This is a genomic window from Enterobacter sp. Ap-867 (assembly GCF_011752855.1).
Taxonomy (GTDB): domain Bacteria; phylum Pseudomonadota; class Gammaproteobacteria; order Enterobacterales; family Enterobacteriaceae; genus Cedecea.
This window is the reverse complement of the sequence record NZ_VWWS01000004.1, coordinates 1-57,097: the sequence shown is the minus strand read 5'-3', so window position 1 is coordinate 57,097 and position 57,097 is coordinate 1. Positions and strand designations below refer to the sequence as shown.

Annotated in this window: 51 protein-coding genes, 3 tRNA genes and 1 other RNA gene (1 of these 55 cut by a window edge); 31 read left to right on the top strand and 24 right to left on the bottom strand. The window is 55.2% G+C overall.

What is annotated here, in order from left to right; translation table 11 throughout:
- Positions 1 to 156, bottom strand: the 5' end (the start) of a protein-coding gene (slyA, locus tag F3J26_RS12375) for a transcriptional regulator SlyA (protein WP_034808293.1). Its footprint begins 291 nt before the window's first position; the window shows 156 of its 447 coding nt (coding positions 1-156); it begins with the start codon at positions 154 to 156; its stop codon lies beyond the left edge, outside the window.
- Positions 157 to 332: 176 nt separating this feature from the next.
- On the opposite strand from slyA, the gene F3J26_RS12370 reads away from it, so the two are divergent.
- The 3 genes from F3J26_RS12370 to F3J26_RS12360 are packed head-to-tail and all read left to right on the top strand — an operon-like array spanning position 333 to position 3,452.
- Positions 333 to 569 (top strand): DUF1656 domain-containing protein, encoded by a 237-nt coding sequence (locus F3J26_RS12370; RefSeq protein ID WP_008456455.1) that lies wholly within the window; start codon positions 333 to 335, stop codon positions 567 to 569.
- A gap of 4 nt (positions 570 to 573) precedes the next feature.
- Positions 574 to 1,431 carry an efflux RND transporter periplasmic adaptor subunit gene (locus F3J26_RS12365; protein ID WP_166994125.1) on the top strand — a complete coding sequence of 286 codons (858 nt, stop codon included), beginning with the start codon at positions 574 to 576 and terminating at the stop codon, positions 1,429 to 1,431.
- Positions 1,431 to 3,452, top strand: a complete 2,022-nt coding sequence (locus tag F3J26_RS12360) for an FUSC family protein (protein ID WP_008456459.1) — start codon at positions 1,431 to 1,433, stop codon at positions 3,450 to 3,452. The genes F3J26_RS12365 and F3J26_RS12360 overlap by 1 nt, the downstream gene beginning before the upstream one ends.
- Positions 3,453 to 3,455: 3 nt before the next feature.
- Here F3J26_RS12360 and F3J26_RS12355 read toward each other — a convergent pair whose 3' ends face one another.
- Positions 3,456 to 4,352, bottom strand: a complete 897-nt coding sequence (locus F3J26_RS12355) for an aldo/keto reductase (RefSeq protein ID WP_008456461.1) — start codon at positions 4,350 to 4,352, stop codon at positions 3,456 to 3,458.
- Positions 4,353 to 4,409: 57 nt separating this feature from the next.
- Positions 4,410 to 4,649: a DUF1289 domain-containing protein gene (locus tag F3J26_RS12350; protein ID WP_008456463.1), complete on the bottom strand. Its 240-nt coding sequence runs from the start codon at positions 4,647 to 4,649 to the stop codon at positions 4,410 to 4,412.
- A gap of 167 nt (positions 4,650 to 4,816) precedes the next feature.
- Here F3J26_RS12350 and eptA point away from each other — a divergent pair, with 167 nt between their 5' ends.
- The 5 genes from eptA (at position 4,817) to rnt (ending at position 9,698) form a co-directional block, all read left to right on the top strand.
- Complete coding sequence (eptA, locus tag F3J26_RS12345; RefSeq protein WP_166994123.1) at positions 4,817 to 6,445, top strand: phosphoethanolamine transferase EptA; 1,629 nt, start codon at positions 4,817 to 4,819, stop codon at positions 6,443 to 6,445.
- A gap of 71 nt (positions 6,446 to 6,516) precedes the next feature.
- Complete coding sequence (locus F3J26_RS12340; protein WP_008456467.1) at positions 6,517 to 7,116, top strand: TetR/AcrR family transcriptional regulator; 600 nt, start codon at positions 6,517 to 6,519, stop codon at positions 7,114 to 7,116.
- A 53-nt stretch (positions 7,117 to 7,169) separates the two neighbouring features.
- The gene (locus F3J26_RS12335; RefSeq protein ID WP_166874745.1) at positions 7,170 to 8,267 is read left to right on the top strand and encodes an alkene reductase; all 1,098 of its coding nucleotides are present in this window, start codon (positions 7,170 to 7,172) and stop codon (positions 8,265 to 8,267) included.
- A gap of 88 nt (positions 8,268 to 8,355) precedes the next feature.
- Positions 8,356 to 8,763, top strand: coding sequence for a lactoylglutathione lyase (gene gloA / locus F3J26_RS12330; RefSeq protein WP_039292495.1), 408 nt, complete (start codon positions 8,356 to 8,358; stop codon positions 8,761 to 8,763).
- Positions 8,764 to 9,038: 275 nt separating this feature from the next.
- Positions 9,039 to 9,698, top strand: a complete 660-nt coding sequence (gene rnt, locus F3J26_RS12325; RefSeq protein ID WP_008456473.1) for a ribonuclease T — start codon at positions 9,039 to 9,041, stop codon at positions 9,696 to 9,698.
- A 41-nt stretch (positions 9,699 to 9,739) separates the two neighbouring features.
- Here the strand turns inward: rnt and F3J26_RS12320 are convergent, their stop codons facing one another.
- Positions 9,740 to 10,084, bottom strand: a complete 345-nt coding sequence (locus F3J26_RS12320; protein ID WP_008456474.1) for a Grx4 family monothiol glutaredoxin — start codon at positions 10,082 to 10,084, stop codon at positions 9,740 to 9,742.
- 362 nt (positions 10,085 to 10,446) lie between these two features.
- Here F3J26_RS12320 and F3J26_RS12315 point away from each other — a divergent pair, with 362 nt between their 5' ends.
- Together F3J26_RS12315 and sodB are read left to right on the top strand one after the other, a co-directional pair.
- Positions 10,447 to 11,292, top strand: a complete 846-nt coding sequence (locus tag F3J26_RS12315; RefSeq protein ID WP_166994121.1) for an NlpC/P60 family protein — start codon at positions 10,447 to 10,449, stop codon at positions 11,290 to 11,292.
- 169 nt (positions 11,293 to 11,461) lie between these two features.
- Positions 11,462 to 12,043 (top strand): superoxide dismutase [Fe], encoded by a 582-nt coding sequence (gene sodB, locus F3J26_RS12310; RefSeq protein ID WP_008456476.1) that lies wholly within the window; start codon positions 11,462 to 11,464, stop codon positions 12,041 to 12,043.
- Between the two features lie 82 nt (positions 12,044 to 12,125).
- Here sodB and cydH read toward each other — a convergent pair whose 3' ends face one another.
- Positions 12,126 to 12,215, bottom strand: a complete 90-nt coding sequence (gene cydH / locus F3J26_RS12305; protein WP_008456477.1) for a cytochrome bd-I oxidase subunit CydH — start codon at positions 12,213 to 12,215, stop codon at positions 12,126 to 12,128.
- A 292-nt stretch (positions 12,216 to 12,507) separates the two neighbouring features.
- Between cydH and purR the strand changes: the two genes are divergently transcribed.
- Positions 12,508 to 13,533: an HTH-type transcriptional repressor PurR gene (gene purR, locus F3J26_RS12300; protein WP_166994119.1), complete on the top strand. Its 1,026-nt coding sequence runs from the start codon at positions 12,508 to 12,510 to the stop codon at positions 13,531 to 13,533.
- Here purR and punR read toward each other — a convergent pair.
- A complete protein-coding gene (gene punR / locus F3J26_RS12295; protein WP_166994117.1) occupies positions 13,530 to 14,468 on the bottom strand; it encodes a DNA-binding transcriptional activator PunR in 939 nt (312 codons plus the stop codon). The two genes, purR and punR, sit on opposite strands and share 4 nt — an antisense overlap.
- Before the next feature lie 114 nt (positions 14,469 to 14,582).
- Here punR and punC point away from each other — a divergent pair, with 114 nt between their 5' ends.
- From punC to gmuD, 3 genes are all read left to right on the top strand, one after another.
- The gene (gene punC, locus F3J26_RS12290) at positions 14,583 to 15,785 is read left to right on the top strand and encodes a purine nucleoside transporter PunC (RefSeq protein WP_166994115.1); all 1,203 of its coding nucleotides are present in this window, start codon (positions 14,583 to 14,585) and stop codon (positions 15,783 to 15,785) included.
- 296 nt (positions 15,786 to 16,081) lie between these two features.
- Positions 16,082 to 17,230 (top strand): cyclopropane fatty acyl phospholipid synthase, encoded by a 1,149-nt coding sequence (cfa, locus tag F3J26_RS12285; RefSeq protein ID WP_166994113.1) that lies wholly within the window; start codon positions 16,082 to 16,084, stop codon positions 17,228 to 17,230.
- Between the two features lie 226 nt (positions 17,231 to 17,456).
- Complete coding sequence (gene gmuD / locus F3J26_RS12280; protein WP_166994111.1) at positions 17,457 to 18,848, top strand: 6-phospho-beta-glucosidase GmuD; 1,392 nt, start codon at positions 17,457 to 17,459, stop codon at positions 18,846 to 18,848.
- A 59-nt stretch (positions 18,849 to 18,907) separates the two neighbouring features.
- Here gmuD and F3J26_RS12275 read toward each other — a convergent pair whose 3' ends face one another.
- A complete protein-coding gene (locus F3J26_RS12275; RefSeq protein WP_008456483.1) occupies positions 18,908 to 19,552 on the bottom strand; it encodes a riboflavin synthase in 645 nt (214 codons plus the stop codon).
- 237 nt (positions 19,553 to 19,789) lie between these two features.
- On the opposite strand from F3J26_RS12275, the gene mdtK reads away from it, so the two are divergent.
- From mdtK to F3J26_RS12255, 4 genes are all read left to right on the top strand, one after another.
- Positions 19,790 to 21,163, top strand: a complete 1,374-nt coding sequence (mdtK, locus tag F3J26_RS12270) for an MdtK family multidrug efflux MATE transporter (RefSeq protein ID WP_166994109.1) — start codon at positions 19,790 to 19,792, stop codon at positions 21,161 to 21,163.
- Positions 21,164 to 21,317: 154 nt separating this feature from the next.
- Positions 21,318 to 21,394: transfer RNA gene (locus tag F3J26_RS12265), tRNA-Val, on the top strand.
- A gap of 17 nt (positions 21,395 to 21,411) precedes the next feature.
- A tRNA-Val gene (locus F3J26_RS12260) sits at positions 21,412 to 21,488 on the top strand.
- A 200-nt stretch (positions 21,489 to 21,688) separates the two neighbouring features.
- A complete protein-coding gene (locus F3J26_RS12255; RefSeq protein WP_008456485.1) occupies positions 21,689 to 21,829 on the top strand; it encodes a hypothetical protein in 141 nt (46 codons plus the stop codon).
- 33 nt (positions 21,830 to 21,862) lie between these two features.
- Here F3J26_RS12255 and F3J26_RS12250 read toward each other — a convergent pair whose 3' ends face one another.
- Positions 21,863 to 22,261 (bottom strand): Rid family hydrolase, encoded by a 399-nt coding sequence (locus F3J26_RS12250; RefSeq protein ID WP_166994107.1) that lies wholly within the window; start codon positions 22,259 to 22,261, stop codon positions 21,863 to 21,865.
- A 64-nt stretch (positions 22,262 to 22,325) separates the two neighbouring features.
- The gene (locus F3J26_RS12245; protein WP_166994105.1) at positions 22,326 to 23,258 is read right to left on the bottom strand and encodes an alpha/beta hydrolase fold domain-containing protein; all 933 of its coding nucleotides are present in this window, start codon (positions 23,256 to 23,258) and stop codon (positions 22,326 to 22,328) included.
- A gap of 72 nt (positions 23,259 to 23,330) precedes the next feature.
- On the opposite strand from F3J26_RS12245, the gene F3J26_RS12240 reads away from it, so the two are divergent.
- Positions 23,331 to 24,254 (top strand): LysR family transcriptional regulator, encoded by a 924-nt coding sequence (locus F3J26_RS12240; RefSeq protein ID WP_166994103.1) that lies wholly within the window; start codon positions 23,331 to 23,333, stop codon positions 24,252 to 24,254.
- 36 nt (positions 24,255 to 24,290) lie between these two features.
- Here the strand turns inward: F3J26_RS12240 and F3J26_RS12235 are convergent, their stop codons facing one another.
- Complete coding sequence (locus F3J26_RS12235; protein WP_166994101.1) at positions 24,291 to 25,391, bottom strand: FAD-dependent oxidoreductase; 1,101 nt, start codon at positions 25,389 to 25,391, stop codon at positions 24,291 to 24,293.
- A 215-nt stretch (positions 25,392 to 25,606) separates the two neighbouring features.
- Between F3J26_RS12235 and F3J26_RS12230 the strand changes: the two genes are divergently transcribed.
- From F3J26_RS12230 to F3J26_RS12220, 3 genes are all read left to right on the top strand, one after another.
- A tRNA-Val gene (locus F3J26_RS12230) sits at positions 25,607 to 25,683 on the top strand.
- Positions 25,684 to 26,054: 371 nt separating this feature from the next.
- On the top strand, positions 26,055 to 27,467 hold the full coding sequence (pykF, locus tag F3J26_RS12225) for a pyruvate kinase PykF (protein ID WP_008456501.1): 1,413 nt from the start codon (positions 26,055 to 26,057) through the stop codon (positions 27,465 to 27,467).
- 309 nt (positions 27,468 to 27,776) lie between these two features.
- On the top strand, positions 27,777 to 28,013 hold the full coding sequence (locus F3J26_RS12220; protein WP_008456504.1) for a major outer membrane lipoprotein: 237 nt from the start codon (positions 27,777 to 27,779) through the stop codon (positions 28,011 to 28,013).
- A 66-nt stretch (positions 28,014 to 28,079) separates the two neighbouring features.
- On the opposite strand, the gene ldtE is transcribed toward F3J26_RS12220, so the two are convergent.
- The 8 genes from ldtE to F3J26_RS12180 form a co-directional block, all read right to left on the bottom strand.
- Positions 28,080 to 29,078, bottom strand: coding sequence for a L,D-transpeptidase LdtE (gene ldtE / locus F3J26_RS12215; protein ID WP_166994099.1), 999 nt, complete (start codon positions 29,076 to 29,078; stop codon positions 28,080 to 28,082).
- 109 nt (positions 29,079 to 29,187) lie between these two features.
- Positions 29,188 to 29,604: a cysteine desulfuration protein SufE gene (gene sufE, locus F3J26_RS12210; protein ID WP_008456507.1), complete on the bottom strand. Its 417-nt coding sequence runs from the start codon at positions 29,602 to 29,604 to the stop codon at positions 29,188 to 29,190.
- Positions 29,605 to 29,615: 11 nt separating this feature from the next.
- A complete protein-coding gene (sufS, locus tag F3J26_RS12205; RefSeq protein ID WP_166994096.1) occupies positions 29,616 to 30,836 on the bottom strand; it encodes a cysteine desulfurase SufS in 1,221 nt (406 codons plus the stop codon).
- Positions 30,833 to 32,113, bottom strand: coding sequence for a Fe-S cluster assembly protein SufD (gene sufD / locus F3J26_RS12200; protein WP_166994094.1), 1,281 nt, complete (start codon positions 32,111 to 32,113; stop codon positions 30,833 to 30,835). The genes sufS and sufD overlap by 4 nt, the downstream gene beginning before the upstream one ends.
- A complete protein-coding gene (sufC, locus tag F3J26_RS12195; RefSeq protein WP_008456510.1) occupies positions 32,088 to 32,834 on the bottom strand; it encodes a Fe-S cluster assembly ATPase SufC in 747 nt (248 codons plus the stop codon). Before sufC ends, sufD begins: the two co-directional genes overlap by 26 nt.
- Before the next feature lie 16 nt (positions 32,835 to 32,850).
- On the bottom strand, positions 32,851 to 34,332 hold the full coding sequence (sufB, locus tag F3J26_RS12190) for a Fe-S cluster assembly protein SufB (protein WP_008456512.1): 1,482 nt from the start codon (positions 34,330 to 34,332) through the stop codon (positions 32,851 to 32,853).
- Between the two features lie 8 nt (positions 34,333 to 34,340).
- Positions 34,341 to 34,709 carry a Fe-S cluster assembly scaffold SufA gene (gene sufA / locus F3J26_RS12185; protein ID WP_039292468.1) on the bottom strand — a complete coding sequence of 123 codons (369 nt, stop codon included), beginning with the start codon at positions 34,707 to 34,709 and terminating at the stop codon, positions 34,341 to 34,343.
- Positions 34,710 to 35,146: 437 nt separating this feature from the next.
- Entirely contained in the window at positions 35,147 to 35,992 is an 846-nt protein-coding gene (locus F3J26_RS12180; RefSeq protein ID WP_166994092.1) for a YadA-like family protein, read from the bottom strand.
- 492 nt (positions 35,993 to 36,484) lie between these two features.
- Between F3J26_RS12180 and F3J26_RS12175 the strand changes: the two genes are divergently transcribed.
- On the top strand, positions 36,485 to 38,125 hold the full coding sequence (locus F3J26_RS12175) for an ABC1 kinase family protein (protein ID WP_166994090.1): 1,641 nt from the start codon (positions 36,485 to 36,487) through the stop codon (positions 38,123 to 38,125).
- 40 nt (positions 38,126 to 38,165) lie between these two features.
- Here the strand turns inward: F3J26_RS12175 and F3J26_RS12170 are convergent, their stop codons facing one another.
- From F3J26_RS12170 to ydiJ, 3 genes are all read right to left on the bottom strand, one after another.
- Positions 38,166 to 38,990 (bottom strand): CPBP family intramembrane glutamic endopeptidase, encoded by an 825-nt coding sequence (locus F3J26_RS12170; protein ID WP_205246495.1) that lies wholly within the window; start codon positions 38,988 to 38,990, stop codon positions 38,166 to 38,168.
- A gap of 145 nt (positions 38,991 to 39,135) precedes the next feature.
- Positions 39,136 to 39,546 (bottom strand): 1,4-dihydroxy-2-naphthoyl-CoA hydrolase, encoded by a 411-nt coding sequence (gene menI / locus F3J26_RS12165; protein WP_008456522.1) that lies wholly within the window; start codon positions 39,544 to 39,546, stop codon positions 39,136 to 39,138.
- Positions 39,543 to 42,599 carry a D-2-hydroxyglutarate dehydrogenase YdiJ gene (gene ydiJ, locus F3J26_RS12160; protein WP_166994086.1) on the bottom strand — a complete coding sequence of 1,019 codons (3,057 nt, stop codon included), beginning with the start codon at positions 42,597 to 42,599 and terminating at the stop codon, positions 39,543 to 39,545. Before ydiJ ends, menI begins: the two co-directional genes overlap by 4 nt.
- A 203-nt stretch (positions 42,600 to 42,802) precedes the next feature.
- On the opposite strand from ydiJ, the gene ydiK reads away from it, so the two are divergent.
- Positions 42,803 to 43,921, top strand: coding sequence for an AI-2E family transporter YdiK (ydiK, locus tag F3J26_RS12155; protein WP_166994084.1), 1,119 nt, complete (start codon positions 42,803 to 42,805; stop codon positions 43,919 to 43,921).
- Between the two features lie 299 nt (positions 43,922 to 44,220).
- Positions 44,221 to 44,327, top strand: an RNA gene (rprA, locus tag F3J26_RS12150) — antisense sRNA RprA.
- Here rprA and F3J26_RS12145 read toward each other — a convergent pair.
- Positions 44,324 to 45,226 carry an alpha/beta hydrolase gene (locus F3J26_RS12145; protein ID WP_166994081.1) on the bottom strand — a complete coding sequence of 301 codons (903 nt, stop codon included), beginning with the start codon at positions 45,224 to 45,226 and terminating at the stop codon, positions 44,324 to 44,326. The genes rprA and F3J26_RS12145 overlap by 4 nt on opposite strands.
- 9 nt (positions 45,227 to 45,235) lie before the next feature.
- Positions 45,236 to 47,398 (bottom strand): TonB-dependent siderophore receptor, encoded by a 2,163-nt coding sequence (locus tag F3J26_RS12140; RefSeq protein WP_166994079.1) that lies wholly within the window; start codon positions 47,396 to 47,398, stop codon positions 45,236 to 45,238.
- Positions 47,399 to 47,549: 151 nt separating this feature from the next.
- Here F3J26_RS12140 and F3J26_RS12135 point away from each other — a divergent pair, with 151 nt between their 5' ends.
- A complete protein-coding gene (locus F3J26_RS12135) occupies positions 47,550 to 49,112 on the top strand; it encodes an alpha/beta hydrolase-fold protein (RefSeq protein ID WP_166994077.1) in 1,563 nt (520 codons plus the stop codon).
- Between the two features lie 84 nt (positions 49,113 to 49,196).
- Here the strand turns inward: F3J26_RS12135 and ppsA are convergent, their stop codons facing one another.
- On the bottom strand, positions 49,197 to 51,575 hold the full coding sequence (gene ppsA / locus F3J26_RS12130) for a phosphoenolpyruvate synthase (RefSeq protein WP_008456532.1): 2,379 nt from the start codon (positions 51,573 to 51,575) through the stop codon (positions 49,197 to 49,199).
- A 327-nt stretch (positions 51,576 to 51,902) separates the two neighbouring features.
- Here ppsA and ppsR point away from each other — a divergent pair, with 327 nt between their 5' ends.
- The 5 genes from ppsR to F3J26_RS12105 all read left to right on the top strand — a co-directional run.
- Positions 51,903 to 52,736 carry a posphoenolpyruvate synthetase regulatory kinase/phosphorylase PpsR gene (gene ppsR / locus F3J26_RS12125; RefSeq protein WP_008456534.1) on the top strand — a complete coding sequence of 278 codons (834 nt, stop codon included), beginning with the start codon at positions 51,903 to 51,905 and terminating at the stop codon, positions 52,734 to 52,736.
- 170 nt (positions 52,737 to 52,906) lie between these two features.
- Entirely contained in the window at positions 52,907 to 53,953 is a 1,047-nt protein-coding gene (gene aroH / locus F3J26_RS12120) for a 3-deoxy-7-phosphoheptulonate synthase AroH (protein WP_166994075.1), read from the top strand.
- A 187-nt stretch (positions 53,954 to 54,140) separates the two neighbouring features.
- Positions 54,141 to 54,305 (top strand): hemin uptake protein HemP, encoded by a 165-nt coding sequence (gene hemP, locus F3J26_RS12115; RefSeq protein WP_008456537.1) that lies wholly within the window; start codon positions 54,141 to 54,143, stop codon positions 54,303 to 54,305.
- A 102-nt stretch (positions 54,306 to 54,407) separates the two neighbouring features.
- Positions 54,408 to 56,387 carry a TonB-dependent hemoglobin/transferrin/lactoferrin family receptor gene (locus tag F3J26_RS12110; RefSeq protein WP_166994073.1) on the top strand — a complete coding sequence of 660 codons (1,980 nt, stop codon included), beginning with the start codon at positions 54,408 to 54,410 and terminating at the stop codon, positions 56,385 to 56,387.
- Positions 56,388 to 56,398: 11 nt separating this feature from the next.
- Positions 56,399 to 57,097 (top strand): ChuX/HutX family heme-like substrate-binding protein (locus F3J26_RS12105; RefSeq protein ID WP_166994071.1); only part of this gene is annotated, 699 nt, incomplete at its 3' end.

The following is a 57,097-nucleotide window of genomic DNA, read 5'->3' as shown; positions in this document are numbered from 1 at the left end:
TGACTGATCTGGCGGCAGCTGATGAATATTATGCAGCGTTACCCAGTGTGTCTGTGTCAATTCCAGAGGTTTCAGGCGATGGTCAATCAGCGCACGCCAGATGCGTACCAGGCGGGCCAGATCCGAACCTAATGGCGATGGCGATTCCAATTTCATCTCCTTATAATTAGCTTGCTAACTTATTATACTGATTTTAGACTATTGTGCAGGCATTAATTGTTAAAAACAAATCCCTTACTTTCACTGAAGTTATGCAACCAGCTATACTTTTATTCTACATCTAAGTGAGGGGAAACGGCAGCCACCCCCGTTTTTTAAAGGATTATCACTACGTGAGTCTCACTTTTAGCCCGTCCGGTTTCCCGCTTCAGGATCTTGTGGTCGGGGCATCGGTCTACTTCCCTCCGCTGTTTAAGGCCGTGTTTGTCGGCTTTTTTATCTGGCTGATCGTCCACCGTTTGCTGCGCGACTGGATTTATTCCGGCGAAATCTGGCATCCCACGTTAATGGACTTATCCCTTTTCGCGCTGTCCGTCAGCGCCGGCATGGCTCTTTTGGTGATGTGGTAACGCAATGAATATCAAAACAATAAAATATTTTTCCACCCTCATCGTTTTTGCCGCCGCGCTGCTGGCAGGCTGGCTGTTATGGAACTATTACATGCAGTCGCCCTGGACGCGGGACGGCAAAGTGCGCGCCGAACAGGTGAGCATCACGCCGCAGGTGTCCGGCACCATCGTGACCCTGAACGTAAAAGACAACCAGTTTGTGAGTAAAGGCACTCCGTTGTTCACCCTCGACACCACGCCTTACCACATTGCGGTGCTAAACGCCGAGGCGCAGCTGGCGAAGGCCCAGTCCGATCTGGCCAAAGCCAGCAACGAGGCGAACCGCCGCCAGAATCTGCCGCGCAACTATATTTCTGCCGAAGACATGGACACCGCCAACATTAACGTTAAAGCGATGCAGGCGGCAGTGAAAGTCGCCCAGGCCACGCTGGAGCAGGCGCAGTGGCAGCTTTCGCAAACCACAGTCACTGCCCCGGTAGACGGCTGGGTCACCAACCTGACCTCCCGCGTCGGGAACTACGCCAGCGAAGGCAAGCCGGTCTTCGCGCTGGTGGACAGCCACTCGTTTTACGTGGTGGGCTATTTCGAAGAGACCAAGCTGCGCCGCATTCAGCCGGGTAATGCCGTGCAGATCGTGCTGTACAACGGCAACCAAAAGCTGAGCGGCAAAGTAGAAAGTATTGGCCGCGCGATCTACGACCAAAGCATCGAAAGCGACAGCGACCTGGTCCCGGACATTAAGCCGAACGTGCCGTGGGTTCGCCTTGCGCAGCGCGTGCCGGTGCGCATTAGCCTGGATGCCATTCCTGATGGCGTGACGCTGGTGTCAGGCACCACCTGCACCGTTAGCGTTCAGCCCTGATGAATCTCAGTTTTCTGGCGTGGCATAACACGCCGTGGGGAAAAGCCACCGGCGGGCAATGGCGCTATGCGCTGCGTAACGCTATTGCCATGGGCATGGCGCTGGCCATTGCCTACGGCCTGAATCTGGATGAGCCTTATTGGGCAATGACCTCCGCCGCCGTGGTGAGCTTCCCCACCGTTGGCGGCGTGATAAGCAAAAGTCTGGGGCGGATTGCGGGCAGTTTTATCGGCGCGGCAGCCTCGTTAATGATTGCCGGCAACGCGCTGAACGATCCCTGGCTGTTCACCTTCGCCATGGCAAGCTGGCTGGCGCTTTGTACCTGGGCCTCCAGCCATTTTCAGAATAACGTGGCCTACGCCTTCATGCTCGCCGGGTACACCGCCGCCATTATTGCCTTCCCGATGATCAATACCGTGGAATCAACGGAGCTGTGGGATATCGCCCAGGCACGCGTGTGCGAGGTGGTGGTCGGGATATTGTGCGGCGGCTTTATGATGATGGTGCTGCCCAGCACCTCGGACGGTAGCGCTCTGGTTAGCGCCCTGAAAAACATGCACGCCCGGCTGCTCGAACACGCCAGTCTGCTCTGGCAGCCGGAAACCACCGACGCCATTCGCACCGCGCATGAAGGGATTATCGGCCAGATCCTGACCATGAATCTGCTGCGCATTCAGGCCTTCTGGAGCCACTATCGCTTCCGCCGCCAGAACAACCTGCTGAACTACCTGCTTCACCAGCAATTGCGCCTGACCAGCGTGATATCCAGCCTGCGTCGGATGCTGCTCAACTGGCCGGAGGCACCCGCCAATATCTGGTCGGTGCTGGACAGCCTGCTGCGGGAGCTGGCCAAGCCCAACGCCGATAAATACACCGTTGCCCGGCTGCTGCAACACATCGCCCCTCATTCTCAGGACGATTATCGCCATCAGGCATTCTGGCACCGCCTGCGCTATTTCTGCTGGCTCTATCTCAACAGCAGCCGCTGGCTAAGAGAGCTGGAAAACGCCACGCCGGTATCAGTAATTACGCCGCCCGAAGCCCCGCCGCTGGCGCGCCATACCGACAATGCCGAAGCGCTGTGGAGTGCCGTGCGCACTTTTGCAACGATCGTCCTGACCGGCGCCTGGTGTATCGGTACCCAGTGGGAGTCCGGCGGCGGCGCGCTGTCCCTCGCCGCCATTAGCTGTGTGCTCTACTCTTCAGTCGCCTCGCCGCTCGGCTCGCTCACGCTGCTGATGCGGACCCTGCTTTGGCTGTCGCTGTTCAGTTTCCTGGTGAAATTTGGCCTGATGATTCAGGTCACCCAGCTGTGGCAGTTCCTTATTTTCCTGCTGCCGCTGCTGCTCACCATGCAGTTACTGAAACTCCAGCAGGCAAAGCGCGCCGCGCTTTGGGGGCAGCTCATTGTCTTTATGGGATCGTTTCTGTCGGTCAGCAATCCGCCGGTGTACGACTTTGCCGGGTTTATGAATGACAACCTCGCCAAAGTCCTCGGCGTGGGCATTTCATGGCTGGCTTTTTCGGTACTGCGCCCCAGCTCCGACACCCGCAGGAGCCGCCGCCATATCCGGGCGCTTCGGCGCGGGTTTATCGACCAGCTCAGCCGCAAACCGCAGCACAGCGAGAGCCAGTTTGAATCGCTGGTGTACCACCACATCAGCCAGCTTAGCAGTAGCAAAGAAGAGGCGGCCCGCCGCTGGCTTCTGCGCTGGGGCGTGGTGCTGCTCAACTGCTCGCACGTAGTCTGGCAGCTGCGCGGCTGGGAAACACGCTCCGACCCGCTGTCGATGGTCAGGGACGTTTGCCTGCACACCCTGCGGGATGTGATGAGTGAACGGGGTGTACTGCAAAGGCCGCTGGCGGAATCACTGAAAGAACTGCAAAGAATGTGCGACACGCTGTCGCATCATCACGACCCCGCGGCGCGGGAACTGGCGGGGATTATCTGGCGGCTTTACTGCTCGCTGTCCCAGCTGGAACAGGCACCGCCTGCCGGAACCCTGGCAGGCGGTCAGTAACGATTAAGGCACGTCGTAGCCGAGCGCGGCCTTACGAATGCGGAACCACTGCTGGCGAGTCATCTCCAGAGACAGAGAGTGAATGGCAGAGCGCACACGTTCGATTTTGCCAGACCCGATGATCGGCAGCGGGGAAGATGGCAGGCGCATCACCCAGGCATAAACCACCTGTTCGATGGTGTCGGCCCCAAGTTCTTCCGCCACTTTCTGCAGTTCGGCGCGCAGCGGCTGGAATTCATCGTCGTTAAACAGACGGCCGCCCCCAAGGCAGGACCACGCCATCGGACGAATGCGCAGCTGCTGGAGCTGGTCGAGCGTGCCGTCCAGCAGCAACGGCTGGTGCACCGGTGAAAGCTCAACCTGGTTTGTTGCCAGGGTGAACGGCAGGCGAGACTGCAGCAGGGAGAACTGCGCCGGGGTAAAGTTAGACACGCCGAAATGGCGCACCTTGCCGCTGTGATGCAGCGCGGTGAAGGCTTCCGCCACTTCGTCGGCGTCCATCAGCGGGTCCGGGCGGTGGATCAGCAGCAAATCCAGATAGTCGGTGGCCAGTTTTTTCAGCGAGCTTTCTGCACTGCTGATGATGTAATCGCGATCGGTAATGTAGTGACCAAGAGCATTTTCTGGCTTCGCGGTGGTGGCGATACCGCACTTGGTGACAATCTCCATTTTACCGCGCAGATGTGGCACCAGACGCATCGCTTCGCCAAAGGCCGCTTCACAAGCGTACCCGCCGTAAATATCGGCGTGATCCGCCGTGGTGATCCCCATCTCAACGTGCTCTTCAATAAAGCTCGCCAGCTCGCGCGGGGACATGTTCCATTCCATCAAACGCCAGTAGCCCATCACCAGGCGTGAAAACTCCGGGCCCTGCGGGGCAATCGTAATACGCTGTACCATAAAAAAATCACCTCAAAAAAGGAAAAAATCTTCCCCGAGTATAACGGCGGTGAATGATTAAAACAGTGAGGGCTGCTCAGGTTCTTCAGGAGAATTTGGCTTGTTTGCTCGTAACTTGCGCAATAAGCGCTGGCGGCAGAGGCGCAGCACGTCCTGCTTTTGGGCGTCGCTCATTTGCTGCCACTGGAAACGCTCGTCCCGGCTGCGCATACAGCCACGGCAAAAGCCGCGTTCATCCGACTGGCAGATCCCGCGGCAGGGGCTTTGAATGGGGAAGAACTCTAGCTGCTCAGACACTAACCCGCCTCATTAACGACTTTGCATCAATTGAAGCCTGAGTCTGCCCCGGATGCAAGCGGGGCGGCTAAAAAATCGCCTCTCGACTGAAAGCGGCTGAAAATTAAGGTTCAACTAATCTTCTCTCTCCAGGATAGCGCATATTCAGTTTTGTATTCACGGCTTATATGAACCTTTTAAGAAAGTTACAGTGTAACGATGCGCAGTTTAACCTCTGCTGCGCATTTTTCTTTACGCTGATCAATTCTCTTTTTATCCACCGCAGCTGGCAGCTAATTGCCCCGGACTCGCTCCATAGCTGGCTGTTTGCCGCTTCGGTGCCGGTGGTACTGTTCTGCGGCTGGCTAATGATTTTCAGCGTGGTGAACCTGCCCTGGCTGCGCAAACCCGTGCTGGTGCTGCTGGTCATAGGCTGCGCTGCCAGCAACTATTTTATGTTCACCTACGGCGCCGTCATTGATAAAAACATGATGGCCAACGTGTTTGAAACAGATTCTCAGGAAGCCACCGCGCTGGTTACGCCGCAGCTGGTCAGCTGGCTGGCCTTGCTGGGTATTATCCCCGCCCTGTTGCTTTCCCTGGTGAAGGTTCAGCCGGCGCGCTGGTGGCATACCGTGCTGACTCGCCTGGTCGGCATTCTCGCCGGACTGCTGGTGATAATCCTCATCGCCGCCGTGTTTTACAAAGACTACGCTTCGCTGTTCCGGAACAATAAAAGCGTGGTGAAAATGGTCACGCCCGCAAACTACATCAGTGCCATTAGCCGCTACAGCAAAGAACGCTGGTTTGCCGGAGATCAGACGCTGATTAAAATTGGCGAAGACGCGCAAAGAGGCCCGCTGATTAAACAGCAGCCGAAGAAAACGCTGGTGGTGTTGGTCGTCGGTGAAGCCTCAAGAGCCGAGAACTATTCGCTGGGCGGCTATGAGCGGGAGACCAATCCTCAGCTCAAAAAACAGGGCGTGATTTACTTCCAGAATGCCTCGTCCTGCGGGACGGAAACCGCGGTTTCTGTGCCCTGTATGTTCTCAGTGATGCCACGTAAAACCTACGATGCGGATCTCGCCCGGCACCAGGAAGGCCTGCTGGACGTATTAGCCCACGGCGGCGTGAACGTGCTGTGGCGGGATAACGACGGCGGCTGCAAAGGCGCCTGCGACCGTGTTCCGCATACGGATATGACCCAGTGGAAGCTGGACGTTTACTGCAAAGACGGCGCCTGCTTTGACGATGTGCTGCTCCACCGCCAGGACAATGTTCTCGACGGCCTGCAGCGGGATACCGTCCTGGTGCTGCATCTGATGGGCAGCCACGGGCCGGCTTATTACCAGCGCTATCCGGCCAGCTTTCGCCACTTCATCCCCACCTGCGACAGTAATCAAATTCAGGACTGTGACCGCCAGGCGCTGATTAACACCTACGACAATACTATCCTGCACACCGACGACGTGCTGAGCCGCACTATCGACAAGCTGAAACAGCATCAGGATAAATTGAATACGGCGCTGGTTTACCTGGCCGATCACGGGGAATCTCTCGGGGAAAGCGGTATTTACCTGCACGGTACGCCGTATATGCTCGCGCCTTCGCAGCAGACACATATCCCGCTGCTGTTCTGGCTGTCACAGGATTACCAGCGAAGCTTTGCGCTGGACAGCGAGTGCCTGGCCAATAAGGCCGCCAGCGACGCCGTGTCCCAGGACAATTTGTTCTCAACCCTGCTCGGCATGATGAATATTCATACCTCGGTTTATCAAAAAGATACGGATATTCTTGCCGACTGCCGCAGGCGCTAATGGGATGGCGATCACAAAAAAGTGGCCGCTCCCTCTTGCATTAGACTGACTGGTCTACTACATTTGAGCGCATGAATCGACATCCTGAACACGACACTCGCGAACATCTCCTCGCCATTGGCGAGCGGCTGTGCCTTGCCCGGGGCTTTACCGGCATGGGGTTAAGCGAATTGTTGCGCACCGCAGAAGTGCCCAAAGGCTCTTTCTACCACTACTTCCGCTCAAAAGAAGCGTTTGGCGTGGCAATGCTGGAGCGCTATTACCAGGCTTCTAATCTGCGCGTGGCGGAACACTTTTCGCACGGTGAAGGCAATTATCGCCAGCGCCTGCTGAAGTGGTACCAGGATATGCTGAGCTACTTCTGCCAGAGCGGAAACCTGAGTAACTGTCTGATAGTGAAACTTTCAGCAGAAGTCTGTGATCTTTCGGAAGATATGCGCGGCGCGCTGAATAACGGCGGCTCACAGCTAATCTCTCTGCTTGCTGATGCTCTGGAGAAAGGCCGCAGCGAAAAAAGCCTGCGCTTTGAAGGCGAAGCGCTCGAGCAGGCCATGGTGCTGTACTCGCTGTGGGTAGGCGCCAGCCTGCAGGCAAAAATTTCCCGCAGCGCGCTGCCGCTGGAAAGCGCGCTGGCACACGTAAGAATCCTATTGGCAGAACCTGTTGCCTGACAGGTTTTTTATTTACTGAATTACTAGACGACCGGTCTACTTGAGGAAACACCATGTCAGCAGATAAACTGTTTACGCCGCTCAAAGTTGGCGCTATTACCGTACCAAACCGTATCTTTATGGCTCCGCTGACGCGCCTGCGCAGTATTGAGCCAGGCGATATCCCAACCCCGCTGATGGGCGAATATTACCGCCAGCGCGCCAGCGCCGGGCTTATCATCAGCGAAGCAACCCAGATGTCCGCCCAGGCTAAAGGCTACGCCGGCGCTCCGGGCCTGCACAGCGAAGAGCAAATCGCCGCGTGGAAAAAAATCACCGCTGGCGTGCACGCTGAAAAAGGCCACATGGCGGTGCAGCTGTGGCACACCGGCCGTATTTCCCACTTTACCCTCCAGCCAGGCCAGCAGGCTCCGGTCGCGCCTTCAGCGCTGAGTGCCGGGACCCGTACTTCCCTGCGTGACGAAAACGGCAACGCCGTTCGCGAAGATACTTCCATGCCTCGCGCGCTGGAACTGAACGAAATTCCGGGCATCGTGGATGACTTCCGCAAGGCAATTGGCAATGCACGTGACGCCGGTTTTGACCTGGTTGAGCTGCACTCTGCTCACGGCTATCTGCTGCACCAGTTCCTGTCTCCTTCTTCTAACCACCGTACCGACGAATATGGCGGCAGCCGCGAGAACCGCGCTCGCCTGGTGCTGGAAGTGGTTGATGCCGGGATCAAAGAATGGGGTGCCGACCGCATCGGGATCCGCGTATCACCGATTGGATCCTTCCAGAACGTGGACAACGGCCCGGACGAAGAGGCTGACGCGCTGTACCTGATTGAAGAGCTGGGCAAACGCGGCATTGCTTATCTGCATATGTCCGAGCCGGACTGGGCCGGTGGCGAACCGTACACCGAGGCATTCCGTGCCAAAGTCCGTGAGCGTTTTAGCGGTGTGATCGTTGGCGCTGGCGCCTATACCCCGGAGAAAGCGGAAGATCTGATCGGCAAAGGCCTGATCGACGCCGTCGCGTTTGGCCGTTCGTTCATTGCCAACCCGGACCTGGTCGCTCGTCTGCACAAAAATGCCGAGCTGAACCCACAGCGCCCTGAGTCCTTCTATGGCGGCGGCGCGGAAGGCTACACCGACTACCCAACGCTGTAAGTCCGCAGTACCTTTCATTGATAGCGGCGCGCAAACGCCGCTATACTCAACGACTCCAGAAATAACTGTCTCATTCGACGAGGATTTTATGCGTCTACTTCATACCATGCTGCGCGTTGGCGACCTGCAACGCTCCATCGAGTTTTATACCAAAGTGCTGGGCATGAAACTGCTGCGTACCAGCGAAAACACCGAGTACAAATACTCTCTCGCGTTTGTCGGCTATGGCGATGAAAGCGACACGGCGGTTATCGAACTGACCTATAACTGGGGCGTGGACAGCTATGAGCTGGGCACCGCTTACGGCCACATCGCGCTGAGCGTGGATAACGCCGCAGACGCCTGTGAACGCATTCGCAATAACGGCGGCAACGTGACCCGTGAAGCCGGCCCGGTAAAAGGCGGCACCACCGTTATCGCTTTTGTTGAAGATCCGGACGGTTACAAAATCGAGCTGATCGAAGAGAAGCACGCGGGCAAAGGCCTGGGTAACTGATTTTCAGGCGATTAGCGTCAAACAAGGGGCGTGTTGTGCGCCCTGATTGTTGCTAACTAAAGAGGGAAAAAGCGTGGTTTTTCCCTCTTTGTGGTTAACAGATGAAAATCAATGAATTGATTTTTCTGGTTTATTTCATAATGACTTCGGGCCGCCTCTCCTATTATTGGGGAGTTATCCACACCCTGAAGGCGCACGTTGTGCGGCCTTTACTGCAACACTCCCCGAAATTTGCCATAATGCGCGCTGCATTTTCCCCGTATTAAGAGAAGCTGATGTCAGACAACACGCAATTGCATGGCCTGTGCGACCGTTTTCGTGGTTTTTATCCGGTAGTGATCGACGTTGAAACCGCAGGTTTTAACGCTAAAACCGATGCGTTACTGGAAATCGCCGCCGTTACCCTGAAGATGGATGAAGACGGCTGGTTATCCCCCGACGAAACGCTGCACTTCCATGTCGATCCGTTTGAGGGCGCGAACCTGCAGCCTGAAGCCCTGGCGTTCAACGGTATTGACCCGCATAACCCCCTGCGTGGTGCCGTCAGCGAATACGATGCCCTGCACGCGATTTTCAAAACCGTGCGAAAAGGCATTAAAGACAGCGGCTGCAGCCGGGCGATTATGGTGGCGCACAACGCCACGTTCGACCACAGCTTTATGATGGCGGCGGCAGAGCGAGCCTCTTTGAAACGCAACCCGTTCCACCCGTTTGTGACGTTTGATACCGCGGCCCTGAGCGGCCTCGTACTGGGGCAAACCGTGCTGGCCAAAGCCTGCATCGCCGCAGGCCAGAAGTTTGACAGCTCGCAGGCACACTCCGCCCTGTACGACACCGAGCAAACCGCCCTGCTGTTCTGCGAAATAGTCAACCGTTGGAAGCGCCTCGGCGGCTGGCCGCTGCCGCTGGCCGACGAACCGGAATCTGAAGCATAAAAAAAGCGACCTGAGGGTCGCTTTTTTACTGGCTGGCGAAATTATTCTGCGCCTGGCTCTTCAGATTTATGCTTCTCTGCGGTCTCTTTAATCAGCGCCTGCAGTTCGCCGCGCTGGTACATCTCGATGATGATGTCGCAGCCGCCGACCAGCTCACCGTCCACCCACAGCTGCGGGAACGTTGGCCAGTTAGCGTATTTTGGCAGCTCAGCACGAATGTCCGGGTTCTGCAGAATATCCACATAGGCGAAACGCTCACCGCAGGCGGACAGCGCCTGAACGGCCTGAGCGGAGAAGCCGCAGCTCGGCAGCTTCGGGGAACCTTTCATATAGAGAAGAATCGGGTTCTCAGCGATCTGGCGTTGAATTTTTTCAATAGTGCTCATTGTCATGCTTCCTCAAACCTTGATACGGCAATAGCCTGCCATTGTAGCCAGTTGCGCCCCGGGCAGAAAACACCATTTTTATCAGGGTTTCTCTTTCCCCCGCCTGGCGCGCAAACATACCTTAAGAATAACACTTTTACGGCGCGCGAAAATGAGCAATTTGCTTCATTCAAGATCAATTAAACAGCGGATAACACCCTGGAATGGCTAATTTTTTAGCTATAGCTTCCACTTTTGACCGTTAAATAGTATTTGCCTATTAACATTATCGGCTTTTATGCATTAGAATCGTCGGGTTTCGCAAAAATCATACGCAGGCATGATGGTTAGCATCGTGTCTTCATTTATCAGGGGATTGACGAGTGGCGCGGATAAATAAAATCTCTATCACGCTATGTGCTCTGCTATTTGCTTTGCCCTATACACCTTTGGCGCAGGCGTCCGAGCACGCCCGCCATCCTGTTGCACAAAAAGGCCATCCGGCCAAGACAACAACCAGTAAAAGCAACAAGGGCAAAGAAAAAGCAAAACCGAAGGTCAGCACAGCCTCCACAAAGAAGTCCGGTAAAAAAACAACCTCACCGGCGAAAGCCAAAGTGGCAAAACACACCACCTCAGGCAAAAGCAGCACCCTCGCTAAAACTAGCAGCAAAAAAACCTCGCAGAAATTAGCCCTACAGCCAGCCTCAGCCACCGTTGCCTACACTGAAAAATGCACTCATCGTAAAGGGCATAAAAAGCAGTGCGTTAAGGTGAAGTCGGAAAAAAATCTGACCATCGCGCAGGCGCATAAAGTGCGCGTGCAGAAAGCGCAAAAAACGGCCATGAACAAGCTGATGGGGCAAATTGGAAAACCGTATCGCTGGGGAGGTACTTCCCCACGCACAGGTTTCGACTGCAGCGGGCTGATTTATTACGCTTATAAAGATCTGGTGAATATCCGTATTCCACGCACCGCCAATGAAATGTATCACCTGCGCGATGCCTCCTCCGTTGACCGCGGCGAACTGGAAAGCGGTGATCTGGTGTTCTTCCGTACCCAGGGCCGTGGCACCGCCGATCACGTTGGCGTCTACGTTGGCAACGGGAAGTTTATTCAGTCCCCGCGCAGCGGCCGCGATATTCAGATCACCTCCCTGAGCGAAGATTACTGGCAGCGCCATTACGTGGGCGCCCGCCGGGTCATGACGCCAAAAACTATTCGTTAATCTTATCGCGCCCTTTCGGGCTAATCAGACTGATTAAAATAAAACAGCCCGGCACGGGCTGTTTTATTTTGTTGTTTCATTGCGCTTTTTTGCACTCTCGTAATTTGCTAACCTTATAACCACACAAAATATAGTTATATTGTGAAGCAAAATAACAAGGAGTGAAGCCATGTCGTTCGAACTACCCGCCCTGCCCTATGCCAAAGATGCGCTGGCACCGCATATCTCAGCCGAAACACTCGAATACCATTACGGCAAACACCACCAGACCTACGTCACTAACCTGAATAATCTGATCAAAGGCAGCCCGTTTGAAGGTAAAACGCTGGAAGAGATCGTGACAGGATCTGACGGCGGGATCTTCAATAACGCGGCCCAGGTCTGGAACCATACGTTCTACTGGCACTGCCTGGCGCCGAATGCCGGCGGGGAGCCGACCGGTGACGTGCTGGCAGCCATCAACCACGCTTTTGGCAGCGTGGAAGCCTTTAAAAAGCAGTTCACCGAAGCGGCCATCAAAAACTTCGGCTCCGGCTGGACATGGCTGGTGAAAAATAGCGACGGCAGCCTGGCTATCGTCTCGACCTCTAACGCAGGCACCCCGTTAACAACCGGAGCAAAACCGCTGCTGACCGTGGACGTATGGGAACATGCTTACTACATCGATTACCGCAACGCGCGCCCGGTTTATCTCGACCACTTCTGGGCGCTGGTCAACTGGGAATTTGTTGCGCAAAACCTGGCGGGCTGATTTTTAGCGGTTAACCACGAAGGAGGGAAGCAACGCTTTTCTTCTATATACGAGAAGGGCCGCGAAAGCGGCCCTTTGTAAATCAGTGCAGGACGGCGGTTAGCGCCCCGGCAACAATCAGACTCAGTACGATAACCGTAGTCACCACGGAAAACTTCAGATCGGTACTCATCGTAAGCTCCTTTTATTTCCCTACAAAGTGTATGTGGGGTGATTTTCCCACAATTAGCGATAAAAATCCTGCTGGATTTGCACAGATATCGGTTTTCCCTCTTCCACTTTGCCCCGGGATAAGCCAAAATCCTTCGCTAATTTACCGCGTATCGCCCGGCAACGCCCTCCTCCCGCTGTATGTCGCATCCCCGACAGGCCTGCAACCAACGTGTTGCCCCAGGAGTTAGCGAAGGCAAACGTTTAACACATGAGTTATCAGGAGTTTACGATATGGTCTGGAGTGACATCTAATGGCAACGATTAAGGACGTAGCGAAGCGCGCAAACGTTTCCACTACCACTGTGTCACATGTCATTAACAAGACCCGTTTTGTGGCGGAAGAGACACGCAACGCCGTCTGGGCAGCCATCAAAGAGCTGCACTATTCGCCTAGCGCCGTGGCTCGCAGCCTGAAGGTCAACCACACCAAATCCATCGGCCTGCTTGCCACCTCAAGCGAAGCCCCTTATTTTGCGGAAATTATTGAATCCGTTGAGAACAGCTGTTTCGCCAAGGGCTACACCCTGATTCTGGGCAACGCGCACAACAACTTTGAAAAGCAGCGCGCTTACCTGTCCATGATGGCGCAAAAACGCGTGGATGGGCTGCTGGTCATGTGTTCCGAATACCCTGAGACGCTGCTTTCAACCCTGGAAGAGTACCGCCATATTCCGATGGTGGTGATGGACTGGGGCGAAGCTCGTGCGGACTTTACCGATTCCGTGGTCGATAATGCCTTCCACGGCGGCTACCTTGCGGGCCGCTACCTGATTGAACGTGGCCATCGCGATATCGGTGCTATTCCGGGTCAGCTGGAGCGAAATACCGGCGGCGGCCGCCATGCAGGGTTCCTGAAGGCGCTTGAAGAAGCCAATATCAAAGTGCCGGATAACTGGGTGGTTCAGGGTGATTTCGAACCAGAGTCTGGTTATCGCGCCATGCAGCAACTGCTTAACCAGCCGCATCGCCCTACCGCCGTTTTCTGCGGCGGCGATATTATGGCGATGGGTGCAATTTGCGCCGCAGACGAAATGGGGCTGCGCGTGCCGCAGGACATTTCTATCATCGGCTACGACAACGTGCGCAACGCCCGCTATTTCTCTCCAGCGCTGACCACAATCCACCAGCCGAAAGAGCGTTTGGGCGAAACAGCGTTTAACATGCTGCTCGACCGCATCATTAATAAGCGCGAACAGTCGCAGACGATTGAAGTCCATCCTCGTCTGATTGAACGCCGCTCGGTGGCCGACGGCCCGTTCCGCGATTACCGCCGCTAAGCCTCTTCGGGGGCCGGGAATGTGTTACCCGGCTCCTGCAGCCACTCCTGATTCATCGTCTCACTGTCACCCAAATAGTCCAGCAGCCAGCTCAAAGCGGGCGAAGCATCATCCTGCCGCCAGGTTAAGCAGCAGGCCGCGTCCGGGAATGGATTCTCCAGCATCAGCTCTTTCCAGTCGCCCCTGACGAGCCACGGCTGGGCAATGTGCGTCGGCACCATACCAATGCATAATCCCGCCGTCAGGCAATCCGCCCCCGACGCCCAGTCCGGCACCACCACGCGGCGTTGGTTGTCCAGCAGCCAGGTAATGCGCTTGGGTAACGAACGGGATGTATCTTCCAGCACAAGGGATGGCCAGGGACGAATGTCATCATCCAGAATGATACCTTCCCGTTGCGCAAGCGGATGGTCAGCGGAAACCACGCAGCGCCAGCTTAGCGCCCCCATGTCCCGAAAAGCGTAACGCCCCCCGACCGGGATAGCCTGCGTGGCGCCAATCGCCGCCTCAACTCGCCCGTCGGCAAGCGCATCCCACACGCCGTTGAACACTTCCTGGGAAACCCTTAACTCGATATCCGGGAAATGACGATAAAAATCCAGCACCAGCTGGCGAGTACGCTCAGGTTTAACGATATTGTCTACCGCAATGGACAGGTGCCCACGCCAGCCGTTGGCTATCTGCTGGCACTGCTGGCGCGTTGCCATCATTTTTTTGATAACAGACCGACCTTCTTTGAGAAAAAACGCCCCGGCGGCGGTCAGTTCAACGTCCCGATGACGCCGTTCAAACAGCGGCACGGCCAGCCACTCTTCAAGCTGACGCACCGTGTAGCTGATGGCAGAAGGCACGCGATGCAGCTCCTGGGCTGCACCGCTAAAGCTGCCGTTTCGCGCCACGGCATCAACCACTTCCAGCGAATATTCAGACCACATATTTCTGCCTGCAAAAAATTTGAATGCAATTTGCAAATATTAGCGTTTCACAAGCGGTTTTGCACTCCGTAGACTCCTGCCCCGTTAACCTGCTATCAAAATCAAGAGTGAAATATGCAACCATCAAAGGGATTTCTTATCTGGCTTGCGGGGCTGAGCGTGCTGGGTTTCCTGGCCACCGACATGTACCTGCCCGCCTTTGCCGCCATTCAACAAGATCTGGGGACCACCGCCTCCGCCGTGAGTGCCAGCCTGAGCCTGTTCCTCGCCGGCTTTGCTTTTGCCCAGCTAATCTGGGGCCCGCTTTCCGACCGCTTCGGGCGTAAACCTGTGCTGTTGATTGGCCTGGCCATGTTTGCCGCCGGCTGTATCGGAATGCTTTGGGTGCAGGATGCCACCACGCTGCTGGTACTGCGCTTTATTCAGGCCGTGGGCGTTTGCTCAGCCGCCGTTAGCTGGCAGGCCCTGGTGACTGATTATTATCCCGCCAACCGCGCTGGCCGCATTTTTGCCACCATCATGCCGCTGGTCGGGCTTTCTCCGGCGCTGGCCCCGCTGCTCGGCAGTTGGCTGCTGAACCATTTTGAATGGCAGGCTATTTTTGCCGTGCTGTTCGCCGTCGCTTTGCTGCTGATGATCCCCACGCTGCGCCTCAAGCCCCGGACTCAGCACCACGGGCAAACCGAAGACAATAAAGTCAGCTTCTTCTCTTTATTACGTTCCCGCGTTTACGGTGGCAACGTGCTGATTTACGCCGCCTGTTCCGCCAGCTTTTTCGCCTGGCTTACCGGCTCGCCATTTATTCTGAATGAGATGGGCTACAGCCCCGCGGCGATTGGCCTGAGCTACATGCCGCAGACTGTCGCTTTCCTGGTTGGTGGCTATGGCTGCCGCAGCGCGCTGCAAAAGTGGAGTGGCAAACAGCTACTTCCGTGGCTGCTGGCGCTGTATACCCTGAGCGTGGTCGCCACCTGGGGCGTGGCGGTGAGCGGCCATGCTGATCTGACGCTGCTGCTTATTCCGTTCTGCGTGATGGCCGCGGCGAACGGCGCCATCTACCCTATCGTGGTGTCCTCGGCCCTGCTGCCTTTCCCGCAGGCAACCGGGAAAGCCGCAGCCCTGCAAAACACCCTGCAGCTTGGGCTTTGCTTCCTGGCAAGCTTAATGGTTTCCTGGCTGATCACTACGCCGCTGCTGACCACCACCAGCGTGATGCTGGCGACAGTCCTGCTTGCTGGTCTGGGCTATGCCCTTCAACACGTAGCCCAACGCGAAGCACCCAACAAGGGCCACAGCGAGCTGTCCCGCGCACAGTAACCTGCATGATAATGTGAATGTTGTGTGATTAGCTTGCTAACAATATTCCATTGAACCCTCAATTAAACGGGCTTATAGTAATTGCGGTTCTACGATAAGCCTTATCAATTTTATTTTGCGGAAGCCGGAGCGCTTCCGTTTTTCCATGGATGGCCTTTCAGTAAGGGAGAATCCCCCCTTTCTCTGTTCTACGTCGGATATCAGGCACGCGGAATTTTCCGTGAGAGTTCTCACAAGCCGGGAATAGCGTCTACGCTGTTTTAAGGTTCTGATCACAACAAGGTGATGGAGAAGCTATGAGTTCATCGTGTATAGAAGAAGTGAGCGTACGAGATAACGAATGGTATCGTATCGCAAATGAAATGCTGAGCCGGGCAGGTATCACCCTCAACGGCCCAAACCCCTTTGATATTCAGGTCAAAAACCCGAACTTTTTTAAACGCGTTCTGCAGGAAGGTTCTCTCGGCCTTGGCGAAAGCTATATGGACGGCTGGTGGGAATGCGAACGGCTGGATATCTTTTTCACTAAAGTCCTGCGTGCCGGGCTGGAAAACCAACTCCCCCACCATTTCAAAGATACCCTGCGCATTGCGGCGGCAAGACTGGTTAACCTGCAGTCTAAAAAACGCGCATGGATAGTCGGGAAAGAGCATTACGATCTTGGCAACGATCTGTTCAGCCGGATGCTGGACAAGCACATGCAATACTCCTGCGGTTACTGGAAAGACGCGACAAATCTCAGCGACGCTCAGGATGCCAAGCTCAAAATGATCTGCGAAAAGCTGCAGCTGAAACCCGGTATGAAGCTGCTGGATATCGGCTGCGGCTGGGGCGGTCTGGCCGAGTTTGCAGCACGCAACTATGGCGTATCCGTCTTTGGTGTGACTATCTCAGCAGAACAGCAAAAAATGGCGCAGGCGCGTTGCAAAGGCCTGGATGTCACCATCCTTTTACAGGACTACCGCGACCTGAACGAACAATTTGACCGCATTGTTTCCGTCGGCATGTTTGAGCACGTCGGGCCTAAAAATTATGCCACCTACTTTGACGTTGCCGACCGCAACCTCAAGCCGGACGGCATTTTCCTGCTACACACAATAGGTTCTAAAAAGACCGACAATAATGTCGATCCGTGGATCAATAAGTACATTTTCCCTAATGGCTGCCTGCCGTCGGTGCGGCAGATTGCCGAGGCCAGCGAACCGCATTTTGTGATGGAAGACTGGCACAACTTCGGCGCCGACTATGACAAAACGCTGATGGCCTGGCACGAGCGTTTTCTGGCAACCTGGTCAGAAATCGAAGGCAACTATTCTGAGCGCTTTAAAAGGATGTTTAGCTACTACCTGAATGCCTGCGCCGGCGCTTTCCGGGCGCGCGACATTCAGCTCTGGCAGGTTGTTTTCAGCCGGGGCATTGAGCACGGCCTGCGCGTACCCCGTTAAAACAGACCCGGTGAATGCCGGGTTTTCTTCTTTGCAATTGTCTCTCTTTGCGCACCAATGTGATTAACCTCACAGGTTTAGCCCTGCCTGCGCTTAGCGGCTTGATCTGCTTAACAGATATCATTTCCTGGGATGGAAACCGGTTTCATCAATCACAGACAATCTGGGCATTAGCCGCATCAATGATTGCCTGTCGGAGATGGCAGGTCAGACCGTGAGGACAACGATGAAATACGCATTTCCTGAGCATTTCTGGTGGGGCAGCGCAGCCTCCGGCCCACAAACCGAGGGCGAAGCGCTGAACTTTGGCAAATCTGAAACCATCTGGGACCGATGGTTCGCCGAGCAGCCTAACCGTTTCCACCACGGCGTCGGGCCGCAAAACACCTCAACTTTTTATCAGCGCTGGAAGCAAGACATCGCCCTGCTGAAAAAGCTCAATCACAATACTTTCCGCACCTCCATTTCCTGGGCTCGTCTGATTCCCGAGGGCACGGGTGAAGTCAACCCGCTGGCGGTTGAGTTCTATAACCAGGTGATTGACGAACTGTTGGCTCAGGGCATTAAGCCATTTATCAACCTGTACCACTTTGATATGCCCATGGTGATGCAGGAAAAAGGCGGCTGGGAAAGCCGTGAAGTGGTTGACGCCTACGCCGCCTACGCCAATACCTGTTTCGAGCTTTTCGGCGATCGCGTGAAGTACTGGTTTACCTTCAACGAGCCGGTTGTTCCGGTTGAATGCGGCTACCTCTATGACTACCACTACCCTAACGTGGTGGATTTCAACCGCGCGGTGACCGTCGCTTACCACACCATGCTTGCCCACGCTAAAGCGGTCAAGGCTTACCATGCCCGCAGCGATGACGGCCAGATTGGCATCATTCTCAACCTGACACCATCTTACCCTCGTTCGCAAAACCCGGCTGACGTAAAGGCCGCCAACCTGGCCGACCTGATGTTTAACCGCAGTTTCCTCGACCCGGCACTGCGCGGTGAATATCCTGCTGAGCTGGTCGCGTTCCTGAAAGAGCACGATAAACTTCCGGCCTGTCAGCCTGAGGACAAAGCCCTGCTCGCTGCGGGCGTCGTAGACTTACTGGGGATTAACTACTACCAGCCGCGCCGCATTAAGTGTCGCGACACGCTGGTTAACCCGGAAAGTCCGTTTATGCCGGAGTGGTTCTTTGAGTCCTACGAAATGCCGGGTCGCAAAATGAACCCTTATCGTGGCTGGGAAATCTACGAGCGCGGGATCTACGATATTCTCACCAATCTGCGTGAAAATTACGGCAACCCGGCCTGCTATATTTCAGAAAACGGCATGGGCGTCGAAAACGAACAGCGCTTTATCGACAACGGCCAAATCAACGATGATTACCGGATTGATTTCGTTCGTGACCACCTGAAGTGGCTGCATAAGGGCATCAGCGAGGGCAGCAACTGCCTTGGTTACCACATGTGGACATTTATCGATAACTGGTCGTGGTGCAACGCCTACAAAAACCGCTATGGCTTTGTGTCGCTGGATCTTAATACCCAGCAGCGCACGATTAAGAAAAGCGGCGAGTGGTTTATGAAAACTGCAGTCGAAAACGGGTTTAACGAAGAAGATTAATCCTGGTTAAGAACGAGAAACGGGGCCAGCTGGCCCCGTTTTTTATGGCTAAAGAATGTTTATTCGCTAGCGGGAATCGCCGCTGCTATTGCCGCTTCACGGCTAGCCAGCACGCGTTCAACGGTGTCGACAATTGCCTGGGTCTGCGGGTCAATTTCAATGTTCACGCGCTGCCCCAGTTTTTTAGCACCAAGCGTAGTGCGCTCCAGTGTTTCAGGGATCAGATGCACGCAAAAACGCGTAGCGGTCACCTCGCCCACCGTCAGGCTGATCCCGTCGATGCCCACATAACCTTTATAAAGGATATATTTCATCAGGGTCTTATCCTGAATCTTAAACCAGATTTGGCGGTTATTTTCTGAGGTCAGAATTTTTGAAATTTCGGCCGTGGTCATAATATGACCCGACATTAAATGTCCGCCGATTTCGTCATTAAATTTGGCAGCACGCTCAACGTTCACGCTGTCGCCCACGCTTAGCTCACCGAGGTTGGTGATGCGCAACGTCTCTTTCATCAAATCAAAGCTAACGTGATTGCCGTTGATTTCGGTTACGGTCAGGCAGCAGCCGTTATGCGCCACCGAAGCCCCGGTTTCGAGGTCTGGCAGCATTTCAGTCGGCATATCAATAACGTGGGTGCGGAAATTCGGTTTCTCATCGATGGAAACCAGGGTCGCCGTGCCCTGCACAATACCTGTAAACATCTAAAAACTCCTGGCAATTCGCAGACGGTAACGCTACCGCCATTAACAGACATTTTCGCACTTTAGCAGTTGGAAAATCAGCTTGCCAGTGCGGGGCGTGCGCTGGCTCTATTTTTGACTGGCGTATAAATAAACTCCCGCTACAATAGACTGGTTATTTCCCCAGTTCATCTTCTTGCTGCCTGTTTTGGCGGCTTTTTTAGTCTCTCATACATATAAAAATAATCAGGTGTAATCATGCAGAAGTACCTCATCGAAGCTCGCCAGCTCCTTGCCCTGGCGATACCTGTCATCATCGCGCAGGTCGCTCAAACTGCAATGGGATTCGTCGATACCGTGATGGCCGGCGGCTACAGCGCTACCGACATGGCCGCCGTGGCGATCGGCACCTCCATCTGGCTGCCCGCTATTCTGTTCGGCCACGGGCTGCTATTGGCCTTAACGCCAACCGTTGCGCAACTCAACGGTTCGGCGCGACGTGACCGCATTGCGCACCAGGTTCGCCAGGGGTTCTGGCTGGCTGGCATGGTTTCCGTGCTGGTGATGGTGGTGTTGTGGAACGCGGGCCATATCATTCACGCTATGCACAATATCGATCCTGAACTGGCGGATAAAGCCGTTCGATATCTCCGAGCGCTGCTGTGGGGGGCGCCAGGTTACCTGTTCTTCCAGGTAGGACGTAACCAGTGCGAAGGCCTGGCCAAAACCAAGCCAGGTATGGTGATGGGCTTTATCGGCCTGCTGGTCAATATTCCGGTCAACTACGTCTTCATTTATGGCCATTTCGGCATGCCCGAACTGGGCGGCGTGGGCTGCGGCGTGGCAACGGCGGCGGTATACTGGGTGATGTTCTTCAGCATGCTGTCTTACATCAAAAAAGCGCGTTCGATGCGCGACATCAAAAACCCGGAAGGTTTCAGCAAGCCGGACTGGGCGGTGGTCAAGCGCCTGAGTCAGCTCGGACTGCCGATTGCCCTGGCGTTGTTCTTTGAAGTTACGCTGTTTGCCGTTGTCGCCCTGCTGGTTTCCCCGCTGGGTATCACCGACGTTGCCGGGCACCAGATTGCCCTCAACTTCAGCTCGCTGATGTTTGTGCTGCCGCTCTCTTTAGGGGCCGCGGTGACTATTCGCGTCGGTTTCCGTCTTGGGCAGGGCTCAACCCTGGATGCACAAATCGCCGCCCGCACCGGGGTTGGCGTGGCCATTTGCCTGGCGATGTGCACCGCGTTGTTTACCGTTATTTTCCGGGAGCACATTGCTCTGCTGTACAACGACAATCCGGCAGTTGTCGCGCTGGCGGCGCATCTGATGCTGCTGGCAGCCATTTACCAGATATCCGACTCAATCCAGGTGATTGGCAGCGGCGTTCTGCGTGGCTACAAAGATACCCGCTCGATCTTCTTTATTACGTTCATCGCGTACTGGGTGCTGGGGCTGCCAGCCGGCTATATTCTGGGGCTAACCGACTGGGTCGTCGAACCGATGGGCCCGGCCGGGTTCTGGATCGGCTTTATTATCGGCCTGACTTCCGCCGCGGTCATGATGATGTTGCGTATGCGTTGGCTGCAGCGTCAGCCTTCCGTCACAATCCTGCAGCGCGCCGCTCGTTAATTAAACAACGGTAGCCGCATCCGCGGCTACTTTCTCTCCATTCTGCGCAGATGCTCGGCAATCGTGTGAAATCTGGAATAAAATTGCGAGTTTTCCCTTGCAAGCCCCGAGGTGTATCGCTAATATTCGTCCCCGCTGTCGCCAAGACAACAATGCGTTCATAGCTCAGTTGGTTAGAGCACCACCTTGACATGGTGGGGGTCGTTGGTTCGAGTCCAATTGAACGCACCATTTTCAAATATATCAGTGCGTCCGTAGCTCAGTTGGTTAGAGCACCACCTTGACATGGTGGGGGTCGGTGGTTCGAGTCCACTCGGACGCACCATATTTGCTAAAGCAGTTCCCTTCTTTAACCCGCTTTTCTTCAAGCTGATAAATTCCAAATTTCATTTTTACACGCAAGCCCGTAGCGCATGAAAACGTCATTTTTAGCGTTTTGAGCGTCCGCCGGTGTTTGGGGATGCGAAAACCCGAAAGGTTGCATATCATAAAGCGAGTCATTCACTAAACCACGACAGGTAACTTATGGAAATCGATCTCAATAATCTGGTGTTTTCCGGGTTAGATGAAGCCGAAGCGCGCAACGCCGAGCGCCAGGAAGACGCAGACAAAAAAGCTCAGGCCGTTGTGGCCGATGACGACTGCGGCGACGCCTGCAAAATCTGATAAAAAACCGGCTTACTCAGCCGGTTTTTTATGTTACGCCGTTCTTCTCACGGCAATACATTTCACTTCAACCAGCAGCCCCGGGCGAGCCAGTTCTGACACGCCGACGCAGGTCCAGGCACAGTGTCCCCGCGGAAACAGTTCGTCTTTCACCTCCCGAAAAACAGCCATGTGTTCTTCCATGTCTACGTGGTAAGTAGTCATTTCCACAACGTCTTCAAAGTTGCAGCCCGCGGCCTGAAGGACCAGACGCAGGTTTTCCCAGCAGGCCATAAACTGCGCCCTTGGGTCAGCTATCACCTGCAAATCAGGCGTGCGCCCAACCTGCCCGGCACAATAAACCGTGTTACCTACCACCACCGCAGGTGCATATCCCGCCCGTTCAGCAAGTACTTGCATGGAAGGCGGCATAATAATTTCTCTGTCTGACACGACTGTCTCTCCCCATTATTTAAAGGCTCGCAATTCACGCGCCTGCTGATGAATCATTTTTATCTCACCCGATGTTGACCGGGTTTAGCGCATCTTCGAAGAATCTTATCGCGTTTCGTAGCGCCTGGTCCGCCTCCGGCAATATCCCGGCAAACAAATGCCAGACGTGAAACATTTCCGGCCAAACTTCTAGAGTGGTACGAACCCGGCTCTCACTCATGTGGGATGCAAGGCGAATGGCGTCGCTCAGCATCACCTCGTTTTCACCAACCTGTATCAGCGTGGGAGAAAGGCCTTGTACATCGGCAAAAACCGGAGAAGCATCCGGATGTGTGGGCAGTTCTCCGGCAAGGAAACTTCGGGCCAGTTGGTTCAGGAAAGCTACGCTGCATAAAGGGTCCAGCCCATCCCGCACCGTTGCAGATACGCCGCTATGCGTTAAGTTAGCCCACGGTGAAATAGCTACTGCGGCGGCGGGTAATGCCAGGCCAGCATCGCGCGCTTTACGCATCAGCGTGACAACCATCGCCCCACCGGCAGAATCCCCCGAAATCATCAGCGAGCGCGGGTTTGTACCCTGCTCAAGCAAGGCTCGGTAGGCCTGAAAGACATCATCAATTGGCGTCGGGAAAGGAAACTCAGGCGCCTGACGATAATCTACCGCATATACTTTAGCCTTCAAGGCGCGAGCATAACGCCCGGTTAATCCCCGATAAGCGTCGACCCCACCGTGAACATAGCCTCCGCCATGAATATAAATCATCACCCGACCCTCAGTGACTTCCTCAGGCGTGACCAACATCGCACCAATACCGCCCAGGCTGGCATCGGCAAAGGTTACGCCCTCCACGGGAGGGAACAACTCATCCAGCTGCTTCACATAGTCAGCCCGAACTGCTTTCCAGTCAGCATCAGACTGGCCATATACCTTCTTCACAACCGGCCTGGCGGCTTTTATCCAGCCCCTAAGGGCTGCCTGTGCGTTATCAGGAAGCATTTATTTCTCCATTGTCTACTGTGATTAAACAAAAAAGATTATGCTTAATGATTTGACGAAAGAGGTTCGCCAATGTCACTCCGCACAGGCACTAAAAGCCATTCAGACCTCGATCTCGGTAGCCTGCGAGTTTTCGTGGCTATCGTGGAAAGCGGGAGCTTTGTCGCCGGAGGAAAGGCGCTGGGCTTAACCCGTTCCGCCGCAGGAAAAGCGATTGCACGCCTTGAAGCACAGCTGGAAACGCGGCTATTTCATCGTACGACGCGAAGCGTCGCCCTGACCCGCGATGGCTACGGTTTTTATGAACGCTGCGCACAGATTTTGCAGGATAGTGAAGAAGCAGAGGCGAGTGTCCGGCAGAATTTTTCCAGCCCCGGCGGAGTGCTTCGGCTCAGCGTCCCGGAAACGTGGGGCAAAGTAGTGCTTCTGCCTTTTCTGAAGCACTTCATGGCGGCCTACCCGAGACTGGATATTGAAGTCAATTTCACCGACCGCGTGGTGGACCTCGTCGCGGAGGGGTTCGATCTCAGCCTCCGACTGGGTGATTTACCGAAAGATTCGCAGCTTATTGCACGAACCGTGCAGCGCATTCGCCCTCATCTGTTTGCTTCCCCAGACTACCTGGCCAGTTCAGGTATACCAGGTTCGCCAGAAGATCTTCGCCTTCACCAGCGGCTGATTTACGGCCTGAGCCCTCAAACGACAAACTGGACGCTGTTCACGGCCAGCAATGAGAGCGTGTTGGTTGAAGGGCACAGCAGGATCCGCTTCGACAGCGGAGAGGCTATTTGCGCCGCCGCTGTTGCAGGCTTAGGCATCGCTTTCCTGCCAGCTTTTCTCGTTGCCCGGGATGTCGCAGAGGGCACTCTGGTGCCCGTACTGTCTGAATTAGGCGGCACACCATTGACCGTGAACGTGGTGTACCCTAATCGGAAACATCTGGCAGCCAAAGTGAGGTTGTTTATCGACAGCCTGGTGAAGCATATGGACCATTAACAACATCCCGATGAAATGATTTGGGAATGACAGGCCCTAATCCTGCGATCCTAACCCGGTGAATAACCCCAGCAGTTCCCGCGGCGCATCAGCCGCAAACCCCATGGCAAAATTCGCGGCAGACTCCTGCTGAAAACGAACGGTTCGTGCAGCCATTGCCTCCTGATATACCTTAAAAGCACCCTCCATGCTGGAAGGCTGGGAAATGATGGCATAGGCGAGATCGACGGCATCCGCCATCGCCAGATTCACGCCCTCCCCGGCAAAAGGTGACATAACATGCGCGGCATCACCAATCAGGGTCACATTTCCCGCTGCCTTCCAGAACTCCGCGGTAGGTAACACATAGATTGGCCTGGCAACCATCGGCCCCTCACTTTGCATTAACATCTCGCGATAGCATTCGCCCCAGTCACGGAAGTGTTCAGCCAATTCATCACGAGTAAAGGTTCTGCGCGATTGCGCTTCCGGTACGGGTATGGCGGCATAGGCTGAAACCTCGTCTCCAGGTTCACAGTGAGCCATGATGCCCCGGCCTTCGCTCAGAGCAAACAACGACCCCTTGCCCACCAGCGCTTTCACCGCAGGATATTGCTGGCTTACGTTCGGGTAACGCAGCTCAACAAAGGTTATTCCGGAATAAAGCGGTTGCTGTCCCGTTAACAAAGGCCTGACTTTCGACCACGCACCATCGGCACCTATCAGGGCATCACAAACATGCGTACTGCCGTTCTCTAGCCGGAGAAGAAAGCCTGTGCCCTGTCGTTCGACGGACCTTACCCGACTGTTCCAACGAATGATCCCCTTGGGCAACGCCTCTATCACTAGTTTGCGCAACGCGCCGCGGTCGACTTCCGGGCGGGAGCCATCACCTTCATCCTGATACAAGATATGGCCGTTTTTATCACGCATCAGAGTTGCATCCGCCCCCTCCAACACCAGAGCCATTGCGGCTTCATACATCCCCGCCGCTCGAAGTGCAGGTTTACCCGTGCCTTCGTTCAGATTGAGCATGCCACCCTGATGGCGTGAATCGAGAGAAGCATCAGCCTCGAGAATACAGACCGCAATACCCTGGCGGTGCAACATGTAAGCCAGCAGCGGCCCCGCTACACCAGCGCCAATAATGGTTATCATAAAAATGCCTCTGACTGTCGGAGAAGAAACGGTTTTATCAGCAGCCAGATTGAAACGCCAGCCAGAACAAGCATAAAAAGCTCAAACATTCACCGGACAGTTTCTACGGGGCTTGTCAACATCCCGATTGCCCGTCATAATGTTGTCACTTCTCACCAAAGAAGATAAAACAATAATCAATTCAGTCGGTTATCGTTTTATAAATCGTATTAAATGCGTTCATAGCTCAGTTGGTTAGAGCACCACCTTGACATGGTGGGGGTCGTTGGTTCGAGTCCAATTGAACGCACCATTTCTTTTTATTTTCATCATCTCTGAAAACGCTCAAACATCTGGCAACGCCCTGATAACAACTCGCTGTAAAACTGTGCACTCCGTCGCTGAATCAACGGTTTTGATTCCTTTTCCAGCCAGATTTATCTATACTACGCCCGTTCTTAACTTGAATGGTTTCAGCTCATTGGACTCCTTTTTTATACAACAACATCGTCTAACGCTTTCCCCTGCTGAACCACAAGCACACTTTCCTCTGCACGCTTTATTTCTGTCACCTATCCTTACCAGGTGCCACTTTCAACACCACAGTATTCTTTTAAGCTCCGGCAGCCCGGTCTCCCGGAACACGATTTCAACATTCCTCCTCAACTTATAGATAAGACTGTCATGAAAAAGACTAAAATCGTTTGCACCATCGGTCCAAAAACCGAATCCGAAGAGATGCTGTCTAAAATGCTCGACGCGGGCATGAACGTTATGCGTCTGAACTTCTCCCACGGTGACTATGCAGAACACGGCCAGCGCATCAAAAACCTGCGCAACGTCGTTGCTAAAACAGGTAAAAAAGCCGCTATCCTGCTGGACACCAAAGGGCCAGAAATCCGTACCATCAAGCTGGAAGGCGGTAACGACGTCTCCCTGAAAGCAGGCCAGACCTTTACCTTCACCACCGACAAATCCGTGGTTGGTAACAGCGAAATCGTCGCAGTGACCTACGAAGGCTTCACCAATGACCTGACCGTGGGCAACACCGTTCTGGTGGACGATGGCCTGATCGGCATGGAAGTCACCGCCATCGAAGGCAACAAAGTTATCTGTAAAGTGCTGAACAACGGCGACCTCGGTGAGAACAAAGGCGTTAACCTGCCGGGCGTGTCCATCGCGCTGCCAGCGCTGGCTGAGAAAGACAAACAGGATCTGATCTTCGGCTGCGAACAGGGCGTTGACTTCGTGGCAGCCTCCTTCATCCGTAAGCGTTCTGACGTGGTTGAAATTCGTGAGCACCTGAAAGCCCACGGCGGCGAGAGGATCCAGATCATCTCCAAGATCGAAAACCAGGAAGGCCTGAACAACTTCGACGAAATCCTCGAAGCTTCTGACGGCATCATGGTTGCTCGTGGCGACCTGGGCGTTGAAATCCCGGTGGAAGAAGTTATCTTCGCGCAGAAGATGATGATCGAGAAATGCGTTCGTGCACGTAAAGTGGTTATTACCGCAACCCAGATGCTCGACTCCATGATCAAAAACCCGCGCCCTACCCGCGCAGAAGCCGGTGACGTTGCTAACGCCATCATCGACGGCACCGACGCAGTGATGCTGTCCGGTGAGTCTGCAAAAGGTAAATACCCGCTGGAAGCTGTGACCATCATGGCAACTATCTGCGAGCGTACCGACCGCGTGATGACCAGCCGTCTGGACAACAGCAACGACAGCCGTAAACTGCGCATCACCGAAGCCGTTTGCCGTGGCGCCGTTGAAACCGCAGAAAAACTGGAAGCCCCGCTGATCGTGGTTGCCACCCAGGGCGGTAAATCCGCTAAAGCCGTGCGTAAATACTTCCCGAACGCGACTATTCTGGCGCTGACTACCAACGAAGTAACCGCGCGTCAGCTGGTGCTGAGCAAAGGCGTTGTCACCCAGATGGTGAAAGAAATTGCCTCCACCGACGACTTCTACCGCCTGGGTAAAGAAGTGGCGCTGGAAAGCGGCCTGGCTCGTAAAGGCGACATCGTGGTGATGGTTTCTGGTGCGCTGGTCCCAAGCGGCACCACTAACACCGCCTCGGTCCATGTTCTGTAATTGACTTGTTAACAAGTTTAATTAACAAAAAAGCGCCTTCGGGCGCTTTTTTTATATCACTTGCAGTCAGATCTTAATAAAAATGCAAATCGGATTTTACTATTTAAGCTTACTCTTAATTAAGATGAATCCGATGAAATTCCCCTGTTTTCTCTCTTTTTTTTAACTTTCCGGCTCCGTTCGGTGCTTCTTTGAGCGAACGATCAAATTTAGGGGTATTCCCGACAAAAAATTATTCTCATCACAAAAAACTTTGTGTAATACTTGTAACGCTACATGGAGATTAACTCAATCTAGAGGGTATTAATAATGAATCGTACTAAACTGGTACTGGGCGCGGTAATCCTGGCTTCTACTATGCTGGCAGGTTGTTCTTCTAACGCTAAAATCGATCAACTGTCTTCTGACGTTCAGACTCTGAACGCTAAAGTTGATCAGCTGAGCAACGACGTGAACGCAGTGCGTTCTGACGTTCAGGCTGCTAAAGACGACGCCGCTCGCGCTAACCAGCGTCTGGACAACCAGGCTCACTCTTACCGTAAGTAAGAGTCACTGGTATAAAATGGCGCACAATGTGCGCCATTTTTTTTGCCTGTCATTTATCCCCACCGGCTACTGTGTCGCGCTAGTCGCCTCTTCTGCATTTACCACGCCATTCCTCGCCGACTGAACCGCCATCGTTGCCGCAGGTGTTTGCCCCGCAGAGACCACAACGGGATACCCCGCACGCCTGTATAGCGCCTTCTCCACTAACGCTTTCTCCACGCCGCTACCGGCCCGGAACTCGCTAAAGCCCGCGGGAAGCACGTAAGGCATAGTCTGCGTGTTCTGCTGCTCATCCTGAGAAAGCGGCCGATGGACTTCGACGTAGCGAACGCCGTTTGGCTCAACGGAGAATTTCACCGGATCGTTAATCACCCGCACCGTCGTGCCAGTTTTCGTTTGCTCAAACAGGGCTTTGATGTCGGGGGCATTCATTCTGATACAACCGGAGCTGACGCGCAGCCCCACGCTGTCCGGCGCGCTGGTACCGTGAATCAAGTACTCGCCATTACCGTAGGCCAGCCGCATGGCGAATCTCCCCAGCGGGTTATTAGGCCCGGCAGGCACGACGGGCGGCAGCTTGATCCCTTTTTCCAGGGAGCGCTGGCGAATACCGGCGGTAGGTGTCCAGGTAGGGTTGGGGATCTTTTGCCCAATCCTGGTGGTCATCAGCGGCGTCTCCAGCCCCTGCAGACCAATACCAATCGGATAAACCTGCACAATGTTTTGTCCTGGCGGGAAGTAATACAGCCGCAGCTCGGCAAGATTCACCACAATCCCCTCGCGCGGCACGTCCGGCAGCAGCAGCTGGCTGGGGACGGTCAGCACCGTGCCGGGTTTAGGCACTGGCGCAATGGTGTTATTGGCCTCCAGCAGCAGCATCGCACCGGTGTCAAAACGCCGGGCAATAGCCTGCAGGTTACGATCGCCTTCCTGTACGGTATAAGTCTGGTTTTGGCCAATCAGGCGGCTGCCTTCCGGCGGTAAGGGATAATCCAGGGCTAAAGCGGGCTGAATGGCGCTCAGAGCGCCGGTAATGGCCAGTGTGAGTAAAGACGCGTATTTCATACTTTTTATTCCTGTAGTCGCGCTGGCGAGCGCCAGCAGGCTGAAAGACAAGCGAGGCAGAAAACCGCCTCGCAAAACAGGACCATAGGTATGATTAAGTTTAGCTAACTTAAATGAGATTGGTGGCTTGGTTGCGAATTGCGCGAATCATCGCTTCCAGCCCCTGAGAGCGGGACGGCGTCAGATGCTGTGCGAGCGCCATTTTTTCAAACCACGGGCGCACATCAAACGCCACGATATCCTGCGGCGTCATTTGCTGATAGAGAATAAATACGATAGCGATCAGCCCTTTAACGATAGCGGCATCGCTGTCACCCTCCAGCGTAATCACCCCATCGGGCTGCTGGTGCATGACTATCCATACCTGGCTCTGGCAGCCCTGAATAATATGTTCAGGCTTGTGCTGCTCCGCCGCCAGTTCCGGCAGGCGGCTGCCCAGTTCGATAATGTAGAGATACTTCTCTTCCCAGTTCGCACAGCGGCTGAAATTTTTTAGCAGTTTGTCTTTATCCGGCAGCGTGGCCATGACCGTCTCCGTTATCCTAACAGGCTGTGGATGCGCTGCAGGCCGGCGACCAGGCGATCCACTTCTTGTTCGGTATTGTACATGGCAAAGGAGGCGCGGCACATGGCCGGGACGCTGTAGAACGCCATCAGCGGCATGGCGCAATGGTGCCCGGTGCGAACCGCGATGCCGTAGTTGTCGAGGAAGCTGCCGACGTCATAGGCATGATGTTTCCCGAGATTAAACGCCAAAACACCACGGCGCTCTGCCGGGCCGTATACGGTGAGATCGGGCACGGCCTGCAGCGCGTGTTGAGCATAGCGCATCAGGTTGCGTTCATACTCGCCAATCGCCTCCATGCCCAGCCCTTCAACGTAGCTCAACGCTGCCCCAAGGCCGATAATGCCAGCCGTGTTTGGCGTCCCGGCTTCAAAGCGCCACGGGGCTGTGGCGTAAGTCGTCCCTGCAGTCAGGCTGACGGTAGCAATCATCGACCCTCCGCCTTCCCATGGCGGCATATCCTGCAGAATGCTTTCTTTCACATACAACACGCCAATCCCCGTTGGCCCGTATATCTTGTGCCCGGAGAAAAGATAAAAATCGCAGTCCAGCGCCGCCACATCCGTGACGTGGTGCATCACCGCTTGTGCGCCATCCACCAGCACTTTGACGCCCGCCTGATGCGCGGTAGCGATCATCTCCTTCACCGGGTTTTCGGTACCGAGCACGTTAGAAACGTGGGCAATCGCCAACAGTTTTGTGCGCTCGTCAATCAGCGTCGGGAAGACATCAAGCTGCAGCGTGCCGTCCTGGTTGAGCGGGATAACGCGCAGCTCCGCGCCGGTACGCTCACACAGCATCTGCCACGGCACGATGTTAGCGTGGTGTTCCATGGCGCTGATGATGATGTTATCCCCGGCCTGGACGTTGGCGCTGCCCCAGCTATTGGCCACGAGGTTTATCCCCTCGGTGGTGCCACGCACAAAGACAATCTCTTCCGGTTTTGCCGCGTTGATAAAGCGTGCCGCCTGACTGCGCACGTTTTCCATCAGGGTGGTTGCTTCTGCGCTCAGAGTATGAATGCCACGGTGCACTGCGGCATACCCATGGCGATAAAACTCAAGCTCGGCGTCAATCACCGCCTGTGGTTTCTGCGCGCTGGCGGCGCTGTCCAGATAGGCCAGCGGCTGGCCGTTGACCTCGCGGCTCAGAATCGGGAAATCAGCCCTGACCTGCTCTATTGAAAAACTCATGCCTCGCCCCCTGCAAAGCGCCGGGCGATACGTGCCAGCACCTGCTGTTTTAAGGCCTCGTCGCGAATACTTTCGGTAAGCTCTGCGGCAAAGGCGAAGATTATCATCTGCTGTGCAGCCTGTTCGCTGATACCACGGGAGCGCAGGTAGAACATCTGTTCGTCATCAATGCGCCCGATGGTTGCGCCATGGCTGCACTTCACGTCATCGGCGTAGATTTCCAGCTGTGGCTTGGTGTCCACCTCCGCCAGGCGGCCAAGCAACAGGTTATTGTTGGTCATCTGCCCGTCGGTTTTAATCGCGTGCTGAGCCACTTTGATCATGCCGTTAAACACCGCTCGGCCCTTATCACGCACGATGGTTTTATGCAGCTGGCGGCTGTTGCAGTAGCCCTTGTTGTGCTCAAGCCAGGTTCGGGTGTCGCACACCTCGTTATTTACCGGCAGCGCCAGACTGTTGATGTGCAGCTGGTTGTTCTCGCCGTTAAGCTGCGTGCTGGTGTTGTGGCGCAGCACTGCGGCCCCCAACAGGAAGCTGTGGCTGCTCACCGTCGAGTCCTGCTCAATCAGTAGATCGTTGTGCGCAAAGTGGTAGCTGGCGGCATTTTCAAACGCCAGCTTGTAGTGGCTAAGCTGCGCGTTGGCGGCCACTTCGGCGGTAAATCGTGCGCCGGTGAAATGCGCCGCCTCGTCAAGGCTGACGAAGTGCTCCATCACCGTGGCCTGAGCGCCCTGCTCAAGGATCAGGTGGTGACGGTAATGTGCCGTCGCCATCTCCTGCGCCTTGCTGCCGCGCGTGACGTGCATCAGCAACAGCGCTTTTTCAGGCTGCGTGTTAGGCGCCACGCGGATATGCGTCACGGTCTCCGCCAGGCTTTCCGTGAGGTGCAGGAACACTTCGCCCTGAACCGGCGCGGGCAGCGTCTGGCGGTTATCGTCGATACTTATCACAAAACCGCTGTCGGCGATGTCATCGCTCAGTTCGGCGCTGAAATGCCCGTCAACAAACACCAGCCGCAGCGCGTCTACAGGCAGGGCAAGCTCGTCACGCTGTTGCGCACTTAAAGGCGACTGAGGCGCAAAGACAAACTGGTTATTCAGCAACCCGTCGAGCGGCGTGTATTTCCAGTTTTCATGCTTGCGTGTCGGTAAACCCAGGCGCAACAGCTGCTGCATATGCTGCAGGGCCACCTGCGAGCGGCCCGTGCCCTGAGCTTCAAACAGATGATGCCACTGCTGGAGCGCGTTGCCGTTACTGCTGTTCGGTAAGCCAGCCATAACCCTGCTCCTCCAGTTGTTTCACCAGGCTGAAATCGCCAGATTTAACGATGCGCCCCTGATACAGCACGTGAACAAAGTCCGGCTTGATGTAGTCGAGGATACGCTGGTAGTGGGTGACCACGATAAATGAACGCTTGCCGTCACGCAGCGAGTTAACGCCTTCGGCCACAATCTTCAGGGCATCAATATCCAGCCCGGAGTCGGTTTCATCGAGAATGCACAGCTCCGGCTCCAGCACTGCCATTTGCAGAATGTCGTTACGCTTTTTCTCGCCGCCGGAGAAGCCGACGTTGACCGAGCGGGTGAGTAAATCTTCCGGCATTTGCAGCAGCTTGATTTTCTCTTCCATCAGATCCTGAAAATCAAAGCGATCCAGCGACTCGAGGCCCCGGTATTCCCGCACCGCATTCAGCGCGGTTTGCAGGAAGAACTGGTTGCTGACGCCGGGAATTTCCACCGGGTACTGGAAGGCCATAAAAATACCTTCGCCGGAGCGGTCTTCCGGCGACAGTTCCAGCAGGTCTTTGCCGTTGAACTGCACCGAGCCGCCGGTCACTTCGTAGTCTTCACGACCGGCAAGCGTGGCGGATAAGGTACTTTTCCCGGAGCCGTTTGGCCCCATGATGGCGTGAACTTCGCCCGGCTTCACTTCGAGGTTTAAGCCACGCAGGATCTCTTTATCCTCAACGCTGACCTGTAAATCTTTAATGCTTAACATAGTTTTCCCTTAATCCTTAACCGACGCTGTGTTCGAGGCTGATGGCTAATAATTTTTGTGCTTCCACCGCGAATTCGAGCGGTAACTCTGAGAACACGTCTTTGCAGAACCCGTTGACGATCATCGAGATGGCGTCATCTTCGCTGATGCCACGCTGCAGGCAATAGAACAGCTGATCTTCACCAATGCGCGACGTGGTGGCTTCGTGCTCCAGCTGCGCCGTGTTGTTGCGGCACTCCACGTACGGGAAAGTGTGCGCCCCGCTGTCGGGCCCGATCAACATCGAGTCGCACTGGGTGAAGTTACGAGCGTTGGTCGCTGTGGGCATGATTTTCACCAGGCCGCGGTAGCTGTTCTGGCTATGACCGGCGGAGATCCCTTTCGAGATGATCGTCGATTTGGTGTTCTTGCCGATGTGGATCATTTTGGTGCCGGTGTCCGCCTGCTGATGGCCGGAGGTCAGCGCCACGGAGAAGAACTCGCCGATGGAGTTGTCGCCACGCAGGATCACGCTCGGGTACTTCCAGGTGATGGCAGAGCCGGTTTCTGACTGTGTCCAGGACATCTTGCTGTTCTCACCTTCGCACAGGGCGCGCTTGGTGACGAAGTTCAGAATGCCGCCGGTGTTGTTGTCCCCCGGGAACCAGTTTTGCACCGTGGAGTACTTCACTTCCGCATCGCGGTGAATAATCACTTCCACTACGGCGGCGTGGAGCTGGTAGCTGTCGCGCACTGGTGCAGAACAGCCCTCGATGTAGCTCACATAGCTGCCTTCATCCGCCACTAAAATAGTGCGCTCGAACTGACCGGTTTTTTCCGCGTTGATACGGAAATAGGTGGACAGCTCCATCGGGCAGCGCACGCCTTTCGGGATGTAAATAAAGGTGCCGTCAGAGGCCACCGCGGCGTTAAGCGCGGCGAAGAAGTTATCGTTAGACGGCACCACGGTACCCAGGTATTTTTTGACCAGTTCCGGGTAGTCGTGAATCGCCTCGCCGAAGGAGCAGAAAATAATGCCCTGCTCGGAGAGTTTTTCGCGGTAAGTGGTTGCCACGGAAACTGAGTCAAAAATGGCGTCAACCGCCACTTCACTGCCTTCGCGCACCGGCACACCCAGTTGCTTAAACGCGTCTTCGACTTCGTTAGTCAGGAAGGCGTTTGGCGGCTGCTGAACCGCGCCGGGCTGGGACGCACAGGTGTCGTCGCAGCTCCCGCAGGATGGCGCAGAGTAATAGCTGTAATCCTGGTAATTCAGTTTGTCGTAATTCGCCTTCAGCCAGTGCGGCTCTTCCATTTTCAACCATGCATGGAAGGCGTTGAGACGAAACTCCAGCATCCATTCGGGCTCGTTACGACGGGCAGAGATTGCCCGAACCACCTCTTCATTTATGCCCTTCGCCAGCTGCTCGGTCTGCAGCTCGGTGAAAAAGCCCTCTTTATAATTGAGGTTGCCGGTCCAGGTTTTGACATCGTCAGTTGCTTCAGTATTACGAGACATAGTACCGCCTATACCCCAAAGCTTTCGCCGCAGCCGCACTCGTGCTGCGCTTTCGGGTTATTAAATTTAAAGATCTGATTCAGGCCTTCACGCACGTAATCCACTTCCGTGCCGTCGATAAAAGGCATGGCGGAGAGCGGCACCCACAGGCGCGCGCCGTCAAACTCATAGACCAGATCGTCCGGCTTCGGCTCGGTGACCGTGTCCAGCACGTAGCCAAAGCCAGCGCAGCCCGTCTGTTTGATACTCAGGCGGATGCCTTTAAGCTCGGGTTGTTTGGCGGCCAGATCGCGGATATGCGCGCTGGCGGCCGGGGTCAGGGTCAGCCCCTGCCAGGCAAAATCATTGGGATCAAAGGAACCGGTTTGCACATCCATTCTTCACCTCATCATTCTCTGCGCCCGAAGGCCGATACCCTTATGTTAATGATAACAATTATCAATACAACGTTATGAAAACAGGGGTATTCGCGAAACGCTGGTTTTTTGGGCGTCTTTACTAAGGATAGACCGTCATGAAACTCTTGCCGATGGCGAAAAGAGCTGTTTAAGCTACTGGTGTAAAAGGAAATATCAAAGATGAAAAACGCCTGAACCGGGCAAGACAAAAGATGTATAGAAAATATCTATTTATGTGATTGGAAGCGCACTGAATGCGAAATTAGCGCCATAAAGTACCAGTAATTTTCAGTTTTACGGGAACAAGAAGAGGTGCGGTCGCAGGGGGATTAAGGTATCTGTTCAGAAAAATCCGCCCCCTAGTTACCAGGGCATAAGGTTAACCAGGGGAACTGAGTTAGCTATGTTGAGCTGCATTACCACTCAAAGTTGACTGCCGCATTGTATGTCACGGCCTTGAAGTCTTCGGTATTGGTTGAAATCCCGGCCTTTGCGGCGACATTTTCATTGAACCGATACCCGCTACCAATGGCCATCGCGCTGGTAGATTCATACCCGCCTAGCGAGCCAGAAAGGTTGAATTTGCCAACGTTGTAGGGCTGGAAAAGCCCTGAGAGCGCCGCCTGGGAGGCAAACCCACGCTTCATTTTGTGATCCAGTTTATCCACGCGGTTACCGAGATGGTTAAGATCGCCATTAAGCTGGGTGATGGAGTCCTGGAACTGAGCATTGCTCCTGGCCTGACTCTGGTTAATGGTATTCTGCTGCGTATTCAGATTTGCCTGAGACTGGTTAATGGCCCCCTGCTGATTGTTCAGATTTGCCTGAGTCTGATTAATGGCCCCCTGCTGATTGTTCAGATTTGCCTGGGTCTGATTAATGGCCCCCTGCTGATTGTTGAGGTTAGCCTGGTTCGCATTAACCGTGGACTGCTGTTGATTCACCGCATTCTGCTGGCTATTTACGCTGTTCTGGTTCTCATTCCACTCGGCCTGCTTGACGTTGGTGGCATTCTGCCGATCGTTGAGCATTTTTTGTTGGTCATTGACTGTCTGCTGTTTTTGAATGCTTTCATTCAGCGCTGAATCAATGGTATCAACGTTATTTTTAATATCACCGAAATTTCCATTGGTTTTATCAGCATCAGCATGGGAGTTACTGGAAGTCACGTCTGATGACCAGTCCCCCCATTCAAGAGCAGAGACAGACTGGGTGACTAATAATCCAGAAACAAGAAAGGCCAACAAAGACTTATTATTCATTAAAATTACTCCATTATTATAATTAAACCATTACTGTGCGGAGAAATTATTCATAAATAGAATTAACAAGGCAACACAGAAATAATGATAAAAATAGCCTGAAGTGAATATTCTTAGCCATAAAAAATAAAATTAACCCATTGTTTTTAAAACAATAAAAACAAAAAAATAACAAATTAGACATAAACAAACACATCAAAAACCACCAGACTTTCAGAATTCACCTCGGGCAAAAGTGGTAAAAAATCGATAACAAAAATCAGATTTGGCAATAAGAGAAAACCATACACATACCAAAAAAAAACAAGATAAACAGATGAGATGAAGATCAGTTAGCTTTTATTGACGACTCTCATTACCTTCCATCGCTTTAACGTCGAATTTCCCGCAGCCTGTATGCGACAGGCTAACCCTCTGCCCTGAGATAAGAATGGCGTGAAAATATTCCGATTTATCGACTATCCTCCTGTTAAGAAAAAAGGAGCTTGTCCAATGCTGAAAATGATTATGGTCACCGCCCGCGATCGCGTGAGGCTGCAGGAAATTATCGGCGTTTTCCTTCGCTATGGATTGCAGGACATTGTGCGTTTGCTGGGCCTGGCCTCGCTGCATGACAAAATACGTGGCGGCAGCCAACACGATGCTTTACCGATGCCGCAGCGCCTGTGCGCGGCGCTGGAAGAACTGGGCCCGACGTTCGTTAAGCTCGGGCAAATCCTCTCAACCCGTAGCGACCTGCTTGACCCCGCATGGACGGAAGCGCTTAGCCAGTTGAATTCGAGCGCCAGCCCTCTGCCCTGGCCAAAGCTCGAGCCCTTCGTCGTGGCGACGCTTGGGGCTTCGCCTGCGGAGGTTTTCGCTACCTTTGATGAAACCCCGCTGGCCAGTGGCTCGATAGCACAAATTCACCGGGCCACGCTGAAAAATGGCGACGAGGTTATCGTCAAAATTCAGCGCCCCGGGATTGAAACAACCCTCAAGGCCGACCTGCGTTTACTCCGTTACCTCGCGGAAAGTCTGGAGCAGCAGAGCGCGGGGCTGGCTCGCTTTCAGCCGGTGATGCTGGTGCGTTATCTGGAAAACGCCCTGAATCAGGAACTGGATTTTTGCCATGAAGCAGCCAACGGGGAAAAGATTTATCAGTTTTTCGCTGACAACGAAGACGTCGTCATCCCCAGGATTTATTGGGACTGGTGCCACCCTACGCTGATGGTACAGGCATTTTTGCCCGGCGTGGCGCCGGTTGACAGCCAGCAGCTTGCCGCCGCCGGGTTTGATGGCCCCTTGTTGGCGCGTAAAGGCGCGACAGCGTTTATCAATATGCTCTTTGACCTGCGGACTTACCACGCAGATCCGCATCCCGGCAACGTCATGGCCCTGGCGGGCAACCGGGTCGGCTTCATTGATTTCGGCATGGTGGGAAGCCTGAGCCAGGCGCGACGCGACGAGCTGTTGTCGCTGATTTATGCCATCAGCGAGCGTGATGCCAGCGGGATTGTCGATGCCCTCATCGCCTGGAGTGGCCAGGAGACAGTAGATCTTACCGAACTGGAACTTGCAGCCAGCTATTTTCTGCAAAAACAGGGCAATCTCCCGCTACAGCTTGGAAAAGCGCTGACCGATATGCTTTCCACCGTCCGGGAATTCCAGCTGTCGCTGCCGCCGGATTTGGTTTTATTGTTTAAGGCGTTGATCACCGCGGACGGCGTATTGCTGAGAATGGATCCGCAGTTCGACATTATTCGCATTCTTCGCCCGGTGATTAAGCAGGAGCTGTTAAAACGCTATACCCGCCTCGGAAGCCGCAGACGCCTGCTTAAACTCGGCAATCAGCTTCTTGAGGGAGGTGATTCGCTGCCGCAGACCCTACGTCTGGTGATGCAAAGGCTTCGTCACGGTAAGCTGCACGCGGACATTAACGTAGAGAATATTAACCAGCTCGGAAAGTCGCTGGAGCGAGCGGCCTCTACTCTGGCGCTCGCCCTTGTTTTAGCCGCCCTGACAATCGCGATAGCTCCATGGCTGCTCGGGTTGAACTGGACGCTGTTTGGCATCCCATTTTTCCCTGTACTTGGCTTGTTGTGTGCTATTGCGGGAAGCGCATGGCTGGTTATTCGGTTGTTAAGGCGATGAGATTTACGACATCGGAGCCAGGTTCCGATGTCGTAAAAAATTAGTGCACAGAATGCTGCAGCACCGGATAGGTAAACAGCAATAAATGGGTCATATTCAGCCCGACATGAAACGCCACGGCAACCCACAGCCGCCCGCTCCACATCCACGCCAGGCCGTAAATAAGCCCCGCCAGTGCGGCAAAAACAATCAGCAGCGGGCCACCGGCGAAATGCAGCGCGCCGAATATCGCGGCTGAAATAATCAGCGCCACAACCGGGTGCATAAAGCCGGATAAACGCTGCTGGAGATACCCCCGGAAGAGCGCTTCCTCCGCCAGCGAAACAAAGAAAATATTTGCGAACAGGAACGGCGGCAGCCACTGCGGGAAATGAGGTTCAATCTTTAAGCCACCCAAAGCTACCGCCAATAGCAACAGCCCTGGGATCAAAGCAATCAGCAAGTTCCACCAGAGCTTAGCGGGCTGATATTTCGGCTCGCTGACGAACAGCGACTTCATCATCACCAGCAAAATAAAGGGCACCAGCGCTTTGTCGAAGTTGTAATACATGGAAAACCGCGCGCTTTGCGGCCCGGCGGTCACCGAGTCCAGCACCTTTGGATTATGGAAACCGGGGATAACATGGATGGTCAGCGCTACTGCGGCGGCGACCAGCAAAAATTCAAGCACATAGCGCACGGGCTTTCTGTTTGCGGCTTTTAAATAAGCGACGGCAAGAGCGGTGATTATCGCCAGTGAAGCCAGTGCTCGCCAGTCGAGTACGCCGTCAACGGCACCCCATACCACGGTCACCAGTAATAATCCGAGGGAAATTTTTTTATTAAATTGTAAAACCAGTAAGGCGGCTGCCAGCAATATCCACATCATTTTTCCTTAAGCCTGAAAACATCATGAGGCAGGTTTTTTAACAAAATGGGTGGTGGATATATAGTTTTTTAAAGAAATAATCACAAATTAAAACAATCCCACGTCCCCGAGGGCTGAACGTGGGAATATTTTAGCCGTTGCTTTACACCACCGCCGTAGTCAGGCGGGAGGTACAGCACAGCTGGTCTTGCTGATCGTAGATATCAATTTGCCACACCTGATGACGACGCCCCGCGTGCACCGCGCGACAAACGCCCCGCACCACGCCTTCTCGCGCCGAGCGGATATGGTTGGCGTTCACTTCCAGCCCAACCACCTTCTGGTCGCCTTCGGTGCACAGGTAGCCTGCTACGGAACCCAGCGTTTCCGCCAGCACCACCGACGCGCCGCCGTGCAGCAGGCCAAACGGCTGCCGGGTGCGCTCATCCACCGGCATGGTGGCCTCAATTTCGTTGTCGTCAAAACGCGTAAATTCAATGCCTACATGGCCGACCATATTGTTCGCGCCCATTTTATTGAGCGCGGCAAGCGTGGCTTCACGTCGCCAAATCATCCGATAATCTCCAGAAGAGCCTGTAATGGATGCCGTACGCCGTTGCCCTCAACGCGCTTGACCTGGCTGCGGCAGGAGTAGCCGGTTGCCAGACAGCGGTTGCGCGGCAGGCGCTGCATCGCCTGATGCCAGGAGAGTTCATAGATGCCCAATGAATTGGCGAGATTTTTCACCTCGTGACCGTAAGTGCCAGCCATGCCGCAGCAGCCAACGCTCACGCTCTCGAGCTTCGCGCCAAAACGAGCAAAAATACCGGCCCACTGATTCGGTGTCGCCGGCAACGCCGTTACTTCGGTACAGTGGCCAAAGAGGTACCATGCTTCCCCTCCCGCGCCCTGCACTTCCCGTTCTTTCAGCGCAGTCTGGAGCCATTCGTGCACCAGCTGCACCTGAAAATCACCGCGCTCTTCGCCTAATGTCTGTTTATATTCATCGCGGTAGCACAGGACCAGCGCCGGATCGACGCCGACCATCGGCATACCCAGTTTCGCAATGCGGTTCAGGAACTCAGACGTTTTACTCGCCGTGCGCGCAAAACGCTGCAGGAACCCTTTAATATGCTGAGCCTTACCGTTCGGTGAGAACGGCAGCACCACAGGTTCAAAGCCTAGCTTATCTGCAAGCTTAATAAAATCAGCCACCACCTGAGCATCGTAATAGCTGGTGAACGGGTCCTGCACCACCAGCACGGTTTTGGCGCGCTGCTCATCTGAGTAATGCTCCAGCTCTTCCAGCGTGACGTTGGCTGAGCGGTGCCCGACCAACTGCTGCTGCAGCGTCGGCGTGGACAGCATAGGCAGGTCAACCATACCGATGTGCCTGCGGGACAAACTCTGGACCCACGGCTGGCTCATAAAGAAGTTGAAGGTTTTTGGCGCGCGCGCCATCAGCGGCGCGTAGCTCTCCACGGAGGCCACAACGTGATCGCGCAGCGGGCGCAGATAGCGCGTGTGGTAAAGCTGCAGGAAGCGAGAGCGGAACTCCGGCACGTCGATTTTAATCGGGCATTGGGTCGAGCAGGCTTTACAGGCCAGGCAGCCGGACATCGCCTCTTTCACTTCGTGGGAAAAATCGTACTCGCCCTTGCTGGCGTGCCACGAGTTGCGGGTACGCTCGATAAGGCCTCGCAGGCTGGCGCGCTGCTCCGGCAGCTGTTTCTCAAGCTGCAGCGGGTCAACGCCTCGCTCGGCCAGCAGCCGCAGCCATTCACGGGTCAGCGTGGCTCGCCCTTTCGGGGAGTGGATACGGTTGCTGGAGATTTTCATCGACGGGCACATCGGGCTTTTCACGTCGAAGTTAAAGCACAGGCCATTGCCGTTGCACTCCATCGCGCCGCGCCAGGAGGTGCGTACCGCAATCGGGATTTGTCGGTCAAACGTCCCGCGCTTAACGGCATCGACCTGCATCATCGGGTCGTCCACGCCGAGCGGCGGGCAAATCTTCCCGGGGTTCAGCCGGTTAGCCGGGTCAAACACGGCTTTAATCCGGCGCAGTTCTTCATACAGCGTTTCACCGAAGAAGGCCGGGCTGTACTCGGCGCGGAACCCTTTGCCATGTTCGCCCCACAGCAGACCGCCGTATTTTGCCGTCAGCGCCACCACGTCGTCGGAGATGCTTTTCATCAGCATTTCCTGCTGCGGATCGCACATATCCAGCGCAGGGCGAACGTGCAACACGCCTGCATCAACGTGACCAAACATCCCGTAGCTCAGGTTGTGGCTATCCAGCAGAGCGCGGAATTCAACAATGTAGTCCGCCAGATGCTGCGGCGGCACGCAGGTGTCTTCGGCAAACGGAATCGGTTTAGCCTGGCCTTTGGCGTTCCCCAGCAGGCCAACGGCTTTTTTCCGCATGCCGTAGATTTTTTCGATACCGGCCAGCTCGTCACAAACCTGCCAGCCAATCACCCCGCCCTCGCCTGCGGCTATTAGCGCATCGAGGCGAGCACATAGCTCAGTGACCTGGCCGTCGATCAGTGCCTGGTCGTCCCCGGCAAACTCAACGATGTTCAGCCCAAGCATCTCTTTGTTCGGCACGTCGGTGATCAATTCGCTGACCGAGTGCCAGACGATATCTTCCCGCGCCAGATTCAGGACTTTGGAGTCGACGGTTTCCACCGACAGCGCCCGAGCATCCACCATAAAGGGCGCATTACGCAGGGCTGAATCGAAGGAGTCATACTTGACGTTCACCAGCCGGCGCACTTTCGGCAAGCGGGTGATATCCAGCTTCGCCTCGGTGATAAAGGCCAGCGTCCCCTCGGAGCCGGTAAGAATGCGGGTTAAATCGAACTTGCTTAGATCGTCATTAAAGACGTGGCGCAGGTCATAGCCGGTAAGAAAGCGGTTTAGTTTGGGGAATTTATCGATAATCAGCTCACGCTGCTCGCGGCAGCGTTCAAGCACGGTGCGGTAGATTTTACCGCTCGATGTCTCTTCGCGGCCCAGCTCTTCGGCAAGCCCGGTTGCCATCTGGTGCGTGTCCAGAATTTCACCGTCCATCAGCACGGCGCGCACGCCCAGCACATGATCGGAGGTTTTACCGTACACCAGCGATCCCTGCCCGGAGGCATCGGTATTAATCATTCCTCCCAGCGTGGCACGGTTACTGGTCGACAATTCCGGGGCAAAGAAGTAGCCGTGCGGCTTCAGGAACTGGTTGAGCTGGTCTTTAATCACGCCGGCTTCGACCCGCACCCAACCTTGTTCCGGGTTGATTTCGATAATGCGATTCATGTAGCGGGACATGTCCACCACGATGCCGCCGTTCAGCGACTGCCCGTTGGTGCCGGTGCCGCCGCCGCGCGGGGTAAACACCAGGGATTTAAAGCGCTCTTCGGAGGCCACGCGGGTAATCAGCGTGACGTCGGCGGTTGAACGAGGGAAAAGCACCGCATCCGGCAGCAGTTGGTAAATACTGTTGTCGGTCGCCATGGTCAGGCGGTCTGCGTAGCTAGTGGCGGTATCGCCGGTAAAGCCCTGTTGCTCCAGTGATGCTAAATAGCTGAGCACCAGCTGAACGACGCCAGGTGCCTGAGAAATTTGTGGGATCATTGACGGGTCGACCCTGTGTTGCTTAGTAAGAGTTATCGTTTGCGTGTCTGTTTTGTTTTTATCATATTCCATCGCGATTTGCGGCTGTTATTTCAGATAACGCGATGCGAAATGCACCTGTCAAAAATCGAGGAAATACATCATCATTAAATTATCGCCATGCGAATTTAGCGCGGGTGCATTTTATTGAGGTGATTCTTCCTATGATCAAAGTCAGTCAGCCAAAGGATCTGCTGCAGATCCTGCTGTCCGTGCTGTTTATTTCGGTGATGATTCTTGCCTGTCTGTGGATAGTGCGCCCGTTTGTTTTGGGCTTCGCCTGGGCCGGAACCATCGTCATTGCGACCTGGCCGCTGCTCATCAAATTGCAAAAGCTGCTGTGGGGCAAACGCTCCCTTGCGGTGCTGGTGATGACGCTGCTCCTGCTGATGCTGTTTGTCATCCCGGTCGCGATGTTAGTGAACAGCCTGGTGGACAACAGCGGCCCGGTGATTAACTGGGCGACCAAAGGGCACATGGCGCTGCCCGCCTTCGAATGGCTGCACAGCGTCCCACTTATTGGCGATAAACTTTACAGCGGCTGGAACACGCTGGTGAGCAGCGGCGGCAGCGCGATTATGGAAAAGATCCGGCCCTATATCGGCACGACGACCAGTTGGTTCCTTGGTCAGGCCGTACACATAGGTACTCTGCTGGTACATCTCGGCCTGATGCTGCTGTTCAGCGTGCTGCTGTATGCCAAAGGTGAGACGCTGGGGAACGGCATTCGTCATTTCGCCTTCCGCCTCGCGGACAAACGCGGTGATGCTGCCGTACTGCTGGCCGGCCAGGCAATTCGCGCCGTAGCGCTGGGCGTGGTTGTCACCGCGCTAGCACAGGGTGTACTGGGCGGTATTGGCCTGGCGGTGTCCGGCATTCCTTACGCCGCGCTGCTTACGGTGCTGATGGTGCTTAGCTGCCTGATTCAGCTTGGCCCGCTGGTGATTCTGGTGCCCGCCATTATCTGGCTGTACTGGAGCGGCGATACCACCTGGGGGACGGTGCTGTTGGTATGGAGTTGTGTCGTTGGCACCATGGATAACGTGATTCGCCCGGTGCTTATTCGCATGGGCGCGGACTTGCCGATGATTCTGATTCTTTCCGGCGTGATCGGCGGCTTGATTGCCTTCGGGATGATTGGCCTGTTTATCGGCCCGGTGCTGCTGGCGGTTTCTTATCGCCTGATTTCGGTCTGGATGCACGAGGCGCCTGCCCCACAGGACGATCCACAAGAGGTGGTCGAACTGCTTGAGGAGCAGCAGACGCTGAATGTGAAGCAATAAGGATGCGGAGGGTTTGAGGAGTTCCTGTTCGCTCAAACCCTCTATGCGATAACAGCTAAGTTTCCGTTCACATCCTCTACATCTCCACAGGAACTTTTTTAACGACAGAATAGCTTGCGCCTAAAGCAGTGACTTAACGCAAATGGTTAATAAATCTAATCAATAACGCATTTTCCCTTCGCTATTCCGGCCATTGAAGCCCCCATTCCGGGCTATGCTGCCTCAAGTTATTTACCTTCTGTTAACGATTGAGACGAATCTGAGTGACGCCACTTAGTGAGATGCCTACTATTTAACTCACGGTTATGAATCAACACGTTGATTTATAAACATCGAAATCCCCTGAGTGAAACAACGAATTGCTGTGTGTAGTCTTTGCCCATCTTGATGATGGGCTTTTTTTTATTCTGATTTCGCAAAGTGATTGATAAGCGCCCCATGCAGAACCAACGGGGCAACGGTCAGGTGGCTCTGTCCTTCTACCAGCGTAAAATCAACCCGGGTCGGGGCGTTAGCTATCAGGGCATTAGCCATTTCGCGGTTCCCGTCTACCATCGCTCGCTGCCCACGATGTTTTAATAGCGTGGCGCGCTTCTCTTCCGACAGCCTGGCCTCCTGCGGCTGCAGCGACTGTTCATAACTTCCCACGGAGAGCGATAGCTGAGCATTTCCCTTATCAGGCCGCCAGTTTTGCGCCATTCGCAGCAGATAGCGATCGTTCCACCACACCGATGGGCTTGAGGCGTAATAATGCTGGAAAGCGCCCGGCGAGGTCATAAACAGCCAGGTGGTGAACAGGCCGCCATAGGAGTGCCCAAAAAGCGCCTGCCGCTGCGGATTGATTTTCCACTGCTTTTCGACCCAGGGCCGGAGTTCGGCGTCAATAAACCGCCAGAATTTCTGCGCCTCGCCGGGGGCGCCTGGCGGATAAGTGCCCCCTGCCGGATTCGGCTCCAGCACCACTTTTTCTACCGCAGGTCGATAATCCCGCTCCCGGCGGCTGTTTTCCGGGTAGTCAATCGCCACCACCACGCCTGGCGTCAACGGGCAACGCTCACAGGTCAGGCGCTGCATCAGCGACACCGCGCCGGGGAAGACGGACTCACCGTCCAGAAGGTAAATCACCGGCCAGCCTTCTGAAGGCGCTTCGCCTTCAGGCCAGGAAACCATAATTTTATACTCACCGTTTTCCGGCGAATGCAGACTGTGTACCAGCGTATTCGCCAGCGTGTAGGGCTTATCCTCGATGACCGCTGCCCCCGAGGGAGCAGCGAGTGCGATAAGCGCCATAAGCAGATAGCGCAAAAGTTCTCCTTACCAGCGATAGCTGACGGTGGCGGTTAAGGTACGGCCAATGCCGTAGAAACAGGCTGAATCCGACGCGCAGGACGCCACGTATTTTGTGTCCGACAGATTATTGACGTTGAACTGCAGGGCGGCCCCTTTTAAATCAGGGCTCACTTCTCCCAGCTCGTAACGCAGCATGGCGTCATAGAGATCCACGGCCGCCACTTTAAAGGTATTTTTCGCATCGCCATAGCTGGTCCCGATGTAGCGAACCCCGACACCTGCCGTCAGGTTTTTCAGCAGGCCTTCAGGAATAGTGTAACTGCCCCACGCCGAGGCCATATGTGTTGGAACACGCGCGGGCGTTTTTCCTTCGGTGCCCGCCACGGTGGTGCTCACGGTTTCCGCATCCGTCCAGGTGTAAGAGCCTATCAGGTTGAGGCTGTTAAACAGCGTGGAATGCACCTCCGCCTCCAGCCCTTTAGAACGGATTTCACCGGCGTTTTCAAACCAACCCAGCGCGCTGTTGTAGGTCCCAACGTTTGTCTGGCGGAGATCGAACACCGCCAGCGTCATGAAGGTCTCTTTCAGCGGCTGATACTTCAGGCCCACTTCGGTCTGCTTGCCCAGGCTTGGGTCGAACGGCGCAGCGCCTGGCGCACGGTTGGTCTGCAGATTGGGCTCAAACGAGGTGCTGTAGCTGATATACGGCGACAGGCCAAAATCAAAGGCGTAAAGCAGCCCCGTACGCCAGGTGAACTTGCTGTCATTCTGCTGCGTCGTTTTACTTTTTAACCTGTCCGTCGTGCGCACTTCGGCCCAATCATAACGCCCGGAAAGCAGCAGTTGCCAGTTGTTCCAGCTGAGCTGATCCTGCAGGTACACGCCCGTCTGGTCGAGATTCTGCTGGTCGTCGTTCACCGCGCTGAAGGTGCTTTCGTCCACATTGAGGCCATATACCGGATTCGGCCAGTACAGATCGTATTTCGCCCCGGTGCCGCGGCTGAGCTGCTGCCGGTCATGGTTAGACTTGTAATCCAGGCCGCCTAACAGCGTATGCCCCAGCGCGCCGGTATCAAACTGCGCCTCAAGCTGGTTATCCACGCCAAACTCATCGGTATCACGCGTTTCTCGCTGCGCACGGCGCGAAAGTAGCGTCTCGCTTTTTGAGGTGGAATACACGAGGTAACGGTACTTCTGTTTGATGCTGGCGTAACGGGCGTTCTGGCGGAAGGTGAAGATATCGTTGAAGCTGTGCTCGAACTCATAGCCCACCATCGTTTGCTCGCGCCACGACTGGTCGTAATTGGGATCGCTAACGTTAAAGTCCAGCGGGATATACCCCGCCGTGGTTTCCGTCACCAGGCCTGCGGCAGGCAGGAAGTTACGATAGCCCGCCTTCGGGTCTTTCTGGTAGCTGGTCAGTAAAGTAAAACGAGTCTGCTCGTTGGGATACCAGGTCAGCGCCGGCGCAATCGCCAGGCGCTGCTCTTTGTAATCGGCCACCTGGCTGTGCTGCGTGCGTGCGATGCCGTTCAGGCGATAAAGCACCCGATTATCGTCGCTTAGCGAGCCGCCAAAATCAAAAGCCCCCTCGGCCAGATGCTGGTTGCCTGAGCGGAACTGCACTTCATGTATCGCTTCCCTTGTCGGCCGCTTGCTGGTCATGCTGATAAGCCCGCCGGGGTTCACCTGGCCGAACAACACGGATGCCGGGCCACGCACCAGCTCCACGCGCTCAAGCAGCCACGGGTCAAACGTCCCGGTCTGGGAAGACGCTGTTGCGCCGTAGCTCAGTCCGTCAAGATATTTTGGGACATAGCTGAAGCCGCGCACAAACACCTCATCGTTGCGGTTCGAACTGCCCCGATACTCCGTCAGTACCCCGGCCGAATAGCGCAAAGCCTGCGACACGGAGGTAACATCCTGCGCGTTCATTTGGTCGCGGGTAATCACCGAAACCGACTGCGGCGTTTGGAGCAAATCAGCCGCGGTTTTCGTTGCAGACAGCGTTTTGGTAGCCACCATCCCCTTCAGCGGCGCAGAAGGATCCTCGCTAACGGAGCCGGTGACAACCAGAGTTTCCTCGCTGCCCTGCCGCTCCTGCGCCTGAACGCTGTTTCCCATCCCCAGGGCACTGAATCCCATCAGCCAAAGGCCGCAGGTTACCTTATTATTTTTAAAGTGCATGACCGTAACATCCCATGTGATTAGGTGAATTAAGTTCGCCTTTCTCTCCTGTTACGTTTTGTCGTAAAACGCAACGACTCGCAATGTTATTGCAAATCAATCTCATTTGCATTAGCGTGTGTGCACTTTTTTATCAGGAATGATAAACACGATGAGAGCCGCGTGGAGCGCATTAATGTTGGGACTTTGTTCAGCGTCGGCGGTGGCCGCGACCTGTACTTTTACCGGCAGCCAGGGTGAGCAGGATGGGAAGTTCGACGCCAGCGGCGAAATCTGCTTTGCCCTTCCGGCGCTGGGTGAAAATTACGCCAACGTCCGGTTGAGCGGCGTAACCGACGCCAGCCTGGTGGACAGCAAAGGCAGGCTCTGGCGTTCGCTGGTGGAAAATGGGCCGGTGGATGGCCAGCACAATCCGCTTTTTGCCCTGCCCGTCGGTCAGCCTTCTACGCTGGTGCTTCGCGGTGAGCCCGGCAGGCGCTGGCTGTTTCGCTGGCAGATCCGTGAAACCGTGCCGCTCAAGCGTAACGACGAACAATCCCCGGAAAGCCCGGCACTGCTGGCGCTTGAGCAGGCTCTGAGCCACGGCGCAAGTACGGAAGCTTTCTGGCAGGAAAGGCGCGAGCAGGGCACGCCGCTGGTCGAGCCCATCGATGCCAGCCGCAAACGCGTGACGTTCCTGTGGCGAGGCGCACAGGGCAACGTGTTCGTGCTCGGTTCACCGGCCGGTGACCATGACCCGATGTTCCGCCTCGGGCAGTCCGACGTCTGGTATCGCAGCTATGTGGTACCGGCTGATACGCTAATGCAGTACAAACTTGCCCCCGACGTTCCCCTTGTGGAAGGCACCGCGCGCGACCAGCGCCGGGCGATTCTGGTGTCGGCCCAGACTGACCCGCTTAACCCGCAATTCAGCCCCGCAGGCAAAGGCGACCGCTGGAATCGTTTCTCACTTTTAGACCTGACCACCCACCGCTATTTTACCCCGCAGGCAACCGCCGAGCCGATTAGGCAGGGCTCCCTGGTTCGCTATCAGGTAGAAAGCAAAAAGCTGGCTAACCGGCGGGAAGTGGCCGTCTACCGGCCACGCGGGGGGCAGCCCGCCCGCTGGACGCTAATGCTGTTCGATGGCCGTATGTACCAGGACCGTTATCATCTCGCCAATGTGCTGGACGGCCTGATAGCCCGTCATGCCCTGCCGCCGGTTAACGCCGTGTTTATCGACAGCCTCGACGGCGAGCGACGGGAAAAAGAGCTGCCGCCCAATCCCGATTTCGCCGATTTTATGGCCGAAGAGCTGGTGCCGTGGCTGCGCCGTCAGGGCATCACCACTCCGGCACAAAAAACCATCGTGGCAGGCTCCAGTTACGGCGGTCTGGCATCGTCCTGGGTGGCGCTTCGCCATCCCGAAGCGTTTGGCAACGTGCTGAGTTTGTCCGGCTCTTACTGGTGGGCACCCGAGGGCGAAGCGCCGGGCTGGCTTACCCGTCAGTATCAGGCATCCCCGCGCTTGCCGGTGCGATTTTGGCTGCAGGCGGGACGCTTTGAAAGCAAAGGCGCAGACGGCGGTATTTACCGTAATACGCAACAGCTTGAAGCCGTGCTGCGTGAAAAGGGCTACGAGGTGAGCTTTAACCCCTGGTCGAGTGGGCATGATTATGCGGCGTGGTGCGAGGCCATTATTACCGGCATGAAGGAATTGATTAAGCGGGGATAAGTGTCGGCCCGGTGGCCTGCCCCGCATAAGGCAGGCAGGCTCCGGGCCGGATCCCCTCTCTTTATTGCAGAGAAGGGTTGAACGTTACTTATTCAGTTCAGCAAGGCTGAGCCAGGTTTGCACCACGGTGTCCGGGTTCAGGGACAGGCTGTCAATCCCCTCTTCCATCAGCCAGGCGGCAAAGTCTTCGTGATCGGACGGCCCCTGCCCACAGATCCCGACGTATTTACCCTGTTTCTTCGCCGCTTTAATCGCCATCGACAGCAGCGCTTTCACCGCGTCGTTACGCTCGTCAAACAGTTCAGACACCACACCAGAGTCGCGATCCAGGCCCAGCGCAAGCTGCGTCATGTCGTTCGAGCCAATGGAGAAGCCGTCAAAGTATTGCAGGAACTCGTCCGCCAGCAGGGCGTTGGACGGGATCTCGCACATCATGATGATCTTCAGCCCGTTCTCACCGCGCTTCAGGCCCTGACGTTCCAGTTCCTCAACCACCGCTTTTGCCTGGGCAACGGTACGCACAAACGGCACCATCACTTCGACGTTGGTCAGGCCCATTTCATTACGCACGCGCTTCATGGCCGCGCATTCCAGCGCGAAGCAGTCGCGGAAGCTGTCTGCCACGTAGCGACCTGCCCCACGGAAGCCCAGCATTGGGTTCTCTTCTTCCGGCTCATAACGCTCGCCGCCCACCAGGTTGGCGTATTCGTTAGATTTGAAGTCAGACAGACGTACAATCACGCGCTTCGGCCAGAACGCCGCACCTAAAGTCGCGATCCCTTCGGTCAGGCGACCCACGTAGAACTCAACCGGATCGTCATAACCTTTCATCATCGTGCGGATTTCCGCCTGCAGCGCGGGCTCCTGCTGGTCGAACTCCAGCAGCGCGCGCGGGTGCACGCCAATCATGCGGTTGATGATAAATTCCAGACGCGCCAGGCCAACGCCTTCGTTCGGCAGGCAGGCGAAGTCAAACGCACGATCCGGGTTGCCAACGTTCATCATGATCTTCAGCGGCAGATCCGGCATGGCATCAACCGTGGAGCTTTTCACGGTGAAGTCGAGGATCTCCGCGTAAACGTAGCCGGTGTCGCCTTCGGCGCAGGAAACGGTCACGTTCTGGCCGTCTTTCATGCGCTCGGTGGCATCGCCACAGCCCACAACGGCTGGAATACCAAGCTCACGTGCGATGATGGCCGCGTGGCAGGTACGCCCGCCGCGGTTGGTGACAATCGCCGCCGCTTTTTTCATGATCGGTTCCCAGTCCGGGTCGGTCATGTCAGTGACCAGCACGTCGCCCGGCTGGATGCGGTTCATTTCGCTGATGTCGTGGATCACTTTTACCGGACCCGCGCCGATGCGGTGACCAATCGCGCGGCCTTCCGCCACGATCTGCCCCTGCGCGTGCAGCTGGTAGCGTTCCATCACCTGGCCCTGAGAACGCACGGTTTCCGGGCGAGCCTGAACGATGAACAGCTTGCCGGTATGGCCGTCTTTAGCCCACTCGATGTCCATCGGGCGGCCATAATGTTTTTCGATTTGTACCGCCTGCTTAGCCAGTTCCTGAATCTCTTCCTGGGTAATACAGAAGCGGTCGCGATCGGCTTCCGGCACGTCTTCAATCCGCACCTGCTTGCCGTGTTCCTGCGTTGGAGCGTAGACCATGCGAATTTTTTTCGAACCCATGGTGCGGCGAACGATGGCCGGATTACCCGCCTCAAGCGTTGGCTTGTGCACGTAGAATTCATCCGGGTTTACGGCGCCCTGCACAACCATTTCACCCAGGCCCCACGCGGCGGTAATAAACACCACCTGATCGAAACCGGATTCGGTATCAATGGAGAACATCACCCCGGAAGAAGCGAGGTCGGAGCGCACCATACGCTGAACGCCAGCGGAGAGCGCCACGCCGCGGTGGTCGTAGCCTTGATGCACGCGGTAGGAGATTGCACGGTCGTTAAACAGCGAGGCAAAAACGTGTTTCACCGCCACCAGCACGGCATCATAGCCCTGCACGTTGAGGAAAGTTTCTTGTTGCCCGGCAAAGGAAGCGTCCGGCATGTCTTCCGCAGTGGCCGAAGAACGCACCGCAAAAGAGGCCTCGGCATCATCGGAGGAGAGCGTTTGGTACGCTTCACGAATGGCATGCTCCAGCTCAGGCTGGAAAGGCGTGTCAATAATCCACTGGCGAATCTGCGCCCCGGCTTTTGCCAGTTCGCTCACATCGTCAATGTCGGTTTTATCCAGCAGCTCGTAGATACGCTGGTTCACGCCGCTCTGGTCGAGAAACAGGTTAAACGCCTCGGCGGTGGTCGCAAAACCGTTCGGGACGGAAACGCCCATACCCGAAAGATTGGTAATCATTTCACCCAGGGAGGCATTTTTGCCTCCGACCCTGTCTACATCATTCATGCCAAGTTGGTTATACCAAAGCACCAGCGGTGACGAGCCGTTATTGGACATCGAAACAATCCTTTTTTAAATGAATGGGTACAAGAAACACCAGACTTCGTATTTAGCTTTGCATATTCTTAGGGGGGAATGAAACCAGTGAATCGTTCAAGCAAAATAAAATATGACGTTTTCGGATAGATCCGCTCATTTCATAAACCATTGATTATCATATAATCCTCACAGTTTAGATGGGTATAGTATTGATTTGAATATATTTAAGATGGTTTATTAAATTTAAAAACGCTATTTCACTTTTTAAATTAAGATTAGCGCTACTCGGAATCCCTTGTTTTACTTTATGCTTTAGGGAAACCGGTTCCCCGCTCAGGAATAAAAATGGATAATTTAGTCGATCGTCAGGTATTTTGTATTTCCGATGGCACCGCGATTACCGCAGAGGTACTTGGTCACGCGGTCATGTCACAATTCCCGGTATCTATCAACAGTATTACGCTGCCGTTTGTTGAAAATGAAAGCCGCGCAAAAGCGGTAAAAGAGCAGATTGACGCTATTTACCAACAAACCGGGGTGCGTCCGCTGGTGTTTTATTCCATCGTGCTGCCCAATATCCGCGACATCATTATGCAGAGCGAAGGTTTCTGTCAGGACATCGTGCAAACCCTGGTTGCGCCGCTGCAGCAGGAGCTAAAACTCGACCCGACTCCCGTCGCCCACCGAACGCACGGCCTTAACCCCGGTAACCTGACGAAATACGACGCCCGTATTGCCGCCATTGATTACACGCTGGCGCACGACGACGGGATTTCGATGCGCAATCTCGATCAGGCGCAGGTCATTTTGCTGGGCGTATCCCGCTGTGGAAAAACGCCGACCAGCCTGTACCTCGCGATGCAGTTTGGCATTCGCGCCGCGAACTACCCTTTTATTGCCGATGACATGGACAACATTCAGCTCCCGGCCGTGCTTAAACCGCTGCAGCACAAGCTTTTTGGTCTGACCATTAACCCTGAACGCCTGGCCGCCATTCGTGAAGAACGGCGTGAAAACAGCCGCTATGCCTCTCTCCGCCAGTGCCGTCTGGAGGTCGCCGAAGTGGAAGCTCTGTTCCGTAAAAATCAGATCCGCTACCTCAACAGCACCAACTATTCTGTTGAAGAGATGGCGACCAAAATTCTCGACATTATGGGGCTGAATCGCCGCATGTACTAAGAAACTAGTACAAAAGATCGAGCGTGTATGCTAGGGTGTACAGACTGCGGTGGGGCAATCCTTTCGCCAAAGCCGGCCGGATGTTGAAATCGGTCAGCTTTGGTTTATTGTGATCCCCATCACTTCCCGGTAAATCTGCCGCAGAGAAGACAAAATTTCTGAGACACCCAATGAACAAAACAGATGAATTGCGAACCGCGCGCATCGACAGCCTGGTGACACCGGCTGAGCTAACCGAGCGCTTCCCGGTTTCCGCCGAGGTTGCCCAGCACGTCACCGCCGCCCGCCGCCGGATCGAAAAGATCCTCACCGGTGAAGATAAGCGCCTGCTGGTTATCGTCGGCCCCTGCTCGATCCACGATCTTGACGCCGCGATGGACTATGCTCGCCGCCTCAAAACGCTGCGTGAAAAACATCAGGATCGTCTTGAGATCGTGATGCGTACCTACTTCGAAAAACCCCGCACCGTCGTCGGCTGGAAAGGGTTAATTTCCGATCCTGATCTGAACGGCAGCTACCGCATTAATTACGGCCTCGAACAGGCGCGCCGCCTGCTGCTGCAGGTCAACGAGCTGGGTGTCCCTACCGCGACCGAATTTCTGGATATGGTGACCGGGCAGTATATCGCCGACCTGATTAGCTGGGGCGCCATTGGCGCGCGCACGACCGAAAGCCAGATCCACCGTGAAATGGCGTCCGCACTCTCCTGTCCGGTTGGCTTTAAAAATGGTACAGATGGCAATACCCGCATTGCGGTGGATGCCATCCGCGCCGCGCGTGCCAGCCATATGTTCCTCTCCCCGGATAAACAGGGGCAGATGACGATTTACCAGACCAGCGGCAACCCTTACGGCCATATTATTATGCGCGGCGGCAAGCAGCCGAATTATCACGCAGAAGACATTGCCGCCGCCTGCGACACGCTGGGCGCGTTTGACTTGCCTGAACATCTGGTGATTGATTTCAGCCACGGCAACTGCCAGAAGCAGCACCGCCGTCAGTTGGATGTTTGCGAAGATGTTTGCACGCAAATTCGCAACGGCTCGAGGGCGATTGCCGGGATCATGGCGGAAAGCTTCCTGAAAGAAGGGACGCAGCAAATCGTTGCTGGCAAGCCCCTGACTTACGGGCAGTCGATCACCGATCCTTGCCTTAACTGGGAAGATACGGAAACGCTGGTCGCGATGCTGGCGCAGGCCACTGACCGACGCTTCTGATAGTTTCCACCGGCGGGCACTTGATAACCCGCCGGATATCATAGCATTACGCCTCGCGACAACTCGCCCGCAAAGAAATTCCCTGATTCACACAATTCTTACAAATAATGCTTGCTGCTGATTCGGCTTTTTCTGATAATGATTCTCATTGTTACACTGATTGTCATTTGTAAACAGAGTGAAGCGTATGGACAAACCATTCACCCCCGCCCGCCCACAGCCCGCGACAGAACCTCGCCAGGTTGACAGCAAAACGCTGCTCGGTGCCGATGGCCGCGTTGTTATCGTCCATGAAGGACAGCAATATCTGTTACGCCAGACTCAGGCCGGGAAGCTGATCCTGACCAAATAAATTAAACAAACCGTTCCCCACACCCTAACGGGGAAATTAGCCAGCCACCCAGGTCATACCCAGGCAGCCAGCGCTTTCGATATTCCTTAGGAGAGTTGCGCTATGCCTTGCACCAACACAGCAGGTTTTCGTCTGTCTGTACTCACGTTAGCCGTATTTACCGCCCTGCCCGCTTTCGCAAAAGACGATCAAATGACCGTGGTTGCCACCGGTAACCAACGCAGCACTTTCGAAGCCCCAATGATGGTGAGCGTTATCGATGCGAATTCGCCAGAGAGCCAGACGTCCACGTCAGCCGCTGACATGCTGCGCAAAGTTCCGGGGATCACCATCGACGGCACCGGGCGCACCAACGGCCAGGACATCAACATGCGCGGTTACGACCGCCGTGGTGTACTTACCCTGGTAGACGGCATTCGTCAGGGCACCGACACCGGCCACCTGAACAGTACGTTCCTCGATCCCGCGCTGATTAAGCGTATTGAAGTGGTACGTGGTCCGGCGGCTCTGCTGTACGGCAGCGGCGCGCTGGGCGGTGTTATTTCCTATGAAACCGCAGACGCCGCCGATCTTCTATTTGACGGGCAAAACAGCGGCTTCCGCGTCTTCAGCACCGGCGGTACCGGCGACCACAGCATCGGCATGGGCGCCAGTGCCTTTGGCCGTACCGATAACCTGGATGGCGTCGTCGCCTGGTCCAGCCGCGATCGCGGTAACCTGCGCCAGAGCAACGGTGAAACCGCGCCTAATGACGAAAACATCGGCAACCTGCTGACCAAAGGCACCTGGTATATCGATTCGGCTCAGTCGCTGTCCGGCTCCCTGCGCTACTACAATAACAACGCGCAGGAACCGAAAAACCCGCAGACGCCGGATGCCTCAGCCTCCAGCAACCCGATGACCAATCGCTCCACCATTCAGCGCGACGCGCAGCTGAAATACCACCTCAATCCGCAGGATAACGACTGGCTGAACGCGACCGCGACGGCCTACTGGTCCGAAGCTCGTATCAACGCCGAAACCCCTAATCAGGGGGGTGAATTCCGTAAACAGACGACCAAAGGCGGTAAGCTCGAAAACCGCAGCCGTCTGTTTAGCGACAGCTTCGCGGCTAACCTGCTGACCTACGGCAGCGAATATTATCGTCAGGAGCAGGCTCCTGGTGGCCTGACGACCGGTTTCCCACAGGCGAAAATCAACTTTGGTTCCGGCTGGCTGCAGGATGAAATCACCCTGCGCGACCTGCCGATTTCTATCCTGGCCGGGACGCGTTATGACAACTACAGCGGCAGCAGTCAGGGTTATAAAGACGTGGATGCCGACAAGTGGTCATCACGCGGGGCGGTTTCTGTCACCCCAACCGACTGGCTGATGCTGTTTGGTTCCTATGCGCAGGCGTTCCGTGCGCCGACCATGGGCGAGATGTACAACGACTCCAAGCACTTCTCTATCGGCACTCGCTACACCAACTATTGGGTACCAAACCCGAACCTGCGCCCGGAAACCAACGAAACGCAGGAATACGGCTTCGGTCTGCGCTTCGACAATCTGGCCATGGCTAACGACGGCCTGGAATTCAAAGCCAGCTACTTCGACACCAAAGCGAAAGATTACATCTCTACCACCGTGGACTTCGCCAAAGCGACCACCATGTCCTACAACGTGCCAAAAGCAAAAATTTGGGGCTGGGACGTCAACGCGAAGTACACCGCCGATCTGTTCAGCCTGGATACCGCCTATAACCGTACCCGCGGTAAAGATGAAGATACCGGCGAGTACATCTCCAGCCTGAACCCGGACACCGTCACCACCACCCTGGACATCCCTGTGTCACACAGCGGCTTCTCCGTGGGCTGGGTCGGCACCTTCGCCGAGCGTTCCACCCATATCAGCAGCTCCTATGCACAGCAGCCGGGCTATGCGGTCAGCGATTTTTATGTCAGCTACAAAGGGCAGCAGCAGCTGCGCGGTTTAACCACCACGCTGGTGTTTGGCAACGCCTTCGATAAAGAGTACTGGTCACCGCAGGGTCTCCCGCAGGATGGCCGTAACGGTAAAATTTTCGTGAGCTATCAATGGTAAAGGAGTTATTCATGAGTCAGCGTTACGACAGCTGGATCCAGCTTAAGCAAGAACACCCGAAAAAATATGCCCGGGATATCGCCAAACTGATGCACATCAGCGAGGCGGAACTGACCCATGCCCGCGTCGGGCACGACGCATGGCGCCTGAATGGCGATGTGAAAGAGATCTTCGCCGCGCTGGAAGCCGTGGGGGAAACAAAGTGCATCTGCCGCAACGAATATGCCGTTCACGAGCAGGTAGGCCGCTTTGAGAACCAGCACCTTAACGGCCACGCCGGGCTGGTACTGAATCCTCGTGCGCTGGATCTGCGTTTGTTCCTGAACCAGTGGGCGAGCGTGTTCCACGTCCGGGAAGAGACCGCTCGCGGCGAACGCCAGAGCATTCAATTCTTTGACCATCAGGGTGATGCGCTGCTGAAGGTATACACCACCGACAACACCGATGTTGAAGCCTGGAGCCAGGTGCTGACCCGTTTCATCCACACCGACAATCCGGCGCTGGCGATCAAAGCCGTTGAAGAAGCGGTAATGACGCCTACGGTCGAGGCCGACAAGGTGGACGCAGAATGGCGCGCGATGACGGATGTACACCAGTTCTTCCAGCTGCTTAAACGCCATCAGCTGACTCGCCAGCAGGCTTTCCGCCTGGTGAAAAACGATCTGGCCTGTCGCGTAGATAACGAAGCGCTGTCCCAACTTTTTTTTTTC

Excerpts from the sequence above, each read along its gene's own strand:
- ldtE (WP_166994099.1), bottom strand. The coding sequence starts at position 29,078 with ATGAAATACGCGTCTTTACTCACACTGGCCATTACCGGCGCTCTGAGC.
- F3J26_RS12335 (WP_166874745.1), top strand. The coding sequence starts at position 7,170 with ATGTCAGCAGATAAACTGTTTACGCCGCTCAAAGTTGGCGCTATTACC.
- F3J26_RS12180 (WP_166994092.1), bottom strand. The coding sequence starts at position 35,992 with ATGAATAATAAGTCTTTGTTGGCCTTTCTTGTTTCTGGATTATTAGTC.
- eptA (WP_166994123.1), top strand. The coding sequence starts at position 4,817 with ATGAACCTTTTAAGAAAGTTACAGTGTAACGATGCGCAGTTTAACCTC.
- menI (WP_008456522.1), bottom strand. The coding sequence starts at position 39,546 with ATGATTTGGCGACGTGAAGCCACGCTTGCCGCGCTCAATAAAATGGGC.
- cfa (WP_166994113.1), top strand. The coding sequence starts at position 16,082 with ATGAGTTCATCGTGTATAGAAGAAGTGAGCGTACGAGATAACGAATGG.
- F3J26_RS12365 (WP_166994125.1), top strand. The coding sequence starts at position 574 with ATGAATATCAAAACAATAAAATATTTTTCCACCCTCATCGTTTTTGCC.
- sufS (WP_166994096.1), bottom strand. The coding sequence starts at position 30,836 with ATGAGTTTTTCAATAGAGCAGGTCAGGGCTGATTTCCCGATTCTGAGC.
- sufB (WP_008456512.1), bottom strand. The coding sequence starts at position 34,332 with ATGTCTCGTAATACTGAAGCAACTGACGATGTCAAAACCTGGACCGGC.
- F3J26_RS12245 (WP_166994105.1), bottom strand. The coding sequence starts at position 23,258 with ATGCTTCCTGATAACGCACAGGCAGCCCTTAGGGGCTGGATAAAAGCC.
- F3J26_RS12135 (WP_166994077.1), top strand. The coding sequence starts at position 47,550 with ATGAGAGCCGCGTGGAGCGCATTAATGTTGGGACTTTGTTCAGCGTCG.
- F3J26_RS12240 (WP_166994103.1), top strand. The coding sequence starts at position 23,331 with ATGTCACTCCGCACAGGCACTAAAAGCCATTCAGACCTCGATCTCGGT.
- gmuD (WP_166994111.1), top strand. The coding sequence starts at position 17,457 with ATGAAATACGCATTTCCTGAGCATTTCTGGTGGGGCAGCGCAGCCTCC.
- F3J26_RS12235 (WP_166994101.1), bottom strand. The coding sequence starts at position 25,391 with ATGATAACCATTATTGGCGCTGGTGTAGCGGGGCCGCTGCTGGCTTAC.
- cydH (WP_008456477.1), bottom strand. The coding sequence starts at position 12,215 with ATGAGTACCGATCTGAAGTTTTCCGTGGTGACTACGGTTATCGTACTG.
- sodB (WP_008456476.1), top strand. The coding sequence starts at position 11,462 with ATGTCGTTCGAACTACCCGCCCTGCCCTATGCCAAAGATGCGCTGGCA.
- F3J26_RS12170 (WP_205246495.1), bottom strand. The coding sequence starts at position 38,990 with ATGTGGATATTGCTGGCAGCCGCCTTACTGGTTTTACAATTTAATAAA.
- sufC (WP_008456510.1), bottom strand. The coding sequence starts at position 32,834 with ATGTTAAGCATTAAAGATTTACAGGTCAGCGTTGAGGATAAAGAGATC.
- F3J26_RS12175 (WP_166994090.1), top strand. The coding sequence starts at position 36,485 with ATGCTGAAAATGATTATGGTCACCGCCCGCGATCGCGTGAGGCTGCAG.
- ppsR (WP_008456534.1), top strand. The coding sequence starts at position 51,903 with ATGGATAATTTAGTCGATCGTCAGGTATTTTGTATTTCCGATGGCACC.
- F3J26_RS12340 (WP_008456467.1), top strand. The coding sequence starts at position 6,517 with ATGAATCGACATCCTGAACACGACACTCGCGAACATCTCCTCGCCATT.
- mdtK (WP_166994109.1), top strand. The coding sequence starts at position 19,790 with ATGCAGAAGTACCTCATCGAAGCTCGCCAGCTCCTTGCCCTGGCGATA.
- punC (WP_166994115.1), top strand. The coding sequence starts at position 14,583 with ATGCAACCATCAAAGGGATTTCTTATCTGGCTTGCGGGGCTGAGCGTG.
- F3J26_RS12140 (WP_166994079.1), bottom strand. The coding sequence starts at position 47,398 with ATGCACTTTAAAAATAATAAGGTAACCTGCGGCCTTTGGCTGATGGGA.
- F3J26_RS12320 (WP_008456474.1), bottom strand. The coding sequence starts at position 10,084 with ATGAGCACTATTGAAAAAATTCAACGCCAGATCGCTGAGAACCCGATT.
- F3J26_RS12355 (WP_008456461.1), bottom strand. The coding sequence starts at position 4,352 with ATGGTACAGCGTATTACGATTGCCCCGCAGGGCCCGGAGTTTTCACGC.
- aroH (WP_166994075.1), top strand. The coding sequence starts at position 52,907 with ATGAACAAAACAGATGAATTGCGAACCGCGCGCATCGACAGCCTGGTG.
- rnt (WP_008456473.1), top strand. The coding sequence starts at position 9,039 with ATGTCAGACAACACGCAATTGCATGGCCTGTGCGACCGTTTTCGTGGT.
- sufD (WP_166994094.1), bottom strand. The coding sequence starts at position 32,113 with ATGGCTGGCTTACCGAACAGCAGTAACGGCAACGCGCTCCAGCAGTGG.
- ydiK (WP_166994084.1), top strand. The coding sequence starts at position 42,803 with ATGATCAAAGTCAGTCAGCCAAAGGATCTGCTGCAGATCCTGCTGTCC.
- ydiJ (WP_166994086.1), bottom strand. The coding sequence starts at position 42,599 with ATGATCCCACAAATTTCTCAGGCACCTGGCGTCGTTCAGCTGGTGCTC.
- gloA (WP_039292495.1), top strand. The coding sequence starts at position 8,356 with ATGCGTCTACTTCATACCATGCTGCGCGTTGGCGACCTGCAACGCTCC.
- sufE (WP_008456507.1), bottom strand. The coding sequence starts at position 29,604 with ATGGCCACGCTGCCGGATAAAGACAAACTGCTAAAAAATTTCAGCCGC.
- F3J26_RS12360 (WP_008456459.1), top strand. The coding sequence starts at position 1,431 with ATGAATCTCAGTTTTCTGGCGTGGCATAACACGCCGTGGGGAAAAGCC.
- F3J26_RS12275 (WP_008456483.1), bottom strand. The coding sequence starts at position 19,552 with ATGTTTACAGGTATTGTGCAGGGCACGGCGACCCTGGTTTCCATCGAT.
- sufA (WP_039292468.1), bottom strand. The coding sequence starts at position 34,709 with ATGGATGTGCAAACCGGTTCCTTTGATCCCAATGATTTTGCCTGGCAG.
- F3J26_RS12255 (WP_008456485.1), top strand. The coding sequence starts at position 21,689 with ATGGAAATCGATCTCAATAATCTGGTGTTTTCCGGGTTAGATGAAGCC.
- purR (WP_166994119.1), top strand. The coding sequence starts at position 12,508 with ATGGCAACGATTAAGGACGTAGCGAAGCGCGCAAACGTTTCCACTACC.
- pykF (WP_008456501.1), top strand. The coding sequence starts at position 26,055 with ATGAAAAAGACTAAAATCGTTTGCACCATCGGTCCAAAAACCGAATCC.
- hemP (WP_008456537.1), top strand. The coding sequence starts at position 54,141 with ATGGACAAACCATTCACCCCCGCCCGCCCACAGCCCGCGACAGAACCT.
- punR (WP_166994117.1), bottom strand. The coding sequence starts at position 14,468 with ATGTGGTCTGAATATTCGCTGGAAGTGGTTGATGCCGTGGCGCGAAAC.
- ppsA (WP_008456532.1), bottom strand. The coding sequence starts at position 51,575 with ATGTCCAATAACGGCTCGTCACCGCTGGTGCTTTGGTATAACCAACTT.
- F3J26_RS12220 (WP_008456504.1), top strand. The coding sequence starts at position 27,777 with ATGAATCGTACTAAACTGGTACTGGGCGCGGTAATCCTGGCTTCTACT.
- F3J26_RS12110 (WP_166994073.1), top strand. The coding sequence starts at position 54,408 with ATGCCTTGCACCAACACAGCAGGTTTTCGTCTGTCTGTACTCACGTTA.